Here is a 57671-nt window from a genome sequence, read left to right on the forward strand (position 1 = left end):
GTAACTGTCCCAGATTTTGAAGTATTGCCGGTTATGATAGATGCCGCCATTTTTGAAACCGATACAGTCTTTCCGTAGAGGTATCCAGCCTAAAGAGCGGCGCACACCGCCAGACTTACGCCAGTTCAGGCGGGGTTTTTTGAACTGTTTTCTTCGGGTGACGTATTCATGACCGATCATTTGAACCGTAGCAGAATTAAGCCCCAGTTCTTTAGCTGAACCTTTGGTGTAATCCTGCAAGTCGTAGCCGGACAGCCAGGTCTGGCGTTCCTTGATACTGCGATGGCTCAGCTCATTGCAATAATTCCATACCTGATTCACAGAAAAAGCCCAAGTCCTTAGCACTTTGGCGTGCTTATCACGAACTCTAACCTTCAATGTTTTTGTATGGCAGGTATTTCTCATAAGTGATAATTTAGCAAAAAATATTATTGGTGTAAATCCAATGAAGTCACACTATCACTGCGTTTATGATATGAAATACCATTTGGTATTAGTCTCAAAATATAGAAGAAAATGCTTCACGGATGAAATGCTTAAGCGATTGGAAGCTATCTCTAATGAGCTTTGCGGTGACTGCTCCCCGCCCTGACGGTCACAAGCCGAAGGATTAGGAAGGCGTTTTCGGAGCACCTAAAAGAGTATTATTGGAAGCCAGTGCTCTGGAGTCGAGCTGACTGCAGGCGGAGCGCCAGTTGAAGTGCTTAGAGAGTATATTGAGAACCAAGATAGGCCAACTTGACGTTGGCCGCGCTATCCATCTCCCACCAAAATATCTCGCCTGGGCTCGTTAGTTTTGGAAGGAGAATTACGCGCTATCCGTTAAAAAAAGAACAGAACGAAGAACGAAAGAAGCCCAGCAAAGCTGGGCTTTATCAATCAGGAAGGGAGTTCCTATGATAACAAGAGGTGGACTAGAGTGAACTAAAAGTATTCATTCGTACCTTTTCAGCAATACCGCCTTAGCGACCGGCAACCAAATGGCATTTAGATTCTGATAGCGGACGGAATGCCTGATCAGCAGGAATCGTGCGTAGAATTTTAAACAGATCCCACTCACCGCTAGATTCCGAAGGTTTCTTAACCTCCGCCAAATACATATCATGAATCATACGGCCATCATCACGGATACGACCATTGGTTGCGAAGAAATCATTAATAGGTGTTTTCTTCATCTGTGCCATTACGGTTTTTGCATCATCTGTACCAGCGGCTTTAACAGCGCTTAGATAATGCATGGTAGAGGAGTAAGTTCCCGCATGAACCATGGTTGGCATTGATCCTGTTTCATCATAGAAACGCTTAGACCAAGCTCTCGTTTCTGGGGTACGATCCCAGTAGAAGCCTGTTGTCAGCTGTAATCCCTGGGTCGTTTCCAGTCCTAAGCTTTTCACATCATGCAAGAAAACCAAAAGTCCCGCCAGTTTCTGACCCGATGCCACAACGCCAAACTCTTTGGCTGTTTTCAAGGCATTAATCGTGTCTGCGCCAGCATTAGCCAAGCCAATAATTTTAGCCCCTGAAGACTGAGCTTGTAGGATAAAGGATGAGAAATCCGTCGTTGCTAAAGGATGCCGTACGGTACCCATCACTTTACCACCGCTGGCTTTTACAACCGAAGCAACATCCCCTTCCATCGCATGACCAAAGGCATAATCTGCGGTTAAAAAGAACCAGCTATCGCCACCCTCTTTTACCACCGCCTCACCAGTACCGTGAGCCATGGCATAGGTATCGTAAACATAATGTACAGAGTTTGGTGTGCAGTATTGGTTTGTAATTGATGACGATGCAGAACCCGAAACAATAGACAGCTTATCTTTGGACTCTACAACCTTATTCACGGCAATAGTCACAGCGGATGATACCATGCCAGCCACTAAATCGATGTTATCGGTATCGATCCACTGTCGTACTTTGTTGGCTCCAATATCCGGTTTATTTTGATCATCAGCAGCAACAATCGTAATTTTCTTACCATCGATTTTACCGCCAAAATCAGCAATCGCCATTTTAGCCGCAATCAAACCATTGGGGCCTGCTAACGTACTATAAGTACCTGACATATCGGCGATATAGCCGATGCGAATCTCGTTATCAGAAATACCGGCAGCCTGTACCGCTCCAGAAAGCGCTAGGGCAGATATAATACCCGCTGACAGTCGTTTCAGTTTTAATCGCATAGGGTTTTCCTTTTTATTTTTGTTTTTTTGCATCATCGTAGTGCCCCTGACAAGCAGGGGGGGTAAAACCTAAATCTCGGGTTATATCTTAAGCTGGCTCGGAAAATTGCACTCTTAAATTGCGTTTTAGCAGCTTACCTGCCGTATTTTTAGGGAGTTGATCGACAAAATAGATCTGTTTTGGGACTTTAAAAGCAGCCAGATGTTCTTTGGCATAGGCGATCAGGGTTGAACCATCAACTTGCTGTTCAGGCTTTAGCACCACAATCGCAGCAATCGCCTCAATCCATTTATCATCCGGCACACCAATCACAGCAACTTCGGCAACAGCAGGGTGGCTATAAAGCGCTTCTTCCACATCTCGACTGGCCACTAAAACGCCGCCGGTATTAACCACATCTTTAATGCGATCAACAATATAGATAAAGCCTTCTTCATCCTGAATACCCAAATCGCCTGAATGGAACCAGCCATCTTTAAAAGCTTCTTCAGTTTCCTTTGGTTTATTCCAATAGCCCACCATCAAGTGCGGAGATTGGTGTACCAATTCACCCTGCTGTCCTGGGGGGCAGTCTTCACCGGTAACAGGATCAACAATCCGAGTACAAACCGAAGAGACCGGACGGCCACAGGAGCTAGGACGGGATTTATGTTCTTCAGGCGTTAGCACTGTGGCTAAAGGTGCAATTTCACTCTGTCCGTAACAGTTATAAAGCCCTGATTCAGGCAAGCGCCGCTCCAACTCATGTACAATCGGCTCCGGCATAATCGAAGCGCCGTAATAGAGTTTTTGCAGATGCTGTAGCTCTGCATCAACAAAAGCATCGTGACGCAACAAAGCGATCCAAACCGTTGGCGGAGCAAAGAAACTGTTAAGCTTTTCGGTTTTCAGCAGCTTAAGAATCAGGTCTGGTGTAGGTGTATCGATCAGGTAGGAAAAACCACCACTTAAGAGCGCTGGCAAGCTAAAAACGTGCATCTGAGCAGAATGGTACAGCGGCAAAGCAGCCAAACCGCGATCCTCAGGCTTGATATCCAGCTGATTAATACAGCTGGCATATTCTGTCATCAATGAACGGTGCGTATGCATTGCACCCTTAGGGTCAGAGGTTGTACCTGAGGTATAAAGAATCTGAGCAATATCACCGTCTGATAATTCACACACAGGCTCATGGCTACCGGCATCATTAGGCACACCATCACCGAGAGCAACCGACAGAATATCCCAGTTTTCTTTAGAGTCCGTATCCAGAGTGTGCAGGCTACCGTGAATGGAAAGATCTGCCTGATGATAAATTTCATCAATATGGGCTTTCAAGCTAGGATCAGAGAAAAGAGCCTTCGCCCCAGATTGGTTCAGAATATAAAGCAGCTCATCTTTTACTAGGGCAAAGTTAACCGGCACATGGATAAGCCCAGCTTTCGCACAGGCCAAGAATAACAGCAGATAAGCATCTGAGTTTTTGCCATAGGCGGCGACACGATCACCTTTTTCCAAACCAGAGGCGATCAGGTGATTGGCAACACGGTTCACCGCTTTATTGATCGCAGTAAAGCTCCACTGACGACCTTCGTACTGCAAGGCTATTTTATTGCCGTTACGCAATGCAGAGCGCACCAAACCATCACCGATAGTATTTCGAGTAGCACGAGCAATAATTTGAGCCATATCTGTTGTCGTCATACGACACCTCTCTTTTTAATCTTGTTGTTTTTGTTTTAAGAACAGGCGCTCAAGTGATCGGTAAAGACAAAAAGTGATCAGCAAAGATCGTTAGTAACGTAAGGTTAATAACGAAAGATAGTTAATAACGCCTGCCGGTATATCTCAATGACCTTAGAGGCCATTCTTTTTGATCAAAAAGGCCATTTTGATCAATATATCCTTTAGTTTTTTAAGGGTACTCCAAACTCTAGTAGGTGCACCATTCGCTGCTCGCTTGCGGTATTTTTCACCAACTGCAGGTTGGTCGCACACTCAAAGTCTCCAAAAGCGTCGTACCAATGATCGTCTGTTGCAAGATTTAACAGCTCAAGCAATGCCGTCTCTAGCATCTGCTGATAGCCTTCTGGCCCTGGCGTTCCTTTGTCGTAGAGGTCGTCTAGTGTCAAGGCTTTTAAGGGCGTAACCTGCGGGTTATTATTCTTCCTGTCCTTACCATCGTCTAAACTGAGCAACTTATAGGCGGCTTGAATCCCATCTGCCAGTAAACGGTCTGGGTTCATGCTAATGTCGGTATTATCCCCTAGCAGCCCCCAATGAAGTGCTTCCAACCCAGAGCCGCTCACACGGGCATGGGCGATAGTATCGAAGGTTTTCGCAATGGCTTGATCTGCACCAAACCGATTGGCCGTATTTAACAGGAGTTTCTTGCAGCCACCCCAGCCGGGTAAAATACCCACCTGCGTCTCCACCAAGCCAAGCTGAGATTCTGCCGCCAACTGTACATGATCGCAGTGCATCAACAATTCGACGCCACCGGCTAGAGCCTTACCAGAGACCGCAGCAACCACAGGAATAGGCGCATCTTCCAGCTGTTGAAACAGCTTTTGGCCCCGAAGGATATAACTCTGAAGGCCTCCGGTTTCCTGAAGCTGTAGAAACTCTTTTAGATCTGCCCCAGCAGCAAACACCACACCTGAACTGTAGATCAATAGCGCCTTCTCTGCGTTAACAGCAAAGTGAAGAGCGGCTTCTAGTTCATCTAACAACGTGCTGTTAAGCGCATTGATTCGTGCCGATAGCTCAAAACAGAGCACACGCTCATCCACTGACCAAAGGCGGCTCAATAAGCCGTTTATCACAGGTTCATTTGGCTGCTGAATAATGTCCTGCCAACGAACAATACCTTTCGCCATAGACACGGAGTGATATGACCCCTTAATATCCAGCTGCTGGTTATGCTGGTAAGAAGGCCGAATCTCCGGCTTAGACGCGACAGCCAACCACGGGCTTGCACAGGGAAAAGCCTCTGGCTGAGCATCAATCTGCTCATTAAGAACATGATCAAATAACACAGCGCCGATCTGGTCTCTTAGCTGAAACGGCCCAAAGCGCCAGTTATAGCCGAGCATCATCGCGGTATCGACGGAGGCGATCTCCTTGGCCACATCGGGCACCAGAAGCGAAGCATAATGGATCACCCGAGTCAGTACCCGTCGCGCAAACTCTCCGCCTTTATCCTTCTGTGCAACCAGCTCCGCCAACGCTCCATTTTTCAGTTTCAAGCTCGGCCAGCTTGATAGATCTGTCGCCAATTCATATTCCATCGTATTTAAATTGAGCTGCTGGTGTTGCTTATGGCCTGCGTCATCTTTCAACTGCCTATAGAAACCCTGTCGCAGAGTACCTTTTCGACCATGCCACCCCTTTGCAACCATGGTTTCAATTAATGCGGGGGTTTTTGCGTACCATTGAAAAGCATCAGTTTCATCCAATAGATGACTGAGGCTTCCTGTCACCTCTGGCATCAAATCAATACCGCACAGATCCCAAAGGCCAAAAACCCCTGTTTTCGGAAAGCCGCAGAGTTGCATAATACGATCAGCCTGTACCACATTAAGCTCTAGTGCGAGGGCTTCTTGCAGCGCCACCTGCATCCAGTAAACACCCAGACGGTTAGCGATAAATCCCGGTCGATCCGCACAGTGGATAACGGTTTTACCCAGCACTTGATCGTTAAAGTGCTGTAATTGCACCAATGATTCCGGCGACGTTTCAGCGGTAGAAACAAACTCCACCAGCTGCATATAACGGGGTGGGTTAAAAAAGTGAGTGACGACAAAATGCTGACGAAACCCATCACTCATCCCTTCCAACAGATGATTTAACGGTAACGTTGAGGTATTGGAAGACACGATGCAATGGGGTGCTCGTATCTGATCAATACGCTGGTACAGAGCCTGCTTTATCTCTAGGCGCTCAACCACCGCCTCCACAATCCAGTCTTGCTCCGCAAGCAAAGCAAAATCATCTTCGGTATTGCCGACTCGAATCCGATTCGCAACCTCCGGTGACATCAAGCCACCCTTGGAGCCGTTTTTTTTCATTCGTTCCAAAGCGTTATAGGCGATCTGATTTCGATCCAGCAACAGAACCTCTGCCCCACCATTCGCCGCTTGAGCCGCGATGCCCGCCCCCATGACACCGGCACCAATGACCGCAACCCGACGAATCTGAGAAAAGTTTATTGCCGCATTTTTCTGAGTCGTCATAGCTTAATCTCTCAGCAGGTTTTCAACGACCAGAGCAATACCTTGACCACCACCGATACACATCGTAATCAAGCCATAACGACCACCGGTACGCTCCAGTTCATAGAGGGTTTTTAAGGTAAGAATAGAGCCGGTTGCTCCCACCGGGTGTCCATGGGCTACAGCGCCACCATTGGGGTTTACTTTGGCAGGGTCAAAACCCAGTGACTCACTGACCGCCATTGCTTGAGCAGCAAAAGCTTCATTCGATTCAATCACATCCAAATCCGCGACACTCAGCCCTGCTTTTTCTAACGCTGTTTTCACCGCAGGAATAGGGCCTAACCCCATCACATCAGGATCAACACCGGCAAAGGCGTAACTTACAAACCGCCCACGAGGTTTAAGGCCACGTTTTTCTGCTTCATCCGCACGGGTTAAAACCAAAGCTGCTGCGCCATCATTGATACCGGAAGCATTCCCCGCGGTCACCAAACCTTCTTTTTTGAAGGCCGGTTTCAGCATCGCTAAGCCCTCGGCAGTTATATCCGTACGGACGTGTTCATCGGTACTAAATGGCAAGGTTTCCCGCTTTTTCTTAATCGGGACAGAGGTAATCTGTGATTCAAAAATACCGGCCTTAATCGCTGCCGCAGCTTTCTGATGACTGGAGAAAGCAAAGGCATCCAACTGCTCACGGCTGTAACCATAAAGACCGGCAATCTTCTCTGCGGTAAGTCCCATATGACCGCTACCAAAAGGATCACTCAGAATATCCAGTGTCATATCAAGGGTTTTGCCATCCCCCATCCGCTGTCCAAAACGCATATTGGGTAATAGATACGCCCCTTGACTCATACATTCAGCGCCACCGGCCAAGGCTATAAGACTATCGCCATTAGCGATCATTTGAGCGGCAGAGACTAACGACTGAACGGAGGAACCACACAGCCGGTTCACATTTAGCGCTGCGGAGTGAGTCGGTAAACCGGCATTAAGCCCGATATGACGAGCCAGATAAACATCCTGCGGTGACGTCGTAATAATATGACCAAATACCGAATGATCGAAACCTTCAGGGGGAATGCCTGAGCGTTCAATCGCGGCATTGGCCGCAAAGGTGCCTAATTCTGCGGGGGTAAACCCGCTAAGAGAACCGCCAAATGTACCTATAGCAGTACGAGCACCGGAGACAATAACCACCTGATCAAGCGTTGTCATAGACATAGATAAAGCCTTTTTTTATTGTGTATTGTGTGATTGATACCGCCGAAATACAGGCTTATTTGCCCAGCATCGTTCGGGCGATCACCTCTTTCATAATCTCTGAAGTTCCGGCATAAATCGTCTGAATACGGGCATCAACATAGAAGCGGGAAATAGGGTATTCCGTGGTATAACCATAACCCCCAAACAGCTGCAGACATTCATCAATCGTTTTGCACTGCATTTCGCTAAGCTGGAGCTTTAAAATAGCGGCATCCGCTGGACTCATCTGGCCCTCTGTATAGCGCTGCATACACTGGTTAAAGTAAGCACGGCCTAGCTCAATCTGAGCCTTCACTTCTGCTAGCTTGAAGCGGCTGTTCTGAAAATCTGCAATACGCTGACCAAAGGCTTTGCGCTCTTGTATATAATCTAAGGTTAACTGAAGCGCACCTTCCATCGCCCCTAGAGCCTGAGATGCCACCCCCAGTCGTTCCCGTGGTAGCTCTTGCATTAAATAAGCAAAACCTTTATTTAAATCCCCCAGCAAAGCATCATCCGGTACAATAAGATCATCAAAGAAGAGTTCGGCGGTATCGCTGGAGTGCTGGCCGATTTTATGAATCCCCTTACCTCGGGAGAACCCTGGTAAACGGCTATCGACCAAAAAGAGAGAAACGCCTTTAGCGCCAGCTTCTGGATCGGTTTTCGCACAAACAATAACCAGCTCTGCTAGCAGGCCATTAGTAATAAAGATTTTAGAGCCATTAATTTTCCAGCCGCCGTCAACCTTCTCCGCACGGGTTCTAAGGGCCGCAAGATCACTCCCTGCACCGGGTTCTGTCATCGCAATCGCGCCAAGTACATCACCTGAAGCCATCTTTGGTAGCCAGTTTTGTTTCTGCTCTTCTGTACCAATATGCAAAATATAAGGCATCACAATATTGGCATGAATGTTATAACCGCTACCGATACCGCCAAAACCTTGGCGGGAGATCTCTTCACAGATCAATTGACTGATTTGAAAGTCAGCCCCAGAACCGCCATAGGCTTCCGGTAGATCAACCCCTAAAAGCCCCGCATGGCCAAAGGTGTTCCAAAGTGTTCTGGGTACTTGATGGTCGGCTTCCCATGCATCAAAGCAAGGTGCCACTTCCTGCTGTAAAAAGCGCTGCACCATATCAAGAAACAACGGCGCATCTTCGCCATAAATAGCTGTTGAGGGTTGATTTATCGCTGATACTGAAGCCTTCATTTTATTACATCCACCGTTATTTTTATTATTCGATAATTGACTATGAAGGCCATTAAAGCGCTTTATAGGAAGAGGGTGAATGACTTTTTGGGACGTTTTAATTGACCATAACGGCCAAAGATGTTGCCCATCCTTATATCTTGTCTGGACGTTATCAAGCCAATGCTATAGCTTCTGAACAAATAAAGTTTCTGAATAAATAATAATGATAAGAGTTCTTAATCGAAGATGACCCCAGCAATAAATCAAGCCCTCAGCCCGCGAAAGAAAAACCATATTGCCAACCACTATATCCATGCGTGCATGACCGGCGCTAAAGCTCAAGGGTTTTCAGAACAGACACTGATGGAAGCTGCTAACATCCCTGTTCATTGGTATCAAAACCCAGAGCATCTGATTACAGAACAACAACTCAGTGAGTTGATTAAAGCGGTTTGGCGCGTAACCCATGATGAATTTATGGGGCTGGCTCCGCTGATCTGCAAAAAGGGCGTTTTTGCCCTTATGGCAGAGTCCGCTCAGCAGGCCAAGACTCTCGGTGGGATGCTAAAGCAGAGTGCTCGCTTTTACAGCACGGTCTATCCTTATATTGAAGCCGCACTGGAAGAGGAAAGTCTAAGCGATGCAAGGCAGTCTCAAGTCTTTTACCGATTGCAGCTAGAAGATCAAGGTCAAGATCCAAACCATCTATTGCAGGAATTCTTGCTATTAATGTGGCAACGGTTTGCCAGTTGGTTGGTGGGGCAACAAATACCCTTCAGCGCGACCTGCTTTAGCTATACCGCTCCAGATCATGCCAAAGAATATCGAGCTATGTACCCAGGCAACTTAATCTATGGCGTAGACTATTGTGGCTTTTATCTAAACCCTCGCTACCTGCAACTGCCCATCGTACGTAGCGAAGAGGAATTAAAGGATTTTCTACGCCAGTCACCTGCGCTCATTTTGCACCGACCAGATCAAGATGAACGTCTGAAAACCCGCGTTAGAACGTTATTACAGCAATATGATTTTGACCAATTGCCAGATCTAGAAGCGATTAGTCAGCAACTGCACTTAGCCCCAAGAACCTTAAGGCGAAGACTAACAGATGAAGGTGCCTCCCTAAGGGAGCTAAAAGAGAATTTGCGACGGGACTTTGCGATTAAGATGCTCGGATCTGAACACCTTTCCGTTAACGAAGTTAGCGAGCGGGTGGGATTTTCTGAAACGGCGGCCTTCTGCCGTGCATTTAAGCGCTGGACAGGGTGTTCACCCTCTAAATGGCGCGACAGCCACTTATAATACGACAACGGCAAACACCCCTGAATGTCTTAGAGCGTCTTAAAGCATGTGGTTCAACGTACTAGTGGTGATGGCCGCCAATACCGTGGGCATGACCATGGGTAACTTCTTCAGGCGTTGCATCACGAATATCGGTAACAATCAGTTCAAAATCAAGGGTACGGCCAGCCATAGGATGATTATTATCAACGGTTACCATAAATTTGCCGACTTTAACCACGGTAACTTGGCGCTGGCCTTGATCCGTTTGTATCACAGCCATCATACCCGGCTTCCATTTTTTAGCACCGAGCAGGTGCTTTACAGGAACACGCTGTTCACTGTCTTCACGACGAAGGCCATAGGTTTCTTCCGGCGGTAGTGTTACGTTAAATTTATCACCGATATTATGACCTTCCAAAGCTTTTTCCACGCCACGCATCATATTGTTATGGCCATGCAAATAAGCAACAGGATCAGCCCCTACATTAGATTCCAGCTCAACACCGGCCTCATCTTTTAATGTATAAAAGAACTGAACAACTTTATTTTTTGCAATCGACATTGTTTATCCTAGTCGTTAAACGCAAAAAGCGAAGCCGAAGCTTCGCTTTTTTTGGCAGATAAGCGATAAGCTTATCAGGCCAGGCTTGACATCATAAGGCTCTAATTAAAGAACGCTGATCTCTTCAGCCTGTGGACCTTTTTGGCCTTGAGTTACTTTAAACTCAACCTTCTGACCTTCCAGAAGAGTTTTGAAGCCATTACCAACGATAGCTGAGAAATGAGCGAAAACGTCAGGGCCGCTTTCTTGCTCAATAAAACCAAAACCTTTAGATTCGTTGAACCATTTTACAGTGCCAGTAACTTTAGACATGATTATATTCCTGTCATTCAAGAGTAATTTTTTTGCTTCAGATATGAAGCGGTTTTGCTGGAAGTCTTGCTATTACTTATGTGGAACAGGACGAGGTACTTACTAAAGTGAAGACATCGAAACGGTGCATAAATACAGACTTACTTTCAGACGACCCCCATTATACACAGATAAAACCTTCTGTCTAAGATTATTTTAATCATAAAAGGACATCCTTAATCTTTGCTATAACACGTTGAATTGTTAGACTTTTATGGCAATATCTTAGGCCTCTACTAGATTAATTTGCTGCGACCTCATTAACAAAGAGACAGATAATGATAAAAAAAATTAAGGCTGTTATTTTCGATCTTGACGGGACACTGGTCTCATCTCGGCTTGACTTTAATTGGCTGCGCCAACAGATCTCCTGCCCCGAGAATGAAGACATATTAACGTTTACCGCCAATCTGTCAGACCCAAAGCTACAGCAAAGAGCTCATGCTATTATCGAGCAGCACGAACTAGATGATGCTCAGGCCGCAAGCTGGCTGCCAGGGGCAAAGCGGTTAGTAGATCATCTTTATCAGCATAACTATCCTTTAGCCATCGTGACACGTAACTTTTCTGAAGCGGCCCAAATCAAGCTCCGTAACAATGCGATGCCAATCACCCGCGTGATCACCCGAGAAGACGCACCAGCCAAACCAGACCCGACAGCACTTTTAATGGTTGCAAAAGAATGGCATTTAACACCAGAGCAGATTATGTATATCGGTGATTATCGTTACGATATTGAAGCCGCCAACCGAGCCAGCATGATGTCATGCTTATATGCACCGGATGAACAACCCGATTATGCCAGTCAGGCGGATATTGTGATTCAGCATTTTGATGAGCTAACACTTAAAATGAGCTAGCACTTGAGTAAATCGGCAGGCGTTATTTAATAACAAGAGCAGATATAGCCAGTAGTTTTAGGATTTTTGCTATTCAAAAGGATCGGTTGTTCAATAGGTTCAACTCTTCAAGAGAAAGCGGCCTCCATTGCCCTGGCTTTAATGCTGGATCAAGGGTTAGCTCGCCAATCTGGCTACGATGCAAACCCACAACCGCATTACGGAAATAACCAAACATTCGCTTCACCTGATGATAACGACCTTCGGTTAACCATAAACGTGTATGGTAAGGGTCGATTATCTCAAGCTCTGCTGGTCGAGTAGTAATCCCTTCATAGCTAAAATAGATACCCTGCTTAAAAGCCTGCTGATAGCGCTCATCTACAGGCTTCTCCAACGTCACCTCATAGCACTTTGCTACTTTTTTATCCGGGTCGGTTAATCCTTTTGACCAGTGACCATCATTGGTTAATAACAGAAGCCCTGACGTGTTCAAATCAAGCCGTCCGGCATAATGTAGCTGATCTTTATCTGGGTGATCAATCAAGTCAATGACTGTTTGGTGCTGCTCATCGACCACCGCAGTTACTACGCCGACGGGCTTATGTAACATTAGGTATAGCCGTTGGTTGCCCTGTAGTAGCTCGCCGTCCAATTCAATACGAGTAAAATAATCAATGGGCTGACTAAAGCTATCGGCAGGTTGACCATCAACTAAGATTCGCTTTTGGGCCACAAGCAGGCGCACTGCTTTTTTATTAAGCGGTTGCGAAGGGTTTTTCGTGAAGTACCACTGACTGATAAAGCGATCTAAACGGGATTTTTTTGATAAGCTCATAGGACGCATTCAGCAAGATTCAATAGTGATAACCGACAAAGCGACAGATACAAAAATGCCGGTACAAGACCGGCATTTGAAATGATGTTCCGAGACGCTTAGTTTACGCCTTGGCTCTTCAAGTAATCTTCATAGGAGCCGTGGAAATCAACGATACCCGTTGGGGTTAACTCGATAATGCGCGTTGCCAGTGATGATACAAACTCACGGTCGTGGCTGACAAACATTAACGTGCCTTCATAGTTTTCCAACGCAAGGTTCAAGGACTCGATCGATTCCATATCCAAGTGGTTGGTTGGCTCATCCATCAGCAAAATATTAGGACGTTGCAGCATTATTCTGCCGAAGATCATACGGCCCTGCTCACCACCAGAGATCACCTTAACAGACTTATCGATATCTTTTTGCGAGAACAGCAGTCGACCTAACGTACCTCGGATCACCTGTTCGTCATCGCCTTCCTGCCCCCATTGAGACATCCAGTCTAGCAATGTTTCACCAGCTTCAAAATCAGAGGCGTGATCCTGTGCGTAATAACCCAACTTGTGATTTTCTGACCATTTCACCGAGCCAGATGTTGCTTCTAAATCACCCACCAAGCATCTCAGCAATGTTGTTTTACCAATACCATTCGGGCCAATAATGGCGATGCGTTCGCCTACTTCAACCATCAAGTTAAGTCCTGAGAACAACTCTTCATCAAAGCTTTTTGCTAAACCTTCCACCTCAAGAGCAAGACGGTGTAGCTTTTTCTCTTGTTCAAAACGAATAAACGGGTTTTGACGGCTTGAAGGTTTAATATCGTCCAGCTGAATTTTATCAATCTGCTTGGCACGGGACGTTGCCTGTTTTGACTTAGACGCATTGGCCGAGAAGCGGCTGACAAAGGCTTTCAGATCTGCAATTTGAGCTTTCTTCTTAGCGTTATCCGACAACTGACGCTCACGTACTTGAGTCGCTGCCGTCATATATTCATCGTAAGTACCCGGATACAGACGTAGTTCACCGTAATCCAAATCAGCCATATGGGTACAAACAGAGTTTAGAAAGTGGCGATCGTGAGAGATAATAATCATGGTGCAGTTACGCTCGTTCAGAACGCTTTCCAGCCAACGAATCGTGTTAATATCCAAGTTGTTGGTTGGTTCGTCTAACAGCATAATATCAGGGTCGGAAAATAACACCTGCGCCAAAAGCACCCGTAGCTTCCAGCCTGGAGCAACGCCACTCATCAAACCAAAGTGTTGTTCAACAGGAATACCCACGCCTAGCAATAGCTCACCTGCACGGGATTCTGCGGTATAGCCGTCCATTTCAGCAAACTCACCTTCTAGTTCACCGGCACGGATACCGTCTTCTTCTGTCATATCAGGATTCGCGTAGATCGCATCACGCTCTTCTTTGATCTTCCACAGTTCCTCGTGACCCATGATCACGGTATCGATCACGCTGTATTCTTCGTAAGCAAACTGATCCTGCTTCAGTTTACCAATCCGTTCATTCGGGTCTTTCGATACATTGCCAGCCGTTGGCTCTAAATCACCACCCAGAATTTTCATAAAGGTCGACTTACCGCAGCCGTTAGCTCCGATCAGACCGTAGCGATTTCCGTTACCAAATTTAACAGAAACATTTTCAAATAGCGGCTTTGCGCCGAATTGTATGGTGATATTGGCAGTAGTAAGCAATGTAATAACCTGAATTGATAAAGATTTTACTAAGCTGCGCTTATCAAATGGTTCAACCTAATGGTTGACGCCAAAAAGTGCATAACAAAGATGCAACAAGGCAGCAGGCGTGAAAGGCGCGTATTATGACCCTTCTCTATCTTGGATGAAACCCATCCGCCCAAAATAAAACGTACTTAAAATGAAATGCACTTCAAATAAAAATAGGCTGCCTAAAAGGCCGCCTATTTTTTTAGAAGCACTGCTTTATAAGTCTATAGGCATTTATAAAAGCTCCGCGCTAATTCATCACAAGGTTAGGTAGCCAAAGTACGATCTCAGGAAACACCATGCAAAGAATCAAAACAAACGTATTCAACATTACAAAAGGCGTCACCGAGCGATAGATTTCGCCCATACCGATGCCCGCAGGGGCGATCCCTTTAAGATAGAAGAGCGCAAATCCATAAGGGGGCGTCTGAACTGCGATTAAGATGTTCAAAATCATCAAAACACCAAACCAAATCGGGTCGTAACCCAAAGACACGGCAATCGGGGTAAATAGAGGCGCGCACATCAAGACAATAATAAACTCATCAATGATAAAACCCAGCAACAGCATAATCAGCTGGAACATAATGATGATCATAATTGGCGGCATATCCAAGCTATTGGTAAAGTCTGCCACCATATTCTGCACCCCCATCAATAAATGGAAGTTACTGAATATTGATGCGCCAAAGATGATCCACATCGCCACGCTCACCAAAATACCGGTTTGCAGGCCAGCCGCTTGGAACATATCCCATTTAAAGCGCTTAAATAGAATCGCTAAGACAATCGCCCCCATCACACCGATAGCACCGGACTCCGTCGGTGTTGCGATACCGGTAATAATACTGCCCAAAACAGCCACAATAAGTAGAATAGAGAACAGACCATCCCGTACGATACGGAAGCGCTGGCTTGGCGTGTGTGGGACGAAATCCTCTTGCTGGGAATCAATCGGGGCACGTTCTGGCTTTAACCAGCAGCTGATCACCACGTAAGCCATCAAGCAGGTTACCGTCAATAATGCAGGCATCATCGCACCTAAAAACATACGCCCTACGGAATTTTGGGTAGACGCCGCGAACATAATCATAGGGATGCTAGGTGGAATCAAAATACCCAAGCCACCACCGGCCATAATAACCCCTAGCGCCAGCTTACGATCATACCCACGATCCAGCATGGGCTTTAACGCAATACTGCCGGAGGTCATAATACCCGCGCCAATAATACCGACCATCGCGCCAATCATAGAGCAAACGCCGATAACGCTTAAGGCTAAAGAGCCTCTTACGCGACCCACAATAAGCTGACTAAAATTGAACATCGCATCACCAATGCCCGACTTTGTTAGCAGCTGCCCCATGTAGATGTACAAAGGAATCGCCAACAGAATAAAGCTAAAATAGGTCGACTCTATGGTTGAGGGAATGATATTAAATAAGCCATCACCCCAAACCATATAGCCGATACCCATAGCGATACCTGCCAAGGCCAGACCTACCTGAGCACCCAGAGCGAAAAACAGGAAAATACATAACAGCAAAACGCCGGTTAATGCTTCAATACTGAGATTCATTACTCGCCAGCCTCATTTTCTTCATTATGTGCGATCAGTGGCTGGCCACTCATCAAGTAATACACTTCTGCCAACATGTCTCTAGCGAGCTGCGCGATAAACAAACCTGCAGCAACCATCATCATAATCCAGAAATGGAACATCGGTGGCGACCACTCGCTTTGGCGGCGATAGTCGTATTCAATCGCTTCTTCAAATTTACCAAAACTCATCTTCACCACGAGAATGAGGAAGAAAATACCCAACGCCCAAGAGATAAGATTAAATACCGCACGTGATCTTTTAGAAACGCGATAGTACAAAATATCAACATTGATATGTGCTCGCTGCTGTTGAGCATAAGCACCGCCTAATGCTGCGATGTAGCCAAACAAAAACAAAGAAAGGTCAAAGGCCCAAATAGTCGGACTGTTGAGCACGTAGCGTGAGAAAACCTCGAACGCCACAATAAAGGCCAAAACGGGCATCAGAAGAGCTGCACCCTTGCCACACACCCTCACCACGCTATCAACGATGTGGCACAGGCTTCTGAGAATTGCAGTCATGTGTTGTTACCTAAAATAAACAGGGGAGCATACCGATAAGAGAAGCATGTCGATCGAAACAGCATGGAGCGCCCGAGGACGCCCCAGAATTAAAACTGTAATTACTTCTGCTCTTTACGCAAAATATCGATCAATTCTTTGCTGAACTTGTCCTTAGCAGCATACTCATCCCATAAGCCCGCACCGGCTTCTGCCCATGCTTTCTTATCGGCGGCGCTGGCTTCAGGGCTCCATTTCAGGCCTTTAGATTCCATTTCTGTTACAGCTTCAGACTCCCACTGACGAGACAGGCGCAGTTGATCTGCCGCATGAATTTCAGTGGCTTTACGAACCACTGTTTTCAAATCATCTGGCAGTTTCTTCCAGGCATTTCGATTTACAACAATCGGTAAAACCTGTGCGCCCGCTAGAGGCAAGCGGTACATATATTGTGCAACTTCGACATGGTTACCATCCCGGTGATCAATCATGTTACTACCGATAGAACCGTCGATAACACCCGTTGCAAGAGAGGTATAGATTTCGCTCCACGCCAGAGATACCGGAGAAGCCCCTAGGTTACGAAGAAACTTACCGTATGCACCCGGCGCACGAATTTTTAATCCTTCAAAATCGGCAACAGAGTTAATCGGCTTTTTCGTAAGGATATAAACCGGCGGCTGAATGTAAGGTTCCAACCAAACCATACCCTGTGAACCGTAGGCACGGGTTAGAACATCACCAAAACCTTTTTCATGGAAAAGAGCTTTAAGCTCTTTCGGGTCATCAGTACCACCTGGCAAACCGATCTCAACAACACCAGCGGGCAATTCCCCCGCATGCATGGACTGAAAAGGAGCACCCATTGTAATCAGGCCTGATTTAACCGCCCCCAACAAACCGCTTGTACCCACACCTTCGCCAGAATACAACACCTGAACCTTGATGCGGCCATCGGAAAGCTGTTCAATATTTTTGGCTAAACTCTCGTAAACTTCGCCAAAAGCCGTACCACGGCTATAAAGATTGCTAAAGCGCCAGTTATGTTCTGCAGCTGACGCTTGGGTTGCGCCAGCCATACCTAGGGTTAATGCTAAAGCTGTTGCGGTAATTTTTTTCTTATAGCGATCTAAAGTCCGAAACATTGTCGTCTCACCTGATTTTATAGTTGGTTTTATCAAGACAAGCCTCTCGGCTAACTTGTGTAGCCGCATAATCACAAATGAAACAAAGGCGTTAAACCAACTGTTTTCCACCCAAAGGTTTGCATTTTTTTACGCTAGATAGAAATTAAACCCACTAAGGTTGACAGTTCACTACACTTAAACGAGCATCTATATGACACCAGCGCCTTGCATTGACATTCCCTTGCATGCAAACCAAAACAGTATGTCTATGGTGTAACCGTCCAAACAGCCTCTAAAAAAAGCACCCAAACCAGCTATGAAAAAACTCTCTATCGGCCAAATTAGTGACTACGAGATCAAACAGCTCAAACTCTTCAAAACCGTCGCTGAGTGCGGAGGCTTTACCGCTGCCGCCGCGGAACTCAATATCAGTCGTCCTACGGTCAGCAACCATATCGCCAGTTTAGAGGCGCGCTTAGGTATGCCACTATGCAAGCGGGGCCGTGGAGGATTCAATTTAACAGATGAAGGGGCTGTGGTTTACGAGGAGAGTAAGCTGCTTCTTATTCAGCTTGAGCAGTTCAGAAGCACGCTTAACAATTTAGGAGAAAGCCCTACGGGTCAATTAAATATCGCCTTAAGTGACACCTACAGCACCGACATACGCTGTCGAATCCCAGAGGTCATGCGGGCCTTCTGTAAAGTAGCGCCCAAAGTTACGTTCAGTCTTGAGGTTGAGCATATGCGGGATATGGAGCGCCAAGTACTTAACGGTGATCTGGATATCGCCTTTGTACCCTATCATCGTAAATTACAGGGTTTGCACTATATCCATCTATTTAGTGATAACAATTACCTTTACTGCGCGAAAGATCACCCCTTTTACGCATACCGCGAAGACGACATTACCAACGAGATGATCTGTAGTGCAAAGCTGGTACATGCCGGCCTGCAACCCCATGAGGAGATCTACCAACAGCTAAGCCAAATGAACCTAGCAAGTAGCTCCTATCACTATGAGTCCCGTATTGCACTAGCCCTAAGCGGTGAGTTTATCTGCTTTTTGCCCGAGGAAATTGCCAAGCCCTATGTTGAAGAGGGACGGCTTAAGGTGATCGCAAAGCAGCACAAGCATTTTACCCTAGGTGCAGCCGTTGTTTATAAACAAGCTAAAAAACCCAATAGGGCAAAAACCCTATTTATTGAGACCATACATCAATTCTTTAACAACTCCAGCGACACTCCACCTTATTAAGCTCTCTTACTAAATCGAATCGAGCTACCTAATCGAACTACCTAATCGAGCTACCTAATCGAACTACCTAATCGAACTACCTAATCGAACTACCTAATCGAACTACCTAATTAGAGGTATTGTTTTACCAGCACCAAACTAAACATTGATCTACATCAGTTGTTAGGCAAAACAGTTAACCCTAAAGTCGAAGATTGGTAATTCCAGCGCTCAATGCTTATCAATAGGCGTTTTACCTAAGGCTGATCAAGCCCAAAAAAGACAGCATTCAATAAGCTGCATTCAAAAAAGCCAAATACTAATAAAACACCCCCCCGAAGACATAAGAAACTCACGCCTATAGCCAAGAGTTCAAAAAACCAGGAGTAAGACTCGATGCATATCAACTTCTCACTTAGGCAGAAGCTGATTCTTATAGTAGCCGTCATTATTGCCGGCTTTGGAATCATGGGTGTTTACAGCATCTCCGTGCTTAACACGATGAACGATGCCTCAACCCAGCAAAACCATATCAATCAAGCGACTACGCAGATCAGCCAGCTGCAGTCTCGGTTATTAATTCTGGAAAAGCTAAAAGAACAAACAGGAACGGATGCCTTAAGGCAGGCACAACAAAACCTTAAAGCGCTGAGCAATAGCTATGAATCAGGTCTTCAGGCCGCAGTGAGCAACTTGCAAGATGATTCAGCTCGCAACCAGCTTAATACGATTGTTAGCATACTACCTGGGTATCTTGATACGTTGAATAACAGTATCGATTTATCACTACAGCTTGAAGGTGAGCAAGGTTTAATCCAAAAACTGGATATCATCACCAAAGATATTATTGGCAAATTAGGCATTCTTGATACCTTTTCGGCCACCTTAAGAGAGATTCGCAATACGGAAAAAGATTTCCTGATCAATCCTGATGCACCTCATAAAGCAGCGGTTCTTAAGCACGTAGAAAAGCTTCGCAGTGATCTTAAGGCGTTCAATTTTGATGATATGTTTGCCGGTGACGTCAACATATACGAGCAAGCCTACCTTGCGATGGCGGATGTTAAGCTGCAACACGCAGCCTATGAGTTAAAGCTGGACAAATTGCGTTCAAACCTTAACCAACGTATTCAAGAAGCTACCTATCGTCTTTTAGATGTACTGGCCGTTGATGCTCAAAAAAATGTGCAACAAACCAGTGATTCCGCCCACCGCTCACTGATCGTTGGCAGCTTAATTCTAGTGGCCATTGCCACCGCCATTATCGGCTCTGTTGCAGGCTCAATTTCTAGAAATATGCGCCGAGCTGTCATCGCATTAAACAGCATTGCTTCTGGCGATTTAACCACTCGTATGGAAACAGGTTCAAACCCCAGCGATGAGTTCCATCAACTCGCCGATGCAACCAACAGTATGAGCCAACAGATTCACAACTTGGTCAGCCATATTAAGTCTAATACCCACAGTCTGAAACAGATCTCAGATGAAACCGACCACTCTCAGCGAAGCATTCAGAACAGCAGCGAAGAAATGAGCCAACGCAGCTCATCCCTTGTTGCCGCAACAGAAGAGATTAGCGTCACCACCGAGCAGATCGCACAAAGCGGTTCACAAGTTAGCTCCGCCACTCAAAGCGCCCATGATTCTGCCATAGATGGCGCGAATGTGATTTCTCAAGCACTGGAGTCCTTGCGTTTTGTCGCTGAAGCCTTTGAAAGCACCAGTCAATCAGTGGCAGAGTTAGGCGAGCAGTCAAAAGAGATTGATACGGTTATCGAGTTAATTCAAGGGGTTGCGGAACAAACCAATCTGTTAGCGCTTAATGCCGCCATTGAAGCCGCTCGCGCAGGAGAGGCTGGCCGAGGCTTTGCCGTCGTTGCCGATGAGGTTCGTACCTTGGCCGAGCAAACCGTTAAAGCAACCGCCAGCATCACCGACAAAATTGAGCGCATACAGAACGGCACTCACTTAGTGGTCGAGGCCATCAACCAAAGCCGCAGCCAAGTTGAAACAGGTCGTGCTTTAAGCGAAAAAGCGGAAATGGCGATCCGCCATATCGAGCAACAGACCTCTGAAGCAGCAGAACAAGCCTGCACCATTGAACAAGCCATTCGTGAAGTTGCCTTAACCACGGGCGATATGGCTCGCAACATGGACAGTATTGCCCATGAGATTAAGAACAACAATCAAGCCAATCGCAAGATCTCAGACAATACACGCTCAACCTATGAAAAAGCAGAACAGCTTGAGAACTTAACGGAAGCATTTACCGTTTAGCAACCCAGACGAATAAAGCACATCTTTTGCTAAAAATGTGATGTGCTAGGTGCTATTTTAAGCCCATCAAGCTTAGTTCAGCCCAAATCAAACTATGCGTTGATTGTTACTCATTTTTTAAAACCGGACACTTAATTAGTATAAACGTACTTTGGCAGCACTTGTCTTAGGATTATTTTTCCGACGACCAAGCCTCTGCCGGCGAATTACTGCTTTTTGTGCCAGGAAGTTGGAGCAAACCATGTTATTAAAATTAAAAGATTCACAGCTACTTAAGACACAAGCTTATATCAACGGTGAATGGGTTAGCGCGCAAAGCGGCAAAACCTTTGCAGTAACCAACCCTGCTACCGGTTTACATATCGAAGATGTTGCAGACTTAGGTGCAGAAGAAACTCGCCAAGCAATTGAAGCTGCTGACAAAGCGATGGCTTCCTGGAAAGCAAAAACCGCTAAAGAGCGTGCTGTTATCCTGAAAAAATGGTTCGACCTAATGGTTGAAGCCAAAGAAGACCTAGGTCTTCTAATGACGGTAGAACAAGGCAAACCGCTAAAAGAAGCCATGGGTGAAGTGATGTACGGCGCTTCTTTCATTGAATGGTTTGCTGAAGAAGGTCGTCGTGCTTACGGTGATGTTATCCCGACTCATGCCGCCGACAAACGCGTTTTGACCATAAAACAACCGATTGGTGTTGTTGCTGCGATTACACCGTGGAACTTCCCTGTAGCCATGATCACTCGTAAAGCAGCACCTGCACTAGCAGCGGGCTGTACTATTGTGATCAAGCCTTCTGAAGAAACACCTTTTTGTGCACTGGCAATGGCTGAACTGGCACACCGTGCGGGTATTCCAGCGGGCGTACTAAACGTTGTCACCGGCACAAGCGCTGCAGCTATTGGTGGTGAACTAACCTCTAGCCCTATCGTGCGCAAGCTAAGCTTCACCGGCTCTACTCCCGTTGGCAAATTGCTGATGAAGCAGTGTGCAGACACCGTGAAGAAAACATCAATGGAACTGGGCGGCAACGCACCTTTCATCGTTTTTGATGATGCCGACATTGATGCCGCCGTAGAAGGCGCTATCGCGTCTAAATACCGCAACGCCGGTCAGACCTGTGTTTGTGCTAACCGTTTACTCGTTCAGTCTGGTGTACATGATGAGTTTGCTGAGAAACTGGCTAAACGCGTACAAGAGATGCAGATTGGTAACGGCACCACACCCGGTGTTGAAGTTGGCCCGCTAATCAACAAGGCCGCTATCGACAAAGTAGATGCGCTGGTTAAAGCCTCTATTGAGCAGGGTGCAAAAGTACTTATCGGTGGTGAGCGTCATGCCCACGGTGAGCTTTTCTACACACCAACTATTCTGTCTAATGTGACTCAGCAGATGCCTGTCTTTACTCAGGAAATCTTTGGCCCTGTGGCACCGATCATCCGCTTTGAAACGGAAGCAGAAGCGATCGAAATTGCGAACAATACACCGTTCGGTCTAGCCGCTTACTTCTACTCTGAAACCATGAGCCGTATCTGGCGCGTGTCTGAAGGCTTAGAGTACGGCATGGTTGCTGTCAACGACGGCATCCTCTCTACCGAAGTAGCACCGTTCGGTGGCGTTAAAGAATCCGGCACTGGCCGCGAAGGCTCTAAGTACGGCCTAGAAGAATACCTAGAAATAAAATACATGCTACTGGGTGGCATTCGCTAAGACCTGCGCTGACCGGCTATTCGCTACGATTAGCCTTACATTTGTTTTAACCTTTTTACATTAGGCCCATTACGGTGGGCCATTCTTTCCGTGGAGTAGTTTCATGTCAACTAATGCATCTTTACAAGAACGTAAAAACAAAGTTTTCGCTACCGGCCAAGGTAACTTAGCAACAGCATTTATTGAGCGTGGCAAAAATGCTGAAATGTGGGACGTTGAAGGCAATCGTTATATCGATTTTGCTGCTGGCATTGCCGTACTAAACACCGGCCACTGCCACCCTAAAGTTATCAAAGCGGCTCAAGCTCAAACGGAAAAACTGACGCACACCTGTGTAACAGTAACACCTTACGAGCCTGCTGTTGCTCTAGCTGAGAAACTGGTTGAAATCGCACCAGGTAACTCACCTAAGAAAGCAATGTTTGTCACCACAGGTGCAGAAGCGGTAGAAAACTGCGTTAAGATCGCTCGTGCTCACACAGGTCGTTCTGGCGTTATTGCGTTCAACGGTGCATTCCATGGTCGTACTAACATGACAATGGCATTAACCGGTAAAGTTGTTCCTTACAAAGCGGCTTTCGGCCCGTTCCCTGCTGGCATTTACCACCTGCCATACCCGAACGAAGTACACGGCGTAAGCATCGAAGATTCTCTGAAAGCACTGAACATGCTGTTCACTTGTGATATCGAAGCGGCTCAAGTTGCTGCGATTATCATTGAGCCTGTTCAAGGTGAAGGTGGTTTCTACCAAGCACCTCCTGTATTCCTGCAAGAGCTGCGTAAGATTTGTGACGAGAAAGGCATTATGCTGATCGCGGACGAAATCCAGAATGGCTTTGGCCGTACCGGTAAGATGTTTGCAACTGAATACGCAGGTATCGAGCCAGATCTAATGACAATGGCTAAAGGTATTGCGGGTGGTTTCCCATTGGCAGCCGTAGTTGGTAAAGCGGAAGTAATGGATTCTGCACCTGCTGGTGGCCTAGGTGGTACTTATGCGGGTTCTCCAATCGCTTGTGCTGCAGCTCTAGCGGTTCTAGAAGTGATTGAAGAAGAAAAACTGGTTGAACGCGCAGTATCAATCGGTGATCAAATGAACCAACGCTTGAGCGCCATGCAAGCTGAATACCCTCAGCTGATCGGTAACGTTCGCAACCTAGGCGCAATGGTAGCGATGGAGCTGATCAAAGACGGCGATATCAACAAGCCAAACGCTGACCTGACTAAAGCACTGGTTGCAGCAGCACCTAAGCATGGTCTGATTCTGCTATCTTGCGGCATCCGCAGCAATGTTATCCGCTTCTTGCCAGCACTGACCATCGAAGATGAAATTCTGAACGAAGGTCTGGATATTCTAGCTAAGCTAATCGCTGAGCACGCTTAATCATTAAGCTAGCTTGAGTGATACCAATACCCCGGCCAAGGCCGGGGTATTTTTTTGGCAAAAGGATAACCGAATGAAATGACTGACCATCAATACACATGGGATGTTGCGAGACAACCAGAATCATCGCAGTGTAGGATGACGTGCCAATGACGTTTTTTGCAATTTTATTGTTCCGTTTTTGACGCTTATCTGACGGGGAAAGATAAGAGCTGGATGGTTACAAGATATGCCCCTCCCCACGCAGAGAGGCTGTGGAAATTTTCACTAATCTGATGCAGGAGCATTCACGCAATGTTCAGAAACGCCAGTGCTCTCAAGGATGGTCGTGTTGTCTTTAATACCTCGGGCTTTTTATGTTTCCATCATTAGTGGAAACAAGCCAATAAGAGCAAGTGCTTAGCCTTCACTCTTACCAGTATTAAACCGTTCACGCAGTATCTTGAGGAACAATTCGCGGGGTTTGCTGGGCTGAGCTGTTTTCTTCCAAATAACCGTCATTGGTAGATCATAAAATCGCTCTTGAGGCGTTAACGCTTGGATTAAGCCGTCATCGACATAAGATTGCGCATACATCTCAGGTAAGAAGCCAATAAACTTACCGGAAAGAATCATCGCTAGACGTCCTTCGTAGAAATAAGCTTCTGCTGCTCGGTTCAAGCCTGTCATTAACTCGTCAACTGATTCGTGGGGCTTCAGGCCCGCATGCACCAATGGCAAGCTGTTAATCAGCTCGTCGGTAAGCTCATCTTCTGACAAGGCTGCAACCGAATGCTGGCTGCTGATATACAGGCGACAGGTATCGCTGTACAGATCGATATAGTCCAAACCTTCCAGTTTACGGTGGCATGGAATAAAGCCCACATCCGCTCGATCATTAAGCACTAAGCGTTCAATCTCAGCCATAGAGGCAACATCGTTAGCTAAATGCACACCCGGCGCCTGGGAGGCAAACGTGCCAATTAGCTCTGGAAAGGCAGTGCGTGGGTCAAGGCTGGCCGTATCGGACAGTACGATTTTTAATCGCCCCGTTAAACTTGAATTTAAATTGTTAACGGTCATACGAAATGCATCAAGAGAATCCAGTAGATTCTCTGTCATTTTATAGATAACTTCGCCTTCTTCCGTCAAAGAAAAACCTGAACGCCCGCGCTTACACAGCACAAGATTCAAACGAGATTCAAGGTTTGAAATATGTAAACTTATCGTTGAACGTCCAATGTTCAGTGCGGTTTCTGCAGCTGAGAAACCGCCGCAATCAGCAACCGTTTTGAATACTTTAAGCTGTTTTATCTCGTAATCACCAACTTGACCGAGCGAGTAGTTTTTTGCACTCATAAACGCAACTGCCTGAAAAATAGAGTGGAATTAAATAGCGTGGGGTTAGAGCCTGTTTGCCGAACAGGGGCTAGTTTACCAAAGGAAGCTTCTAGATACTCTCGTTTCTAGAACGTACGCTACGTTTTTGAGAAAAACAGCAAAGTTTGTTCCATTTAAAACTTTATATTGATTTGGTAATGTTTTTAATCAAAGCCAGCTTATTTATTATTTAAACCGTGGATGGCGCCTGAGATTTCCCTCTCTGATTCATGCTTGCTTGCTATGAATACTCAGGTGGTCAACACCGGTCACTTCGACACCCTGCTGACCGGATAACTTTTGGCCCGGTAATCCGTATTTACCGGGTTTTTTTTGATACCGTCGTGCAACGGCCATCATTAAATATGCAAAACGTTAGTTTTATCCCTCGGAAAGTTGTTAGCCCGGCTGCCTCTCTCGCTGCAAACCGGGCTTTTTTTCGTCTATTACTTTGACTTACAGACAGCGTCTCAAAACTGCTTCGCTAACCTCAGGTGTAATATCTTTATGCTCGCCTAGAGCGGTCAGGTTGTGCTTTTTCAGGGCTGCGATAATCTCAGGAATATGCGTCTCTGTTACGCCATAATCTTCTAAGCAAGTGCTAACCCCTAGGGCTTCAAAGAAAGCTCGAGTTTCATCAATGGCACGTTCAATACGCTCATCTTCTGTACCGTGCTCAAGGTTCCAGACCTCACGGCCATACTGCAGCAGTTTTTCACGTTTTTGTTCACGCTGTTCCGCCATCATTGCCGGCAATATAACCGCTAGAGTCTGGGCATGATCCATACCGTGCAATGCGGTCAGTTCATGGCCAATAAAGTGTGTTGACCAATCCTGTGGGACGCCAAGGCCAATTAGCCCATTAAGCGCCATTGTCGCTGACCACATAACATTAGCGCGCACATTATAATTTTTAGGCTCGGACAGCGCCTTAGGGCCATGATCAATCAGGGTACGTAAAATTCCCTCGGCAAAACGATCCTGTAAATCAGCGCCCACAGGGAATGTTAGGTACTGCTCGACGGTATGAACAAAAGCATCAACAATGCCGTTAGCCACTTGTTTATTCGGCAGAGAGTAGGTCACTGTTGGGTCAAGTATTGCAAACTGTGGGTAAAGAGCGCGACTGTAGAAGGGCATTTTGTCTTGGGTTTCATAACGAGTCACCACACCGTTCGGGTTGCTCTCAGAGCCGGTCGCAGGTAGTGTTAACACGACCCCTAAAGGTAGTGCCTGATGTACTCTTGCACCTTCCGTTAAGATCGTTAGCGGATCACCATCAAAACAGGCGGCTCCAGCAATAAATTTAGTCGCATCCGCAACAGAACCACCGCCAACGGCTAACAAAAACGTACTACCATTGGCTTTAATATGTTCCAGGGCATTTAAACAGGTATGAAAACCTGGATTAGGCTCGATCCCGCCGAACTCACTCCATGAATGCTCAGCCAAAGCTGCTGATACTTGCTCGTACACGCCGTTTTTCTTGATGCTACCACCACCATAAATCACCAGTACTTTCTCATCTTTTGGGATAGAAGTGGCAATTTTTGCAATTTGGCCTTCACCAAAAATCAGTTTAGTTGGGTTCTGAAAACTAAAGTTATACATGACCTAGCCTTTTGTTATGTTTATTAGCACTGCCATCACTTGTGCTCTGCGCTGTTAGCGCCATAGCAGCTGTTAACGTCATAGTAAGTGTGGGGTCTGATTTTACACGAGTGTGCTAAGGATGCTATTAAGGTGTCAAATGGCGCGCAAGAATCACTCAGCCCATGCGCCAGCTAAAAAGTTGTCCACAGTTTCAGTGCACAATACTGTGAATAATTGCTGAATAGAGTTATTTTGCATCCTAATGATGCCACTTACAGCCCTGTGCTATTAAATTGTGCAACAAATCACCAACAAAAGCAGACCTCTTGCAAAACTCTTTGTCATACCTTTGCCGTTAATCATTCAGCAAACTGAAATCCCTTTGCCCTTGTTCCGTCAAAAATAAGCGTTAGGGTGGGAATCTGACCTATTCGCACCTGCAGCAATACCTGTTCTATCTACAGTAATCTCTGTCTTAGCTGGTGCGAGACAATACTGAATGAGGAATAACCATGGCTTACTCAGAAAATCGTCGCTGCACACTGTTTTACGGCAAGGTGTTTTACGGCAAGGCTTCGCTGCTTTTATTTGGCTTTGCGATAGCGACCACAATTCAAGCAGATCTATTAAGCACCAAAGACTTAAAGCAGCAATGCCAGCCTCTTATGGAAGGGAGCCAATCTCTGATGACAGCTTTTCAATCGGGTCAATGTAGCAGTTATATCTTGGGTATCTATGATTTAGTTGCGCAACAGTGCCCTAGTCTTAAACTAAGAAGAGAACGTGTGGTTCGATCAACCCTCGCGCATTTAAGCAGCCTGAGGGATGATCAAATGCCAGCGGTACAGGCTATTGATCAATTTCTAACCCGTAATAGCCGTTGTTTACCTGTTGCCGGCCTTTAGGGCTTTATTCGTGAGGCATATCACCAAAGGCACGATAGGTCCGCATAAAGCCTGCTTCTAAACCAATGGCAGCACGAGCCATCTCATTATGGGAGCCAACGCGCAAAGCTCGGCGCAGCTTATTCAAAGCCAACTGTTCTTGAGCCACGGCTTTTTTTAGCTCGACGAACTGTCCATCATTAAAGCCGAATAGCTCTTGATCAAACTTAGCCTGACTGACATGATGCCGAATCGCTTCCCAGCGCGGCCAAACCTGCGCCCAATTCTTCTGTAGGATTTTAATTTGCGCTTTAGTAAAAAGCTTACCGCCTTTATTGTCTGCGGTTGTGATTAAAGCATCCATAAAAGGTTTATAGGCGTTTAACGCATCAACGTAATAATTAATACCGTTGCGCTCACGCAGACCATGCATGGTGGTACTGACCGCTTTAAGATTCTGATAACCGCTATCAAGATTACCTTCTAGCACATCAACAAAAGCACTACTTACCATGCCGGAGGCGATATCAACAAAGTACTGCCATTCAGGGTCATCACTGTTTACAGCAAAAGTTGTCGCAAAGTATGTCCATTCCGTTGAGAAGCTCATCATCGCCTCTTGTGCAGCATCTTGATCCCCCATTTGGGTATAAATCAAGGCAGGAATATACTGGCGATCCATCTCTATGGTTGCTTTTAATAGCGCGTTATCCATTGCGAAGACATTGGTCATCAGTGCCAAACTTAATATAATGCCTTGGCCCGTATACCGTATAAAAGTCCCTACCCGCTGCAGAACCATTGCTAACTCCCTATTGATTCATAATTAACAGATTCATAACTAACGCAATATAGATTCATAATTGGCACAAGTATAGCTTAGGGCTTTGTCTATGCCTATGCGTCTAAGGACGTCTTATTGAATCTCAAGGCTTTTTAGGTCTGAATATTCACGCCAATACTCTGCAAATGCTTTTTGCAATTAGCAGTACAGCCTTCTGCCATCAGAATATCGTAAAGTCGTTTTCCGCCCGGCCCTAACACGTCAGGTTCTGGTACAACCAAGCTAACGGTGCCTGTTCGCATCGAAGAAAAATCCACTTCTAACGCCACAAACTCACCGCTAGCTAACTCTTGCAAAACTTCATGTCGTGGCAGCCAGCAGAAGCCTAAGCCGTGCTTTAAAACCTGCTTGGCACGTTCAAAGCTATCGACGGTCCAGCGTTGATCCGATTTCAACCAGCCTTGAGACTCTAAAGGTTTCTGCGCAGTATCTTTAATCACAACTTGCATCTGCTTTACCAGCTCTTGCTGAGTGATATTATGACCAAAGGCCGCTAATTCATGATCACGGTGGGTAACCAGTATAAATTCAACACGGCACAGCTCCTCACAGGTATAGCCCTTTGGTACATGACCTGTAATGGCTAAATCAACTCGATTGTTAACAATTTGCTCAATACTGCCGGTAAGCACGGTATCAATAATCCGAATGCGCGTTCCCCGGCTATCTGGGTAAAATCGAGATAAAGCCCTAAAAAGCAGCTCTCTTGGGTAGATCGCCTCAACACTAATCGTCAGCAACGGTTCCCAGCCCATATCAATATTCTCAGCGAGTTTCTCTAAGCCTTCAGCGGTTTCAGTCAGAATACGAGAGCGTCGCAATAGCGCTTCACCGGCCTCGGTTAGAAATGCCTTACGTCCTTTAACCTCTAGCATCTCAACACCTAACTGGTGCTCTAACTTTTTAACCGCATGGTTTAATGACGATTGACTACGATGCAGCGCTACTGCCGCATGGGCATATCCGCCATGATCAACCACCGCTTGCAAAATACGCCACTGCTCCAGCGTTGTTTTATGCCCTGCCATACCGCCTCCTTACAACAACTTAAAATCATTCGATTTTATGATAAACAACTCGATAAAGTTCTATTTATTAGAATGTAAAACGCTATTTAATGCAATTTTATTTCTCAATAATCGGTATAAAGTAAGATCTATCGAAGTAAACCAAGCCTTTACTCAAGTCGTTATTATCTTTATTTAAATCGCTATTAAGAGATACGCCCATGAAAACATTATTAGTTATCCAATCGAGCCCTAAAAGCAGCCAGTCGGTAACCCGTGATTTAACGGCTCGCTTTGTGAGTCAGTGGCAAACAAAGAACCCTGAAGGCCAAGTACTGAACCGTGATGTAGGCCTTAATCCTCCTGCGCACTTAACAGAAGAGACCATTGGAGCCTTCTACACGCCAGAAGAACAACGTTCTGATGCTCAGAAAAAGGCGCTTCAACTCTCCGATGAATTAATTGCAGAATTACGCCGTGCAGATGATATTGTGATTGCATCGCCAATGCACAATTTCAGTATTACGTCAGGTTTGAAAACATGGATTGATCAAGTAGCGCGTGTTGGCGAAACCTTTCAATACACTGAAAATGGCCCTCAAGGCTTACTAAAAGATCGCCCTGTTTATGTGATCACTGCGAGTGGCGGTGATTACCGCGCGGATACTCCAATCGCTTTTTTGAACCACCAAGATACTTATTTAAAAGTGGTACTAAACTTTATCGGTTTGCAAGATATTCATTTGATTCAAGCCGCTGGCGTTGCCCGTGGAGAAGCTGCTATTAATGAGGCCAATGCAACGATCAATGATCTTGCCAGTGTCTAACGCTACGTTATAAACCAAATAAAAAGCATTGTTGGCTTCTCTCCTGCAATGCTTTTTATTCTTTACCTTTCTTGCTTTCCTTTTTTCTTTCCCTTTCGCCACGGTTTAGCCGTAAACTCCACAGTCTTAGACATAGCTATTTTCAGGCTATTATCGTTATGGGCTTAGGAGGCAAAATATGCCATTCTCATCTGGCTTAGTTCACGCTTATCTGTTTAACGATCAAAAAGGCCATGCGCTTACCGAGGCCGAAATTGCCGGCTGGCAGCCGGAACAAGGCTTGCTTTGGCTACATCTAGATTATACCAATGAAGAGGTTCAGCACTGGCTAAGCCATGAGGCGGGTATTGAATCCGTAGTAGCAGACGCCTTAACCGCGACCGAAACCCGCCCGCGCTGTACCCCTTTTAATAACGGCTTACTGCTGTTATTACGAGGTATTAACCTAAACCCGAATGCTGACCCAGATGATATGGTGTCTATTCGTCTTTGGGTTGAAAAGCACCGGATTATTAGCACTCGAAAGCGTCAACTGCAATCCATTCAAGACCTACTCGGTCAAATCAATAATCACCAAGCTCCCTCTACTGCAGGTGAATTTATTGCGGATCTTACCGACAATTTGACATGGCGCATGCGTGAAACGATGGAAGGTTACGAAGAGACCCTTGCTGACCTAGAAGAACGGGTACTAAACGGTGAACACGACGGCATTAAAACGGATCTTTCTGCTTTGCGTCGACAAATCATTACCTTACGCCGTTATCTTGCACCTCAACGAGATGCCTTGGCTCGATTACATACCGAAAAATTTAGCGGTTTATCAGATAGCGAGCGTCTACAGGTGCGCGAGACCACTGATCGTCTGATCCGCTATTTAGAAGACCTTGATGCCATGCGTGAACGAGCGGTGGTCATTCAGGAGGAGTTATTCGGCCAATTGTCTGAGCTGGGCAACCAAAGGGTTTACCTGCTATCAATGATCACCGCTGTATTTCTACCGCTTGGCTTTTTGACCGGCCTTTTGGGGATCAATGTAGGAGGAATGCCAGGGGCTGAGAATCCGAATGCTTTTTGGTGGGTTATCGGTGGACTGTTTGGCTCTGCCGTTGTTTTCACATTACTACTCCGACGGAAAAAATGGCTATAATGGCCCACATTTTAGAGATACACCCTGCTTTTATTGCTAGGGCATTTATTTTAGGAGAGCTTAATGGCCACTGCTTGCGCACGTCATATTTTAGTAAAAACCCGCGAACAAGCGGAAGTGATAAAAAAGAAGCTGGCCGTAGGCGGTGATTTTTCCAAACTCGCGAAACAGAACTCCTTATGTCCATCCGGTAAGAAAGGCGGTGATTTAGGTGAGTTTCGCCGTGGTGCCATGGTAAAACCGTTTGATACGGTCGTATTTACAAAGCCAGTATTAAAAGTACATGGGCCAATAAAAACCAAGTTTGGCTTTCATCTTATCGAGACTATTTATCGCAACGATTAATAACCGTTACCTTAATAGTTAATTAACCGCTGCCGAAATAATTGATAGCCACTGGCGTAATGATCGATAAACACTAGTGGCCATTAAAACAGTACAAAGACTGTTACCCTGCTTCTGCCAAGCTATCATGCCGAACTGCTAGCGTATCTTTATAAACCTCAATACGATTACGCCCACTTTTTTTCGCTTGGTACAAAGCTTGATCGGCCTCTTTAACCACTTCCCAAACGGCTTTTCCCATCTCGAAACTAGAAAAACCAATAGAGATCGTTAGCTGAATATCCACGCCTTCGTATCGAGTAACCAGTTGGCTGACCTGCTCTCTGATTCGCTCCAAGATTTTGGCGGAGATATCAAGTGGCGTCATCGGTAGTAAAATCAAAAACTCTTCACCACCGTAGCGCCCCACGCTATCAGAATCTCGCAGCGACGTTGAAAAGTAGTGTGATAACACTTTAAGTGCTTCATCACCGGCCAAGTGCCCATAGGTATCATTAATCGACTTAAAGTAATCAATATCTATCATCGCCAGTGTGTAAGGCGCATTATGCCGAATGGCTTGGGCATGATTTTTTTCCAAGATAAGACCAATCGATTTACGGTTAATCAGCCCTGTTAGAGCATCAAATGAGTGCTGCTGATTGACGATACTATCTCTTAAGTTACTTAATAAAAGGGTTAACTCGTCTTTTTTTCCCGATAAAAACCGATAGTCATCTAGCTTAACTTTACCTGTTTTTAGAAAACGCTCAACGATCGTCCGCGCCTTATCATGCATCTCTTTATGGGTCTTTTCTAAAGCAGTAAATTCTGGCGCCACTCGAATAGCATCACTAACACTGGTGTAATACCAACAACCAAATCCACATTTAGTATGAGACACAGGATCAGTAATACTCTTACTAAATGGCTGATCACACAAAAGCCCTTCAAGAAGACTATGGTGCCAAGCACGATGAGCTTGATCCGCTTGTTTCAAAATATTCAGCGCTTCTTCTATCTCATCTGGTGAAAAGTTATACCGTGTCATCTTAGGTCACTCCAATATCAATCTACATATAACTTAACATAAGACCTTGTAAAGACTATTGATCTATATTCAAAGAAATAATTGGGCACAAAAAAACCCGCCAATACATCAACGGGTTATATTTTATATTTATCTGAGCGACGAATTAACGGCAAGTTAACCGCTCGCTTAAACAGTTGCCTACCACATTAAATCGTCTGGGATTTGGAAGTCTGCATACGGATCATCTTCTTCCTCATCACCTGTATCCGGTGCTTTCTCATTCAGCACGATCGGCCATTCAGGTTCCCGTTGCAGAATTTTTTCCGCTACTTTTGGTGGAATCAGCTCAAAGCGATTTTCAAGCTCTGCAATAGCAAGTCGGCCTTTAGCTAGCTGGTCAGAAATCTTATCGGTAACATTGATCTTTTTAACTTTCTTATCCATCACAAAGTTATGAGCCACTTCACCGGTTATACCTGTCAAACGGTTCATTTCGATCAATTGTTTTACCTGTGCACGAATCGCTTTTTTCTCTTCCTCTGCTTTACGCTTAAGGTTTAACGCCTTGTCACGTTCAGCCTTTTCTTTGCGCTGCTGCTCAGCCCGAAGTTTTACTTCATCTTCTTGACCTGTTTGACGCTTTACCTTCGCTTGCTTCTTTTTATGATTCTCAGCTTGCTTCACTTTTTTACTGTTGGTTAAGCCTGCTCTTAGCAACTGATCCTGTAGGGATTTACTCATAAATCTTCACACTCTTTACACCGGCACACCGGCTGATTGGGTTGCACTTATGCTTTGAAACCAAGTCCAATTAGACGGATATTATCCCTGTTATTGTGAGGATAATCACCCCCCATTTCTTCGACCTTATATATGGGGTCGCCCACTTTAAAGATAGAGCGGTGAGGTCGTCCTCACTTCCTAAAGAATCATGTGTGCATTTGCTGCAGGTACAGATTCTGGCTTAATCAGACTGAATACGTGAAAGCAAAGCCTCTAGAATATCGGCATTCAATTCGCCTCGCTGCAAATCTACCTGCTCACCGGCGGCATTATAAAACAGCGTCGTAGGCAGAGCCATACTCGCAGTGACTTTAGCCACCTGCCCGCCGCTATCCAGTAAGACATTTTCCAGTGTTAGATCGCCATTTTTTAGAAAATCCGTGACGGTTTCACTGTGCTCCCCCTGATTAACAAAGACAAAGCGAATATCAGGATATGCCTTCTGCGCTTTCGCCAGCAAAGGCATCTCGCGAATACAGGGCGGACACCACGTCGCCCAGATATTCACCACCATAGGCTTTCCTTCAGCTATTTGATCTAGCGTCACGGTTTCACCGGCAAGCGTCTTTAACGCTACATCGGGGCGCGCACCGGATTGCTGCTCCATTAAAGCAACCAAAGCCGCCATCACCCCTAACACCAGCACAACAACCAACAAGACCCAAAGCAGAGGCCGTAAAAAGCGTTTCAAAGCATATTCCTCAAAAAATAAGAACGATTAAAAACAACGATTACAACAACCGATATTAGACGAGAAGAATATAGATAAGTACCGACCGGTAAAGTTCCATCCAGAACGACAACGTTCTATCAAGTGCGACGGAGATCATAGCGATATGGATAGAGTAGAGTAAGAGTATTCAGATAGATATTATCGATGCCATCAAGTTTAGGCGTCTTCTTTAGGTAACAGCTCAGGAGGTAATAAGAGTTCAGAAAGAAAAAGAGTTCAGGCAAAAAAAAGCCTCCAATCCTTGGAGGCCCTCTATATATGATAACAGTCCTTTCCGTGGACTCGCTTCCATTGCGCTTTTCTACATTTCCCCGAGAGACTTCATTCTAAATTAAGTCTCTGGGCCGCAACAGACGCGATACTCCCCAAGCTGCGTAAGACATATCCTACAATACTTGAGACTATTTAGGTAAACCGCCAGAGATTCGCTATCTGCCAAAAATCCGTTAGCGGCCCGTTAAAACTAAAACTCATTAAAAAAGCCAACTACAAAGCCAATGCGGTTATTAGTTAAAAACAACGGTTTTATTTTCATGAACAAGCACACGGTCTTCAATATGCCAGCGTAAACCACGGGCGAGCACCGCTTTTTCAACATCTTTGCCTAAACGCACCATATCTTCGGTTGAATGCCGATGACTAACCCGCTGAATATCTTGGTCGATAATCGGGCCTGCATCCAGCTCTGCCGTAACATAGTGACAGGTTGCGCCAATCAGCTTAACACCACGTTCATAGGCTTGATGGTAAGGTTTAGCTCCAGCGAAGGAAGGCAGGAAGCTATGATGGATATTAATCACACGGCCTGCATATTTTTCACAAAGATTAGGCGGTAAAATCTGCATATAACGGGCCAATACCACACAATCCGCATTGGCCTCTTCTACTAGCTGTTCTACTTTATCAAACGATGGCTGCTTATTATTTTTGTCCACGGGCACATAGTGATAAGGAATACCGTGCCACTCCACTAAATCACGAAAATCTTCATGGTTGGAGATCACACAGGGAATATCGCATTTCAACTCGCCGCTTTGCCAGCGATGCAGCAGATCAACCAAGCAATGGGATTCTTTACTCGCCATTAAGACAACGCGTTTATTCTGATCTGAGTCAGAAATAAACCAGTCCATCTCAAACTCGCGGGCGATAGGTGCAAATGCGGTACGGAACTCTTCTAGAGCAAAAGGCAGCGTACTTGCTCGAATCTCATGACGCATAAAAAACCAGTTAGCCATCCGATCAGAGTGATGGCTTGCTTCTGTGATCCAGCCACCGTACATCGCTAAGAAGTTACTCACTTTTGCGACAATACCTACCCGATCCGGGCAGGAAATGACCAATGTATATGTCCGTTCCATATTTGCAAATCAACCCTTTCTTCAGATTCTAAAGCATGCTCAAATGATAACGCTTACTGACGCGTTTATCGCTTTTCAGTTCAAGGCCAAATGGCTTTAACATCGTAAAATTCAGAGCGACGTATTCTACACCTTTCCCTTAAATATGCACTTAAGTCACCGAGCTCAACCTTTGTCATTACGCTTTCTGGCCTAGGTTTCACGCCCCATGGCTCATACAGATAAGACCAGAAAAACAGTCGAAAACGTCCTAGAGCAAAGTAATTAGTCGCAATAAAGGTTTTAATAACGGCAAAACCCGCGCGATAATAGGATAATAGAGAAACAAGCACTGATTATCTGAGTGTTTTTTTGGTGCAAAATAACGACACCTCCACCGCAAATCGCTCCATATTGGTGCAAACACAGTTATAGACGCGGCAACAGAAACAGCTTTAAGATTCTACTTGATTGATAAATAAGGCATTTAATCGAAATGATAAATCTTGAGAATGGCCTAATTTATGCATTATTAAGTAACATACCCCTTACGATAGAGCATCATGGATAGACAAAAGAGAGACCACACAGCTGACTTGGTGGCACCAGAGCATATTAGAAACCTAGGTGTTCACCCTAACCGCATCCAAAAACAAGACGGACGTTTTGTGGGGCAGTTTTCTGGCTATACATTAGCCAGCCATTACCAGCCTATTATCTCACTGACCCATCAGCGAACCGTGGGTTACGAAGCCCTAATGCGCCCCTATCTTAACGGTGAAGCAGAATCACCCTTGGCACTTTTTGGGCGATGCAGAAGCAGCGCGCAAATTAGTCATCTAGACCGTATTAGTCGCGCACTGCATCTAATGAACTTTCGTTTAATCGAGAGTAAACAAGGCTGGTTATTTCTTAATATTCGTGGTGAAGAGATTCGTCAAAGCAATATGGATGCCTCTAGCATACGAAAAACCTTGGCAGATTTCGGCTTTGCACCAGAGCAGATCGTACTAGAGATTTTAGAAGATGCTGTTCATGATGAAATGCTTTTAGCCGAATTTGTTCAAGAGTTTCGTAATGCAGGTTTTTTAGTTGCCATTGATGACTTTGGCACCGGCCAATCCAACTTTGACCGTATTTGGAAGATCAACCCTAATATTGTGAAGTTAGACCGTTCGATGATTCGCAATGCTTACCAACAACCTAGAGCACGTCGTATCTTTCCTCGCCTTGTCAGCCTTCTTAGGGAGACCGAATCCCTTGTTTTGATTGAAGGGGTTGAAAACCTTGATGAAGCCTTAATCACAATGGATACCGAAGCTGATATGGTGCAAGGGTTCTTTTTTGCCCGCCCATCACTTAACGGTAGCGAGCGTGCAGATCTTCCCGTTTATATCAATAAATTGCATACCGAATACACTCAAACTCAACGTAAAGGCCGCCGGGCATTCCATTCTCAATTGGTGACTTTTGAGAGCATGATGACCGCCTGCGCCGACCTTATCCGACTCGACCATAGCTTTGAAGAAAGTAGCAAGATGCTATTAGAACAACCGGGCTGTCGTCGCATATTTTTACTGAATGAAGACGGCTATCAGATCAGTCGTACTATTGCCCCATCTCATACCGAGGTCGATACCCGCTATCACCCACTTAAAAAGGCTCAAGGGGCTAATTGGGCTCGTAGAAAGTATTTTCAGCGGGCCATGGAATCTCCTAATCGTGTGTATATTTCACGACCTTACCTTGCCTTGCCTGATGCCAGTATTGATGTGACTTTTTCTATGGCATTCAATCAAAACAATACGACATGTGTACTCTGCTGCGATGTGGACTCACGTTATATTGATGCTGCGGGCAATCTACTGCAACAGGGGCAAATGATTAGCCCGCCAACGAGCTAACCCGTCACGACAGAACAATAGCGTGATAGCGCAATAACAGAATAGAGCGATTATTACAGCACTTAAGCTACACTTAAAAAGCATCAAATCAAACGATTATATCTCGGCATAATAGACCATTTACGATCTAGTTTTTTGCTCTACTCCGCACGTCAAATCAAGCTGTTAAGCGCCCTAAATATGCGGTGTTCAGGACAAACAACCAAATGTCATTTTTTTGCAAGAAAATGTCGCCTTGCCATTAGCAATTCTTATCCACTGCGTTAGAATGCCGCCAATTAAACTAAAGTTTAATCCAGTCTTTTCCCTACGCACTAAAGGAAGTTGCCATGAGTATGGAAAACAACTTCGAAACCCTAAGTAAGATGGGTATCGAGAATGTTCATGATATTGAAAAATTTACCTCTCGCACCGAAGGCGAGCATGACATTCTGAAAATCTATTTCCAGCGCCACCACGGTGATTGGTTTGCTAAAAGCAAAAAATTCAAATTTCCTCGCGTTCACAAAGACCGTCGTGTTAACGAAGGTTTAGTGACATACCGTCCAACCACAGAGCCATCAGCGATCTATCTAAATGCCGTTGAAGAGCTTGAGAAATTGGTAGCGACGGAGAAAAATACCGTGGATAAAAAAGCGCTACTGTTGGAAGAAATTGACCATCTAGAAAAAGTGGTACAGCGTAAAATCATCGATATTCGCCGTCAAATCGAAGAGCTATAGCATTTCGAAAAACTATAGCACCACACGCTCATCCCCATAAAAAAACGGAGCCTCTCATGAGACTCCGTTTTTTTATATCAATTTAGTCATTACTCGCAGACCAAACACATCCGTTTGTAATCAAGGGTTACAGCATGACCCAACTGGCAAAGCCAATCAGTAAAATCATCATCACATTTAATAGCGCACCAGCTTTCATCATCTGCCTTTGCGGTACATAGCCCGAGCCAAACACAATGGCATTTGGCGGTGTAGCAACCGGCAGCATAAAGGCGCAAGATGCAGAAATAGCAATCACCGCGGCCAACACCACTGGCGACAACCCCATGGCTTGAGCGATCGAGACAAAGATCGGCACCAGAAGCGCACTACTGGCGGTGTTACTGGCAATTTCTGTCAACATCACCACAAAGGCCGTAATCACCAGCATAAAGATAATTAAAGGCGAGCCATCTAAAAAGGAGCTAATAGACTCCGCTAGAAAGACACTACTACCGGTTGTTTTAAGAACTGCAGATAATGTTAACCCACCACCAAACAGCAGTAGCACCCCCCAGTCTGCGGACTGTTCAATATCCTTCCAGTTCACCAGTTTTAAGGCACAAAGCAGCACAATAGCAAGTAATGCCACCATGGCATCAAAGCCTTTATTAATCCCCACAAACTGAGACACCGGCTTACTGAACAGCCATAGAGAAACCGTTAGCACAAACACGCCAAGAGTCATCCATTGAGTTTTACCCATAGGCCTGTGAGTCGTCTCCATATCAAACTGACGGGAAAGGTCTGGGCGAAAAGCGATCCAGAGCAACATCAGCATAACAGGGAACATCACCAAAACCGCAGGAATACCAATCTTCATCCACTAGACAAAACTGATACCAACCGCTGCAGCGGCAATGGCATTTGGTGGGCTACCCACCAAAGTACCAATACCACCGATATTGGCGGAGTAAGCCACCCCTAACAGCACAAACCAGTAAGTATTACGGTTCTGCTCATAGGGCAAACGGCTAAGCATCCCTAAGGCCAGCGGCAACATCATAGCCGTCGTCGCAGTATTAGAGATCCACATAGAGACAAAAGCTGCCGTGACAAAGAGTAAAATACTCGCCACAAGCATTTTTCCCCGGGCGGCCCGAATCACAATGCCTGCGATTCGTTCATCTAATCTTTGCTTATGCAGTGCCGATGCCAGTGCGAAACCACCCAAGAATAGGAAGATAATCGGATTGGCAAAATTCTTCATCGCCTCAGCAACAGAGAATACACCAAGCACCACCGCCAAAATCGGCACCAAAAGAGCGGTAACCGTAATATGAAACGTCTCTGTCATCCATAACAGCGCCACCGAGGTCAAAATAGCAAGACCTATACGTAGTTGAAGATCTAAATCCGTGCCGTAAAAAATCCCTAACCCTGCCAAAATTGACAGTAAAAAAGTGATATAAGTGCGCTGCACACTGAGCTCTCCAAATGATGAACTGAAATATTTTGGCATTCTACCAAAGTTTAAGACAGAAAAAGAATCGGAAGTGCAATCCGCTGATCTTAAACAAATAAGTTAACAACTTAGACGGTCAATATCACCTTCGTCAGCGCACGACGGTACATTATCCAAGCAGACCATCCTGCCAGTAGGTTACCGATTAAGACACCGATAAAAATCCCCTTTAATCCGGCCAGTTCTGACCCAATCCAAAGGCAAGGTAAAAAGAAAGCAAACAATCGCAAAGCGGAAATAGTGAGCGCGGTATAGGATTTTCCCAAAGCATTAGACACGGACACCATCAACATACAAATACCTAACGAGCCAAGACTGATCGGCACCAGCATAAGATGCCAATTTAAAATCTCAGAAACCGCTGGCTCGCTGGTCATTAAATGGGAAAGCGGGGTTGAAGCAAAGAATGTGACCACAGCGACCAGTAACTGAAAGCTTAGAATAAAACGGCAAGCGATCGAAACCAAGGAACGAATATCGTCTATTCTTTTCGCCCCTAATAAGCGCCCAATCATGGGAGGCATCGACATGGTAAGCGCCAATACAGCCACAATCGAAAAAAATTCAAACCGAGACCCCAACGCCCACGATGCCACCGCCGCGGTGCCAAAGCCCGCAATTAGCTTAGTCGCTAACATCGATGATACTGGTGGTAGCAATTGGCTGACCATCGCTGGCCCCATAATATGACCAATATCTGCCAGACTTTTACCAACCTTTAAATCTTGCCAGTCAATCGTGACCCAGTGCTTGCGCGCCACTTTTGGCGCAACGATTAAAAGGCCTAAACTAAATGACACCGTTGTTGCCAAAGCAGCGCCATTCAAACCCAATTCAAAGGTGAAGATAAAAAGAGGGTCTAATAACAAATTTAAAAGACTGGTAAAAATCATCATAATACCGGGTAACAAGGTATTCCCATTAGCACGACAGATGCTGAAGTAAAAATAGATGAGCGCCCCAGTCCAAGCACTAAGCAGCCAATAGGGCCAGTAGGTATCAATAATAGGATAAACACTATCCGGAGCGCCCAGCAAACCTAAAATAGAACCTCGTAACAGCCAAATAAGCCCACCAAAGAAAGCGATACCCAGACAGCCCATCATTAAGATTAAGCCGCCTAACTGCTTCCCATAGCGAATATTATTAGCCCCTAACGCTCGGGAAATAATCGCAGTTGTCGCAATACCCAACCCCACCTGCAAACCGATAATGATCATCTGAATCGGCATGGTAAAGCCCTGTACCGCCAATGGCAAAATACCTAACTGACCAATAAAAGCACTATCGACCAGCTGGAAGCTCATCAAAGACAACACACCAAATAGCATCGGCCATGTTGTAGAGAAAAGTTGTTTTGCTAAAGAAGATGACAAAGATACTTGGGAGGACATAAACGTGCTCATGGAAAATTGAGCGGGTATTCTAACGCAGTTTCATGTGGGTCAGATGAAAATCTGGCGCTTAAAAATAATCATGTCTTTATTTGTTTATCTACCAATAAAAAGCCCCGATATTGTCGAGGCTATTTATACTCGCCTATGCCTCAGTGTTGCCATCATTAGGTCTAAACTGTGATTGAAGCCCTAGCAAGAAATTACGGAGGATTTGATCTTTACACTCACGGTAATGCTTGTTGTCTGGCTTACGGAAAAATGAGCTTAATTCATGTTTACTTAAAGTGAAATCTACGCGCTGTAGGATATCAACAATATCTTCCGCTTTTAAGTTAAGCGCAATACGCAATTTCTGAAAGACCATATTATTGTTCAGGCTTTTTTCTGGTGCCGCTGGTTCACCGTCACGCTTACCACGCTTGAGATTAATAAAGCCGTTCAGAAACAAGGCAAGATCGGCATCCTTCAGTGTGATGAAATTTTTATCTTCATCTTTTTTCAACCAAGCGATCACCTGTGCGTCGGTTACGATGGCATCTGCCAAAGCAAAGATTTCAACCACGGTACTGTCTTTTAAATCGAAGGTGTAGCGTAAACGGCGCAAAACATCATTATTGGTCAAAATAGATCCTAGTCTTAGGTAAACCCAGAACAATCCACGCGATTGCTGGAGGGAGCTAATTTTAGCAGAATAAGCTCCACAGCCCTACCTTATTGCTGTAATGCCCCGTTAAGGCGATGCTATTTGAATTTAATCGAAGACCTATGTGAATTCTGAAAGAAAATGAGTAAGATTCATTTGTCATGATTATTTAAGATCGATTCAAAGAAGAGGTTTACCGTGTCCAAAATTGCCACTGCCAGACGCTCCCGCACGATCACCACCGAAGAAGTGCTATTGATTCTTTGCCATTCTGTGACTGAAGTATTAGGCAATACGGGGAATGATCAAGTCAACTACTCGCCAATGGTACAGAAGATCAATAAAACCTGTTTGCGACCAGACATCGGTTGTTTTGTACTCTTTGATGGTGGTTTTTCCGGCTTAGTCATCATCAATTTCACCGCAGACTCTGCGATGGAAATTTACCGTAAATATCTATTAAGTATGGGAATGCCTGAGAATGAGCTAGCGCAGTTCCATACCGCAGATGAAGTAAGCAATGTCATGGGCGAAATTATGAACCAGATTGTGGGTGATTTTACCAACAAGGTTCGTCATCAGCTAAAAACATCCATCACCCAAAGTCAGCCAAAAATGATGGCGATGAATAAGCAAGTACAAATATCGGTCAACACCACGCTGGATCAACCTCAGTCTCGCCGAGTTACTTTTAACACCGAAGATAATAATATTTTCTATCTTGAGCTATCGATGGATAAAACCGAATTTATCAAGTTGCACGACTTTGATGAAACCGCGCTGGAAAATCCAGATGATATTTTTGATAACAACACCAACACCCCCAAAACACGCCGTGATGACAGCGCCGGTGGCATAAAACCAAATACCGAGCATGATGATTTAATGAGTGATCTAGGGATCTAGCTTGCCGCTATTTCTTAGCGTTTATTTTGAATAAAAAATCCTATCAAAGCCCATCAAATAAAAATGGATGGGCTACTCTTTTTCTTTTACCCTTGGTTCTTTTACCTCTAAGCTCTAAACCTCATTCGCTTTGCGATAGCGTCCTTGATAATCAAAGATTCGATCCTGCACCTGCCAATAGTATTTTTGTTTGCGGGCGATAACAAAATCCGGTGCACTCAGCAGACTTTGTTTCTGCATCACCTCGTCTATCTTGCTAAAGGTTTCTGGTGTCTGCCCTTTCCCTAAACGCCGACCAAAGAGGCGATTAAATACCGCCCGCTGGGTGGGTTTTGCAAAGTCAAAGGACTCTTTCAGCTCTTCGCCATCTTCACCGTGGTAGGTAATTTTCAGTTTATGGCCTGTTTTTTCTGGGTGAGCAGGTTTGTCTGTGTGAATGCTTAAGGTCATTCCAGCACAGCGAATCACCATGGCATCTTTTAGTTTCAGGGCGTCTTTTAGCTTATCATCTGGATCGATAATCGCAGCCCGGCATTGATGGCAGTTACGGGCGGCAATATCATTTTCCGCGCCACAATGGGGACACTCTTTAAAACGAAAGCGATAATCACACTGTACCGGACGCTGCTTTTTAGTGGAGTCACTGCTGTTCAAGTCTTTATCGAAATCTAGCGTATCCTCATCTAAAAGCCCCTGACAGCGACGGCCGAAGTGTTCAACAATCTGACCTTGGCTATCTTTTTTGCCCCAAAAAATATTGGCAAAACCGCAACCCGGACAAAATACCTGCACCGGCTCGCTATCTGGATTGGGTTTCGTTTCACCCACTTCAGGGTGATACAGATTGACGTTATTACCGGCATAATCGATCACTAAACAATCGGTTTTACCTTCATCCAATCGTAGGCCTCGACCCACAATTTGTTGATACAAACTCACCGACTGGGTAGGGCGTAAAATAGCGATAAAATCCACGTGAGGCGCATCAAAGCCCGTGGTCAACACTGAGACATTGACCAGATATTTCAGCTCGCACTGTTTAAAGCGCTGAATCAGAGAGTCTCGCGTTTTAAGCTCCGTCGCTCCAGTAATCAGCGCCGTTTGAGATTGAGGAAGGTAGCTGGTGATCTCTTTCGCATGATCCACCGTGGCGGCAAAAATCATCACCGCTTTACGCGTTATCGCCAGTTCTGTCACCTGTTCGATAATGGCGCGAGTCACCCGCTGATGCTTATTAAGCAGCTGGTTGACCTCTTTCTCTGCGTACTCGCCAAAATTATTCTGTGCTAGCACAGAAAAGTCGTACTGCGCCACGGCAGCATCCACCAGATCCGGCTTGGTGAGAAAGCCTCGATTGATCATATAGCTCAGGGGTAGCTCATAGATGCAATGCTGAAAAGGCTTGTCCTTCTCCTCGCTAGAGCCTCGGACAAAACCATGATGGTGATAACGGTAGATCCACCCCATCCCCAGCCGATAGGGCGTGGCCGTCAGTCCCAGAACCTTAAGATTATCGTTCTGCTGTCGTAGCTGCTCAATAATTCGCTGATACTGGCTGGTGTCCTCACCGCTGACCCGATGACACTCATCGATGATGACCAGAGAGTATTCGTGCTGAAACTGATCCAGATTGGCAGACACCGACTGCACACTGGCAAAGGTCACCTGATGTTGATACTCCTTCCGCTTTAATCCTGCGGAAAAGATACCACCCGTTAAGCCATAGCTCTGGTATTTAGCATGGTTTTGCTCCACCAGCTCTTTAACGTGGGTTAGCACCAAAATCTTACGCCGCGCAAGACGCGCCAGCTCCGCAATTACCAAGCTTTTACCGGCACCGGTGGGTAGCACAATAACCGCAGAATCATCGGATTTTCGGAAGTGTTTTAACGTCGCATCAACGGCTTCCTGCTGATATGGGCGCAGGGTGAAAGGCATGGTCATAGCGGGCGTAATATCGGGTGAAGAATGAGAAACGGATGGTAGCAAAAATCGGAGAGAAAGGCCGTACAAAACTGAATATCTATACAGCCTTTTAACAAAATAGGGCAAAGAAAGTGTCAATCAACCTGATACCGTAGCAAAACTTGATTGTCGAGCACCACATTGCTTGACCAGATAAATTCTGCTCCAGCACCTGCAAATTTTTCTCTGAAGTTCATATAGGCCTTTTTATTTTCAACGCCAATATCATCTTCAGTATATGTTATCGCTTGAGGCCAATGACTATAGTCAAATAGCTTTTTTTCCCAATTTTCAGGCAAAGGCCAATGAACCGCATAAGCGCTTGCGCCATCATCGGTACCACCCGCAAAACAAGTCGATGAATCTCTAATCTGATCCTGCTCTTTTAAACAGCTTAAATCATAAATCGGCGAGGTATAAAACGTTTGAGCAAGCCATTCACTATTTGTAACCGTGCCATCACTAAAGCTTGCGATAAACCCACCGTCTCCCGCATGATACTTTTTACCGCGATTATTCTCAGATCCAAGACCTAGGTTTTCTTCCCAATCAACAAGTTTAACCGCAATATTATATGGCTTCTTCACTTTAAATTTTACAAGACTAGAATTAAAAGGCGTGAATGGAACCGCATCAACACCTACAAGTTTGCCATTGATATACAGCTCAAAATAGTTATCAGCAAACAGATAACCTATAACAACTTCACCGTCAGCATCAATCTCTATAGCAGGAATAGCGTCGATATCAATCTGTGATAAATCGCTAGGCGTAACGCCTGAACATTCGTTAAAAAGATCCGGTGCATGATTTGCAGACAAAAACTGATTAGCCGAGGGAACCGTCCATTTATTTGAATGTGCATCAACCTGCAGACCTACAGCTGCAACCCTTGACCTTCCCCCATGACAGGTAAATAAACTAGGATTAGCAACCGTTGCAGCCCCTTGAGTAACAACCCCTGTTCCCTTATAACCTGTCATACTATTTGAAACAACTTGGGAATTAACCTGAGTACACCCTAAAAGTGTAAAAACCATTGTTACAAATATTAATTTTTTCATATCACATCCTTATTTTATCTTAGTCGCTCTGTACGTTTTACCATCGTAGTAATCTTTTGCTATCCAGCAATTTATTTTCTGGCGCATTCTACAATCATTTATCACAAATAGCACAAAGCACAACAATCCTTTTATTATCAGATAGTTATGAAGAATCAGCCTCAAGCATTACATTATATTTTTTCAGTAGCTTCTGTTCTTTTTTTCCTTTCATTGATACTCGTCCCTCATTCCAAATTCTGATCAACTGCTCTCTTTTTTCCGTCGGAATTTTTACTGAGAAGATAGGCATTTCAACTAATCGTTTTTCTAAGCCTGGACGCACTACTTTTAATGAATCGCTCAAGTGTAGTCGGTTTAAAGCATGTTGAAGCACTAGGTCGCTGTCAGCATAGAGATCAACCCTATGCTCTTTAATCATATGAAAGGCTCGGTCAACCACATCATCGTAACCGGCAATCGTCTCAATGAAATTCGCGTTTTTTACATCGTCAATATAGCCCTGATAATCCAGACTCATTGAACTGTAATCCCAACCTAAACCGGTTGCGATGCGCTTGCCTTTGATCGACTCAATCCCTTGATATCGCCATGGATCGTCTCGCCTAACTACAAAGGCTGACGTGTATTCAAAAGAGGGTTCGGCGGCATAAACAAAGCCTTTTTCCGCATTATGCGAGAATAGGTATTCCGGCAACATATCACACACGCCTTCGGCCACCAGATCCAGCCCTCTTGCCAAAGGGACTTCGTAGTATTCCAGCCTGTAACCCTGCGCTGTGTATATTTGCTCTATCATATCAATAACGACACCACGGCCCGTTGACTGCTCTGTGGGGAAAATCGTCATGGGTGGCCATTGGTCGTAGCAGACTCTTAAAAGACCAGACTGGCTATTTAACCTATTAGCTTGGCCTGCACCGGTGATGCTAACACCTGTCAGCATAAGCACGATCAAGAGCCCCAGCGGCTGAGGCCTTAGCAATTTTCTGGCTATTTTATTTTTCGACACGATCCCGGCCTTTATTTTTGGCACCGTATAGTTTCACATCAGTACGCTTAAATATATCAGCCATGGAATAATCGTCCCTGCAAGATAACTCAACACCAAGGCTTACGGTATAGGAAACCGTTTTTCCCTCAATCGTCAGAGAAGATCGACTGATTTCACTGCATATTTTATTGGCCAAGGAAAAAGCATCATCCAGCCCTGTATCTGGCAGGAATATCCCAAACTCTTCTCCGCCTATTCGACCGAAGAGATCTGTCTTTCTCAGGAATGACTGAACCGTCTGAGTAAAATGAATCAACACCTGATCACCAACAGAATGACCATAAGTATCGTTAATCACTTTAAAATAATCTAAATCCATCAGAATAAAAGTGGCAGGTGAATTTTGCCTTAAGGCGCAATCCAGTAGATGTTGCGCCTCACTGAAAAAGCTACCGCGATTTAATATGTCGGTTAATGAATCTTTTCTTGCCAAATTCCGGAGTTTTTCATTGGATATCTGCAGTGCTTCAGTGCGCTGTGCAACGGCATCCTCTAACCAGTGACGTTTAGCCTGCTCATCATCTAATAGCAGCTTTCGATCCTTTTCAAGAACGGACAACATCTTATTGATGTGCGTTTGCAGTTCACTAAGCTCATTATTTTCAACATTAGAAAGCTGAATACGTTTACCGACATTTTGCCCCCATTGCACCTCATCCACCTGAATCATCAGTTCTTTTAAGGGAACCGCCAAATAACGATCAAACGCCCAGATAAACAAACCAAAAAAAATCGTCAGCTTTATGATGGCAGTAATGGCGATCAGAGCAAAACCAAACAAAACCCGATCTAAAACCACTTGAGAAGATGAGTAAAGTGTCAACGAACCAAGGTATATTTTTTGCTCGTTAAGCATCCAAGATAAATCAGACTGTGTATCAAACATGGCCAAAGGCGCAGAAGAGGATAGATAGGCGCGTTTAGATATTAAGATTTCACCGTGAGTATTGATAATATCAACACCCTCGATAATGGGAATTTTAAGCAACCCCGCAGCAAGAACATCCACCTGACTATGATCATATTGCCAAAGACTGCTCGCAACGGGATCACGAACGGTTTCTTCTAGCTGCTTTAGCTCTTTTGAGATGGCATCCTGCGTTTTTAAGTACTCCGTCAAAAGTTGAAGACTTGTGATCAGACACGTTACAACTAGGTAGATGGAAAAAACCACGCGCATCATTTTTTGGGATAAATTATTTGTATGAAGAAAATTTGCCAACATTTAATGCAGCCTTATCCCAATCCAAAATATCAGGTTACTCGTAGATAAGGTGCTTTACAAGCATACCTTCACTTGCTATTTCAAGCTGATAAAGCTTGCCTAGAAAGATCTACTCAAGACAACAAAATCTCACTTGCGCAATTATGCTTTTATTAATATTATAGCCGCCGACTTACCTACCTGCTGAGACGGTTGAAGAAAATGAAGATTGGTATTTTGCTGTGCGGGGATGTACCTGCAGAACTCGTTGACACCTTTGGTAACTATACCGAGTGCCTGAAAACACAGCTCAGGCTGGATGAGTGCGACTCCGTATCGGTCTGGGATCTTTATCAGGCCGGTGAATTGCCGAATGATATCAACCAATGTGATGCTTATATCGTGGGCGGCAGCCCGTCAGGCGTCCATGATGGTCTTGACTGGGTATATCGCCTGTCTCAATTTATTCGCAACGCCTTTTACGGCAGGAAGAAATTATTTGGCATCTGCTTCGGCCACCAAGTCATCAATCATGCTTTGGGTGGTGCCGTAAAGCGATCTGAAAAAGGCTGGGGACTGGGGGTTTATGGTGTACAGCTTCAGCAGGATATAGGCGCTCTGAAAGCAGGCCATAACCTGCAGCTTATTGCGGTTCACCAGGACCAGGTGGTCAAACCCGGTCAAGGCTTTGAGGTAGTTGCCGGCAACCGTTTCTGCCCCAACTACATCACCCGATATAAAGACCAGGTTCTCACCGTACAGGGACACCCAGAGTTCAGTGGCCTGTTTTTCAACGCCTTGCTAAAGCAGCGGACAAACAAATTCAGTCCCGAAGAGATCAAAAGCGCACAGGTCACGGATGACAGCTCGATCTGCAGCCACAGGTTCAATCGCGTTGTAAATGAGTTCCTGGCACAACCACATAGGGGAGATTAGCCATCACCCCTCTTTCAGTATCTGTTTATAACGCCCTGCAAACCCTTTTTTCAGCCAATCCATTAACGCACTGACCCGGTTAAGCTTATAGCGCAGCGGCGGACATACTAAATACACCGGTGTTGATGCTGCCCACGCAGGCAAAACCTCCACAAGTCGTCCATGATCAAGATCCGCCTGCACATAAACATCCGCCAAACGAGTCACCCCTAAGCCCGCTATAGCGGCATGGCGCATGACGCGGCCACTGATCACTTTTATGCCACCTTCTGCACGAATAGTTTGTTTATCATCGCCATTAGAAAATACCCACTGATCAACACTGCCATAGACCAAAGGTAAACCAACTAAATCGTCGGGGTGCTTTATCTCCTTATTGGCTTGCAGAAATTCGGGACTTGCCACATAGCGTGTCCTGATCGTACCAAGCTTACGGACAACCAGGGTGGAATCGGGCATCTGCCCCAGCCGCACCACAAGGTCATAGTGTTGATCAATCAGATCAACCTGTACGCTGGAGAAATCCAGATGAACTTCGATATTTGGATGCTGTTTCTGAAACTCAATCACCAATGGCGCAATAAGCTGCTCACCCAGTAAACCTCCCACAGCGTTCATTCGGATAACGCCTTTTAATTCATCCGTTGACTGACTGGCCCAGGAAGATGCCAGTGCAACCTCCTGCAGAGCGCGGCGAGTTTTACGGTAATACACCTCACCGATCTCCGTAAGTCGTAACTGTCGGGTGGTGCGGTAAAAGAGTTGTACGCCGAGTCGGGACTCCAGCTCAGTAACCTGCTGGCTTAAATTGGCTTTTGAATAGCCCGCCGCCTCTGCCGCTGCGGTAAAGGAGCCAAACTCCGCCACATGATTAAACGCAATAATACCGCGCCAATAAATATCGTTCATAAATACCAAACAATGTTTTCATATTAGTTGTATATATCATCATAATCGTCTTGTTCACAATACGTCCAGAGTTATAACGATACCGGCAATTCCGCTCGGACTCTCAATACTGGAGCAGTGAACATGAAAAAATCCCTAGTAGTTATCACAGGTGCCAGCTCAGGCATTGGTGCCGCCCTAGCAAAACGCTTCTCAGAAGAGGGACATCCGCTGCTATTGGTCGCCCGCCGCCTTAACAACATTGAAGCCCTTAACCTTCCTGATACTCTGTGCCGGAAAGTTGATGTGACCGATCGAGCCGCCTTTGACGCAGCGATCAAAGACGCGGAAGCACAGTACGGCCCCGTGGATTGCCTGATCAATAATGCCGGTGTGATGTTACTGGGACAGATCGAGTCACAGGACCCTGACGAGTGGCGAAAAATGTTTGATGTTAACGTCCTCGCCCTGATGAATGGCATGCAAGCCGTACTGGAGAATATGAAAGCCCGTCACTCCGGCACCATCATTAATATCAGCTCGGTTGCGGGTAAAAAATCCTTTGCCAATCATGCCGCGTACTGCGGCACTAAATTTGCCGTATCCGCAATCACCGAAAATGTACGCGAAGAAGTGGCGGATTTAGGTGTACGGGTGATGGCGATCTGCCCAGGTGCGGTAGAAACAGAGCTACTGGAACACACAACATCCCAGGAGATTATCGACGGTTATGAAGCCTGGAAAACATCGATGGGCGGTGTTCTAGTACCAGATGATATCGCCCGAACTGCCGTATTTATGTATACCCAGCCACAGGGGGTTAACATCCGTGATCTGGTGATCACCGCAACACGTCAGCAGCCTTAAAGCAGGTTTAGCATATAACTAAACGTTGGGCCTCAACATCATTCCCACACCTCCGTGGGAATGATATTTTAGCTACCCCTTCTGCTCCGTAGCATATGCGATATGATCCTCAACACACGGTAGCTTGACCGGAATACGACTCAACTCCTGCTGAATCATAAACATCAGCTGACCTCGGGCATCAGATTGCAGAAAGTCATCCAAACTATCCCCACGATCAAATACCAATGTAATCTTCAGCGTCTCCGGAAAGCGCCGGTAATCAGCCTCGTGGGTCAGCCACTGAAAACCGTTAAATTCTTTCATAAAATCTTCGCAGATATCCGTCAGCAAGAGACGAATCCGGTTATCGGTTTTCTTATCCGTTTTACGCATGGTCATCACCTCTCAGAGAAATAAAGTGCGGTGTCGTAGTAGCCAGTAATTATTTTTCAGAATCCGTAAACCAAGGTAATCGCAAACTCGGTATTGGTTCGTTCCGTATTAACAGGAACATCATTGGTGTAATCCCAGCTGTAATTGATTTTCATCGCTAAGCTGCCATTAATTTGGCTTTTCAGGCCGGTGTCTGAACTCCAAGTCGTTTTATGCGAGTCTGTGTTAACGGATAATCGTTGATGCAGTCCCACACCATCCCGAATTTTCCAGAAATACTTCCCCATGATACGCAGTACGGTTTCCTCTTCAACGCCACTGCCGTCATCCAATTTATCGTAGCGATAACCTGGGCCTATCTCTACGTCAAAATAGCGATAACCTTCATTGATCAGCCTATAACCGTAACCAACAGACAGCAGAACCTGATAATCGTAGCCACTGAAGCGGTCAGATTCATAGGAGAACGTCGTCGCGAGGTATTGATGGGGCGTGAAGTTCCGATCAAGATCCAGCGTTCCTTTGTAACGCTCCTTAGAGGTAACATCGTCTTCTTCACTGGTCAGAGCGGTCAAACGCAGCCCGTAATCCCATACGGCGGCCTTGCGCTGCACATTGAGCTTGGCATTAATACTCGAAGTATCCGTATTACCTGCCGTATTAATAAAACCCAGTTCTGCGGCACCACTCCATTGCGGAATAACGGGTTTGGAGTCTTCTGCCTGAAGGTTTCCGGTAAAAATCATGGTCGAGACCAGGATGGATTGTCGTAACATTAACACTCGTTCCTGACTTTTCAGCCGTGTCAGTGGGTTGATCATTGTTCCTGATTAAAGCAATAAAAGCCGCAGCAAAGAGCCTATAAAGCATCCATTGGCGGAAGGTTATAATAGACTTGGTATTTTTAACAGTAACGGAGGGTAAAAGTTCACTTAATCTATTGATTTTTATAAGATATTTATTTTAGCGATGTTCTAGACGGGAAGCATGAAAGGGTGGATTTAATGGCCTTGTATACGCCCAGCATAGGCATGAACTAATGAGGTGAAAGTCTTCTGCAGGAAGATCACCACACTTAACGAAATGACTAGGGTAAGACTGCGAGGTTTTGTCTGGAGGAAGACGGATGCAAAACTGCGAGCTGATGAAACACCCTGTGCGGAGCTGCATGCAGGGTGTTGCGGGGCTGAGGGCTAGAAACCCTCGGCTACCCTATTAGACATCTTTTATTGCACTGTAAAATTATATTCAACGTCTTCAACACCTTTAATTGAAGCAATTGCAGTATAATTGCCAACAGATAAACCATTGCCATCAGATTTAGATTGATCCCAAAAATAACTATTTGATTTTTCTTCTCCGGCTGGAATTTCATAAGTTGACACAGCCTGTGTAAAAGCAAGACCTTCAGATTGTCGCCACTCTTCGTTTCTTTCTTCAGACATAACAATAAAATCAAATTCCTGACCGGTCGGGGTAGTAATTTCAAACACAGAGTCAGAATTATTTTTCATTACCACATAAAATTCAATATTTTCTCCTTGAGTAAAAGTATCAGATACTTGAGAAAAACTATCACGAAGTTCAAATTTAACGTCTAGTTCGTTTGAAGTATCTGAATCATTACACCCAGCAAGAGCTATGGCTAATAATATAAAAAGTGACTTACTAAAAGCTTTCATTAAAAATTTCCCTTTTTTGGCGTGATTCCAGTGGACTAACGAGGTTATAGAAAAACTATTACCTAAAATATTCCCATGCCAATATAGGCATGAATGTTTCGCCGACTCCAATAGTCCGACAAAAATTAAGGAAAGCGTTTGATAAGAAAGGAAAAATCCATTTTCTGACCTAGTTGCTTCCTTGCTAAACGCGCATATGTGTTATCCCGCCCTTTATCTCAAGAGCAGCCGTGCGCCTGTGCTCTTAAAAACACCTGCGCTCTTAAAAATAAGAGCAGGCACGATTTCCATAATGCACTAACTTCACAGCCTATCCGATTCTCTTAATTAGGTAAACCGGAACTAATTCGGGACACCCATAATTTTCTCCAGGTATATTAACCCGTTAACCCACTCCGCCGGCTCTACCTGAAAATAGCCTACAGCTTTCTGAAGCTGTCCTAGCGCACAACAGCGTAGTGCCTCATTCTGATACATCGTCGTAGGAGAATCCCCAGACAAACGCAAACCTCTGCCCGATTTTTGTGAGAAAAGCGCGTCAAAAAATACTAAACTTTTCGACACGCTATAAATAACGCTTAAGGCAACGCAACCGCTACGCCCTGTACCTAGCGGCAACCTTTACGCTGCCGGCATACTTACCGCATTTTGCTGAAACCTTCATGCAAAGACCTTGCGCACTATTACGGTGCCCGAACGATACACCGCAAGCACTATATTAGTGCAAATTCGGCTGTTTCTTTTGCTAAAACATAGGTAATGCACTGTTTTAAAAAGCATTATCTTTTTATAGTGCGTTTCTTGCATAAACCTTAATGAATTGATTCAAATCAAATAATAATATCATTCAAGACTTCCAAGTTCTTTGATCCACACCCGATGGAGATTGCCGATGAAACAACTAGTCAGCCATAAAATGAACCTATCTGCAGCAGAAAAACGCTGGCTGCCAGTTTTTGGCAGTAATGGTAAATTGCAATTAGGCTGGTCTTGCTTCTTGAATCGTCAGCTTTATCCAGTGATTGAGCAGATTTTTGAAGGCATCGCTTCTACTCGTGTAGAAATCTTGCAGCAATGGGCCACTAGCCACTGGCAGCATTTAGATGAGCTCGCTGCTCAGTGTGCGGAGGCGGACTCCTCTCAATGGTCAGATTTACTGCTCAGACGAAAAGATCAGGTTAGTGATTTTTCTGAGCTTTTTATCGTTGATTGTGAAGGCCAGCTTTTAACCTCCACTCATACCGCGCGTAAAGGCCAGATGCATAGCGGTAAATTGTTAACCAAGGCGTTACAAGAAGGTTTAAAAAAGCCTTTTCTTCATGGCCCTTATGCCGACCCAGTAACTCTGGAGCTGGGTGCTTCTACATCCAGTTTTCATGATGCCGTCACCCTGATGTTTTATCAGCCTTTAATGCAGAAGGGCAAAGTGGTGGGCTGTATTGCTGGCCGGGTTCCCAACGATGTGATTGGTGATTTGATTCAGCGGGAGGCCGGTCACGTTTATCCTGAATCTGGTGATAATTATGTTTTTATGGTTAAGGCCGGATTTGATACCAATGTACAGTCGGGTACGGCTTTATCCCGCTCTCGCTTTGAAGACAGCACCTTTTCTCATGGTGAAAACCTAAAACAGGGCATTCACACCGAGTGGGGTACAGTGAGTGTTAAGAATCATACCGAGCTGGAGCTAAGATTTACTGATCCCGCAACAGGTGAGTTGCACCCTGGGGTACGGGAAACCATTAAGAATGGCAGCAACCTCTTCATTACTTACCCAGGTTATTCCGATTACCGCCATATTCCGGTTATTGGCAAAGGTGTCACTTTTCAATTGCCTGGTTCACCGGATCGCTGGGGCATGATGTGTGAAGGTGACTTAGAAGAAGTGTATCGCCGCCGCTCAATCAGTGTCAGCCTGATGAAGACCTATCTGTTGACGGTCATCACGCTAATGGTAACCACCACCCTGTTACAGCACTTTTCACCTTTTGGTTTACTGCCAACTTTAATGTTGAATGGATTAATGCTGGCTGTTTCTGCCTGGATTTTTGCCAATACAGGCCCTAAACGTGTCGCAGAACGTTTACGCAAAACCACTCAGATCATCCGCACCATTGCAGAAGGCGAGGGTAATCTGAAACAACGCCTGAATACTGAAAACATGGCACAAGATGAAAGTGGCAGCATGGGACGCTGGATTAACAGTTTTATGGACAGTCTGGATGGCATTATGGGGCAAGTGATTCATACGACAGGTGCAGTGAAAAGCAATAACGAAACGATGCTGACCCGTACCCATGAGGCCAGTCAAACCAGTCGAGAAGTGAATGAGGTTGTCGGTAAAATGCTGACCCTGGTTGAAGACCAGCTGGGTGAGATCAACCAAGCCTCACAAACTGCACAAACCATGAAACAAGCGATGGATGATGTGGTTGATAATGCCCGCGAACAGTTTGAGACAGCACGTACAGGCACGCTAAGCATTCGTAAGGTCGTTGATACCACGGCGGCACGGGTACAGAAGCTTGATAGCCGGATGAAAGAAATCGGCGATATTGTTTCCATGATCACCGATATCACCAGCCAGACCAACTTGCTAGCACTAAATGCAGCGATTGAAGCCGCCCGTGCCGGAGAAGCAGGCCGTGGATTTGCCGTGGTTGCAGATGAAGTCCGCTCACTGGCCAGCCGCACCGCTGAAGCCGCATCAGAAATTCAGGCTACTGTATCCAGCCTGCAGGATGAAACCCGTGCTGCGGTAAACTTTATGGAAGAAGGTGTAAAAGAAGTGGATCAGCGCCTTAAAGATGCTGAGTCTGCCAGCTCTGAAAATACAGAACTTCACCAGGCCGTTAGCCAAATGTTTAGCATCATTACGCAACTGCATGAACGCAGTCACTTTTACGGCTCATCCATCAGACAAGTCGAAGTCGCATCCAGCGAAATGAGTCAGGTTATGGACGAATTACAAGACAGCGCCCATCAGGTGAAACACTCTACCCAGACCCTGCAGCAACTAGTCGGACGCTTCACGGTCAGCGCAAATAGGTAAACCGTACAGATCAGGCGGCTGATTTTATTGGAGATTGGTGATTTATTAAAATATGGGTGTCCCGGTTTTTTTCCGGGTGTCCCATATTTCCGTGAAAGGCTAGAAATCCTCGACTACCCGATTAGCTGAACAAATTTTGCTATTACTCATAATGCGTCCACATACGCAGAACTTTTATGACTTTTTGCTCTTCATAAACTTGGTAAACAATCCGATGCTGGATATTAATACGTCGTGAAATTGCACCAGATAAATCACCAACCAATCTTTCAAATGGTGGTGGGGTTTGAAGCGGATTCTCTTCGAGAACTTGCAGCAAATACTTTGCTTTACTCTTGAGACCTGAGGAAGCAAGTTTCTTTGCATCTTTTTGAGCTTGCTTGGTATATACGAGTTCCCAACTCACCAATCAAGCTCCTTAGAACAATTTTCAATAGGCTCTGCCATTCCTTGTTTAATGCTTTCTCTCATACCCGGAACAGCTAGAAGATAAAGGGTTTCTTGAATCGATTCCCAGTCTTCACTGGAGACTAATACAGCACTATTTCTTTTGCCTGAAATAGTTATTGGTTGGTGAGTCTCTGAAGTTTGATCTAAAAGCCTATACAAATTTGCCCTAGCTTCACTTGCCGTAAGAATATTCATTTTTATTCTCCTGAACAGAAAGCAATATCGTACGTCTAAACGTACGGAACAGCAATATTATATTTTTACAACTAACGATCCTGTAGAAAAACCTGCTTCTAACCCGCTTTTCCCGCCCACAGCTCGTTTTCTGTTGTTTATTTTCGATTGCCGGTTTTTATCAGCCATCGTTTGTTTATTCTATATTTCCGGCCTTTTTAGAAACAAGCTCGTTTTAGGTTAGCTAAATTATGGGTGTCCTAACGGAGATAAGAGATAACGAAGATGATCTATAAGCAGATCACGGCAAAACTCTCATTGCCGGATGAGTAAAAAGGGTATAAATTTTACTCATGGTGATATTTGAGTTTGACGAGAACAAAAGCCAGTCCAATCTCGAAAAACACGGGATTGATATCCATACCGCGCAGGGTTTACGGAACGACTCAGATTTGCTCGAAATTCCAGCCAATACCAGTGACAAGCCAAGATTTCTAGTGATAGCAATGCTTAACGGCAAACACTGGTCTGGCGTTATTACCTATCGGGGTGATCACATCCGCATCCGGTCAGGCGTTCCCGAAAAGCGGAGGTACACCTCTATGAAAGCACATGAATTTGATGCCAAATTTGAAAGTGACGACGACATTCTGGGTGACCTGGATCTGTCGCAGGCCAAGCGCCCTATGCAGAAGCAAAAACGGGTGAATGTTGATTTCCCGGCTTGGATGCTGGAGTCACTGGATAAAGAAGCCAGCCGGGTCG

At 45.3% G+C, this 57671-nt stretch carries 52 protein-coding genes and 1 pseudogene (1 of these 53 running past the window's edge); 18 read left to right on the plus strand and 35 right to left on the minus strand.

Annotated elements, in window-relative coordinates:
* Positions 1–321, minus strand: a 321-nt coding sequence (locus G517_RS18600) for a hypothetical protein (RefSeq protein ID WP_028304404.1), incomplete at its 3' end; no start/stop codon positions are given.
* A gap of 154 nt (positions 322–475) precedes the next feature.
* Here G517_RS18600 and G517_RS21375 point away from each other — a divergent pair.
* Positions 476–592: a transposase gene (locus G517_RS21375; protein ID WP_211224278.1), complete on the plus strand. Its 117-nt coding sequence runs from the start codon at positions 476–478 to the stop codon at positions 590–592.
* 370 nt (positions 593–962) lie between these two features.
* Here the strand turns inward: G517_RS21375 and G517_RS0109905 are convergent, their stop codons facing one another.
* The 5 genes from G517_RS0109905 to G517_RS0109925 form a co-directional block, all read right to left on the minus strand.
* Positions 963–2183, minus strand: a complete 1221-nt coding sequence (locus tag G517_RS0109905) for an ABC transporter substrate-binding protein (RefSeq protein ID WP_028304283.1) — start codon at positions 2181–2183, stop codon at positions 963–965.
* Positions 2184–2271: 88 nt separating this feature from the next.
* A complete protein-coding gene (locus tag G517_RS0109910) occupies positions 2272–3867 on the minus strand; it encodes a fatty acyl-CoA synthetase (protein WP_028304284.1) in 1596 nt (531 codons plus the stop codon).
* Positions 3868–4070: 203 nt separating this feature from the next.
* Entirely contained in the window at positions 4071–6398 is a 2328-nt protein-coding gene (locus tag G517_RS0109915) for a 3-hydroxyacyl-CoA dehydrogenase/enoyl-CoA hydratase family protein (protein WP_051206277.1), read from the minus strand.
* A 3-nt stretch (positions 6399–6401) separates the two neighbouring features.
* The gene (gene bktB / locus G517_RS0109920; protein WP_425413773.1) at positions 6402–7598 is read right to left on the minus strand and encodes a beta-ketothiolase BktB; all 1197 of its coding nucleotides are present in this window, start codon (positions 7596–7598) and stop codon (positions 6402–6404) included.
* 61 nt (positions 7599–7659) lie between these two features.
* A complete protein-coding gene (locus G517_RS0109925) occupies positions 7660–8838 on the minus strand; it encodes an acyl-CoA dehydrogenase family protein (RefSeq protein WP_084632155.1) in 1179 nt (392 codons plus the stop codon).
* Between the two features lie 228 nt (positions 8839–9066).
* On the opposite strand from G517_RS0109925, the gene G517_RS0109930 reads away from it, so the two are divergent.
* Positions 9067–10122, plus strand: a complete 1056-nt coding sequence (locus G517_RS0109930) for an AraC family transcriptional regulator (protein WP_028304288.1) — start codon at positions 9067–9069, stop codon at positions 10120–10122.
* A 61-nt stretch (positions 10123–10183) separates the two neighbouring features.
* On the opposite strand, the gene G517_RS0109935 is transcribed toward G517_RS0109930, so the two are convergent.
* Both G517_RS0109935 and G517_RS0109940 read right to left on the minus strand, forming a co-directional pair.
* Entirely contained in the window at positions 10184–10666 is a 483-nt protein-coding gene (locus G517_RS0109935) for an FKBP-type peptidyl-prolyl cis-trans isomerase (protein ID WP_028304289.1), read from the minus strand.
* 105 nt (positions 10667–10771) lie between these two features.
* Complete coding sequence (locus tag G517_RS0109940) at positions 10772–10978, minus strand: cold-shock protein (RefSeq protein ID WP_028304290.1); 207 nt, start codon at positions 10976–10978, stop codon at positions 10772–10774.
* Between the two features lie 317 nt (positions 10979–11295).
* On the opposite strand from G517_RS0109940, the gene G517_RS0109945 reads away from it, so the two are divergent.
* Positions 11296–11877 (plus strand): HAD family hydrolase, encoded by a 582-nt coding sequence (locus G517_RS0109945; RefSeq protein WP_028304291.1) that lies wholly within the window; start codon positions 11296–11298, stop codon positions 11875–11877.
* Positions 11878–11950: 73 nt separating this feature from the next.
* Here G517_RS0109945 and G517_RS0109950 read toward each other — a convergent pair whose 3' ends face one another.
* The 5 genes from G517_RS0109950 to G517_RS0109970 all read right to left on the minus strand — a co-directional run bounded on the left by G517_RS0109950 (position 11951) and on the right by G517_RS0109970 (position 17660).
* Positions 11951–12694 carry a pseudouridine synthase gene (locus tag G517_RS0109950; RefSeq protein WP_036591129.1) on the minus strand — a complete coding sequence of 248 codons (744 nt, stop codon included), beginning with the start codon at positions 12692–12694 and terminating at the stop codon, positions 11951–11953.
* A gap of 98 nt (positions 12695–12792) precedes the next feature.
* Positions 12793–14382: an ABC-F family ATPase gene (locus tag G517_RS0109955; protein ID WP_028304293.1), complete on the minus strand. Its 1590-nt coding sequence runs from the start codon at positions 14380–14382 to the stop codon at positions 12793–12795.
* A gap of 280 nt (positions 14383–14662) precedes the next feature.
* Positions 14663–15991 carry a TRAP transporter large permease gene (locus G517_RS0109960; protein ID WP_028304294.1) on the minus strand — a complete coding sequence of 443 codons (1329 nt, stop codon included), beginning with the start codon at positions 15989–15991 and terminating at the stop codon, positions 14663–14665.
* On the minus strand, positions 15991–16536 hold the full coding sequence (locus G517_RS0109965; RefSeq protein ID WP_028304295.1) for a TRAP transporter small permease subunit: 546 nt from the start codon (positions 16534–16536) through the stop codon (positions 15991–15993). Before G517_RS0109965 ends, G517_RS0109960 begins: the two co-directional genes overlap by 1 nt.
* 101 nt (positions 16537–16637) lie before the next feature.
* Complete coding sequence (locus G517_RS0109970; RefSeq protein WP_028304296.1) at positions 16638–17660, minus strand: TRAP transporter substrate-binding protein; 1023 nt, start codon at positions 17658–17660, stop codon at positions 16638–16640.
* 298 nt (positions 17661–17958) lie between these two features.
* Here G517_RS0109970 and G517_RS0109975 point away from each other — a divergent pair, with 298 nt between their 5' ends.
* The 4 genes from G517_RS0109975 (at position 17959) to gabT (ending at position 24242) form a co-directional block, all read left to right on the plus strand.
* Complete coding sequence (locus tag G517_RS0109975; RefSeq protein ID WP_028304297.1) at positions 17959–18897, plus strand: LysR family transcriptional regulator; 939 nt, start codon at positions 17959–17961, stop codon at positions 18895–18897.
* A gap of 375 nt (positions 18898–19272) precedes the next feature.
* Complete coding sequence (locus tag G517_RS0109980) at positions 19273–21153, plus strand: HAMP domain-containing methyl-accepting chemotaxis protein (protein WP_028304298.1); 1881 nt, start codon at positions 19273–19275, stop codon at positions 21151–21153.
* A gap of 241 nt (positions 21154–21394) precedes the next feature.
* Positions 21395–22858 (plus strand): NAD-dependent succinate-semialdehyde dehydrogenase, encoded by a 1464-nt coding sequence (locus tag G517_RS0109985; protein ID WP_028304299.1) that lies wholly within the window; start codon positions 21395–21397, stop codon positions 22856–22858.
* A gap of 103 nt (positions 22859–22961) precedes the next feature.
* Positions 22962–24242, plus strand: coding sequence for a 4-aminobutyrate--2-oxoglutarate transaminase (gene gabT / locus G517_RS0109990; RefSeq protein ID WP_028304300.1), 1281 nt, complete (start codon positions 22962–22964; stop codon positions 24240–24242).
* A gap of 399 nt (positions 24243–24641) precedes the next feature.
* Here gabT and G517_RS0109995 read toward each other — a convergent pair whose 3' ends face one another.
* From G517_RS0109995 to G517_RS0110005, 3 genes are all read right to left on the minus strand, one after another.
* A complete protein-coding gene (locus tag G517_RS0109995; RefSeq protein ID WP_028304301.1) occupies positions 24642–25580 on the minus strand; it encodes a LysR family transcriptional regulator in 939 nt (312 codons plus the stop codon).
* Between the two features lie 249 nt (positions 25581–25829).
* The gene (locus G517_RS21230) at positions 25830–25961 is read right to left on the minus strand and encodes a hypothetical protein (protein ID WP_281167507.1); all 132 of its coding nucleotides are present in this window, start codon (positions 25959–25961) and stop codon (positions 25830–25832) included.
* 96 nt (positions 25962–26057) lie between these two features.
* Complete coding sequence (locus G517_RS0110005; RefSeq protein ID WP_028304302.1) at positions 26058–27212, minus strand: iron-containing alcohol dehydrogenase; 1155 nt, start codon at positions 27210–27212, stop codon at positions 26058–26060.
* A gap of 494 nt (positions 27213–27706) precedes the next feature.
* On the opposite strand from G517_RS0110005, the gene G517_RS0110010 reads away from it, so the two are divergent.
* Complete coding sequence (locus tag G517_RS0110010; RefSeq protein ID WP_028304303.1) at positions 27707–28099, plus strand: Rap1a family protein; 393 nt, start codon at positions 27707–27709, stop codon at positions 28097–28099.
* Between the two features lie 4 nt (positions 28100–28103).
* On the opposite strand, the gene G517_RS0110015 is transcribed toward G517_RS0110010, so the two are convergent.
* Together G517_RS0110015 and G517_RS18610 are read right to left on the minus strand one after the other, a co-directional pair.
* Entirely contained in the window at positions 28104–28880 is a 777-nt protein-coding gene (locus tag G517_RS0110015) for a hypothetical protein (protein WP_028304304.1), read from the minus strand.
* Between the two features lie 134 nt (positions 28881–29014).
* Positions 29015–29950, minus strand: coding sequence for a LysR family transcriptional regulator (locus G517_RS18610; RefSeq protein WP_051206278.1), 936 nt, complete (start codon positions 29948–29950; stop codon positions 29015–29017).
* A 200-nt stretch (positions 29951–30150) separates the two neighbouring features.
* Between G517_RS18610 and G517_RS0110030 the strand changes: the two genes are divergently transcribed.
* From G517_RS0110030 to G517_RS0110040, 3 genes are all read left to right on the plus strand, one after another.
* On the plus strand, positions 30151–30756 hold the full coding sequence (locus G517_RS0110030; protein ID WP_028304305.1) for an FMN-dependent NADH-azoreductase: 606 nt from the start codon (positions 30151–30153) through the stop codon (positions 30754–30756).
* Positions 30757–30934: 178 nt separating this feature from the next.
* Positions 30935–31906 carry a zinc transporter ZntB gene (locus G517_RS0110035; protein WP_028304306.1) on the plus strand — a complete coding sequence of 324 codons (972 nt, stop codon included), beginning with the start codon at positions 30935–30937 and terminating at the stop codon, positions 31904–31906.
* Between the two features lie 63 nt (positions 31907–31969).
* A complete protein-coding gene (locus tag G517_RS0110040) occupies positions 31970–32251 on the plus strand; it encodes a peptidylprolyl isomerase (protein ID WP_028304307.1) in 282 nt (93 codons plus the stop codon).
* Positions 32252–32354: 103 nt separating this feature from the next.
* On the opposite strand, the gene G517_RS20140 is transcribed toward G517_RS0110040, so the two are convergent.
* The 4 genes from G517_RS20140 to purU form a co-directional block, all read right to left on the minus strand.
* Positions 32355–33281, minus strand: a complete 927-nt coding sequence (locus G517_RS20140; protein WP_028304308.1) for a diguanylate cyclase — start codon at positions 33279–33281, stop codon at positions 32355–32357.
* Between the two features lie 180 nt (positions 33282–33461).
* Positions 33462–34004, minus strand: a complete 543-nt coding sequence (locus tag G517_RS0110050) for a DUF2058 domain-containing protein (RefSeq protein ID WP_028304309.1) — start codon at positions 34002–34004, stop codon at positions 33462–33464.
* 223 nt (positions 34005–34227) lie between these two features.
* A complete protein-coding gene (locus tag G517_RS18620; RefSeq protein WP_051206279.1) occupies positions 34228–34737 on the minus strand; it encodes a TlpA family protein disulfide reductase in 510 nt (169 codons plus the stop codon).
* Between the two features lie 548 nt (positions 34738–35285).
* Positions 35286–36140 carry a formyltetrahydrofolate deformylase gene (purU, locus tag G517_RS0110060; RefSeq protein WP_028304310.1) on the minus strand — a complete coding sequence of 285 codons (855 nt, stop codon included), beginning with the start codon at positions 36138–36140 and terminating at the stop codon, positions 35286–35288.
* A 542-nt stretch (positions 36141–36682) separates the two neighbouring features.
* Here purU and G517_RS18625 point away from each other — a divergent pair.
* Both G517_RS18625 and G517_RS0110070 read left to right on the plus strand, forming a co-directional pair.
* Complete coding sequence (locus G517_RS18625; protein ID WP_051206280.1) at positions 36683–38023, plus strand: sensor domain-containing phosphodiesterase; 1341 nt, start codon at positions 36683–36685, stop codon at positions 38021–38023.
* 329 nt (positions 38024–38352) lie between these two features.
* Entirely contained in the window at positions 38353–38745 is a 393-nt protein-coding gene (locus G517_RS0110070) for a DUF3461 family protein (protein ID WP_028304311.1), read from the plus strand.
* Positions 38746–38872: 127 nt separating this feature from the next.
* Here G517_RS0110070 and G517_RS21075 read toward each other — a convergent pair.
* From G517_RS21075 to G517_RS0110085, 3 genes and pseudogenes are all read right to left on the minus strand, one after another.
* A pseudogene (locus G517_RS21075) lies at positions 38873–40246 on the minus strand (DASS family sodium-coupled anion symporter).
* A 71-nt stretch (positions 40247–40317) separates the two neighbouring features.
* On the minus strand, positions 40318–41643 hold the full coding sequence (locus G517_RS0110080) for an MATE family efflux transporter (protein WP_028304312.1): 1326 nt from the start codon (positions 41641–41643) through the stop codon (positions 40318–40320).
* A 145-nt stretch (positions 41644–41788) separates the two neighbouring features.
* Positions 41789–42268: a YehS family protein gene (locus G517_RS0110085; protein ID WP_028304313.1), complete on the minus strand. Its 480-nt coding sequence runs from the start codon at positions 42266–42268 to the stop codon at positions 41789–41791.
* A gap of 219 nt (positions 42269–42487) precedes the next feature.
* On the opposite strand from G517_RS0110085, the gene G517_RS0110090 reads away from it, so the two are divergent.
* On the plus strand, positions 42488–43195 hold the full coding sequence (locus G517_RS0110090; RefSeq protein WP_028304314.1) for a DUF3334 family protein: 708 nt from the start codon (positions 42488–42490) through the stop codon (positions 43193–43195).
* Positions 43196–43309: 114 nt separating this feature from the next.
* Here G517_RS0110090 and radD read toward each other — a convergent pair whose 3' ends face one another.
* The 4 genes from radD to G517_RS0110110 all read right to left on the minus strand — a co-directional run bounded on the left by radD (position 43310) and on the right by G517_RS0110110 (position 48503).
* Complete coding sequence (radD, locus tag G517_RS0110095) at positions 43310–45139, minus strand: DNA repair helicase RadD (RefSeq protein WP_028304315.1); 1830 nt, start codon at positions 45137–45139, stop codon at positions 43310–43312.
* A gap of 116 nt (positions 45140–45255) precedes the next feature.
* Positions 45256–46224 (minus strand): hypothetical protein, encoded by a 969-nt coding sequence (locus G517_RS0110100; protein WP_028304316.1) that lies wholly within the window; start codon positions 46222–46224, stop codon positions 45256–45258.
* Between the two features lie 145 nt (positions 46225–46369).
* Entirely contained in the window at positions 46370–47170 is an 801-nt protein-coding gene (locus tag G517_RS0110105) for a substrate-binding periplasmic protein (RefSeq protein WP_084632157.1), read from the minus strand.
* A gap of 52 nt (positions 47171–47222) precedes the next feature.
* Positions 47223–48503: a GGDEF domain-containing protein gene (locus G517_RS0110110; RefSeq protein ID WP_028304318.1), complete on the minus strand. Its 1281-nt coding sequence runs from the start codon at positions 48501–48503 to the stop codon at positions 47223–47225.
* A gap of 201 nt (positions 48504–48704) precedes the next feature.
* Between G517_RS0110110 and G517_RS18635 the strand changes: the two genes are divergently transcribed.
* Entirely contained in the window at positions 48705–49418 is a 714-nt protein-coding gene (locus G517_RS18635) for a type 1 glutamine amidotransferase (RefSeq protein ID WP_051206281.1), read from the plus strand.
* 3 nt (positions 49419–49421) lie between these two features.
* Here the strand turns inward: G517_RS18635 and G517_RS0110120 are convergent, their stop codons facing one another.
* Positions 49422–50327 (minus strand): LysR family transcriptional regulator, encoded by a 906-nt coding sequence (locus tag G517_RS0110120; RefSeq protein ID WP_028304319.1) that lies wholly within the window; start codon positions 50325–50327, stop codon positions 49422–49424.
* Between the two features lie 123 nt (positions 50328–50450).
* On the opposite strand from G517_RS0110120, the gene G517_RS0110125 reads away from it, so the two are divergent.
* Positions 50451–51173, plus strand: a complete 723-nt coding sequence (locus tag G517_RS0110125) for an SDR family oxidoreductase (RefSeq protein ID WP_028304320.1) — start codon at positions 50451–50453, stop codon at positions 51171–51173.
* Positions 51174–51245: 72 nt separating this feature from the next.
* Here the strand turns inward: G517_RS0110125 and G517_RS18640 are convergent, their stop codons facing one another.
* The 3 genes from G517_RS18640 to G517_RS0110140 all read right to left on the minus strand — a co-directional run bounded on the left by G517_RS18640 (position 51246) and on the right by G517_RS0110140 (position 53230).
* Positions 51246–51548: a hypothetical protein gene (locus G517_RS18640; protein WP_051206282.1), complete on the minus strand. Its 303-nt coding sequence runs from the start codon at positions 51546–51548 to the stop codon at positions 51246–51248.
* 56 nt (positions 51549–51604) lie between these two features.
* Complete coding sequence (locus G517_RS0110135; RefSeq protein WP_028304321.1) at positions 51605–52324, minus strand: DUF481 domain-containing protein; 720 nt, start codon at positions 52322–52324, stop codon at positions 51605–51607.
* 450 nt (positions 52325–52774) lie between these two features.
* Complete coding sequence (locus G517_RS0110140) at positions 52775–53230, minus strand: BsuPI-related putative proteinase inhibitor (RefSeq protein ID WP_028304322.1); 456 nt, start codon at positions 53228–53230, stop codon at positions 52775–52777.
* An 892-nt stretch (positions 53231–54122) separates the two neighbouring features.
* On the opposite strand from G517_RS0110140, the gene G517_RS0110145 reads away from it, so the two are divergent.
* Positions 54123–56282 carry a methyl-accepting chemotaxis protein gene (locus G517_RS0110145; RefSeq protein WP_028304323.1) on the plus strand — a complete coding sequence of 720 codons (2160 nt, stop codon included), beginning with the start codon at positions 54123–54125 and terminating at the stop codon, positions 56280–56282.
* 142 nt (positions 56283–56424) lie between these two features.
* Here the strand turns inward: G517_RS0110145 and G517_RS0110150 are convergent, their stop codons facing one another.
* A complete protein-coding gene (locus tag G517_RS0110150; protein ID WP_028304324.1) occupies positions 56425–56688 on the minus strand; it encodes a Txe/YoeB family addiction module toxin in 264 nt (87 codons plus the stop codon).
* A complete protein-coding gene (locus tag G517_RS0110155; RefSeq protein WP_028304325.1) occupies positions 56685–56927 on the minus strand; it encodes a type II toxin-antitoxin system Phd/YefM family antitoxin in 243 nt (80 codons plus the stop codon). Before G517_RS0110155 ends, G517_RS0110150 begins: the two co-directional genes overlap by 4 nt.
* A 332-nt stretch (positions 56928–57259) precedes the next feature.
* On the opposite strand from G517_RS0110155, the gene brnA reads away from it, so the two are divergent.
* Positions 57260–57671, plus strand: the 5' portion of a protein-coding gene (brnA, locus tag G517_RS20920; protein ID WP_211224281.1) for a type II toxin-antitoxin system BrnA family antitoxin. Its footprint extends 80 nt past the window's final position; the window shows 412 of its 492 coding nt (coding positions 1–412); its start codon is at positions 57260–57262; its stop codon lies beyond the right edge, outside the window.

Source organism: Oceanospirillum maris DSM 6286 (assembly GCF_000422865.1).
Taxonomy (GTDB): Bacteria; Pseudomonadota; Gammaproteobacteria; order Pseudomonadales; family Halomonadaceae; genus Oceanospirillum; species Oceanospirillum maris.

What these genes read in the sequence shown, in the direction of transcription:
- G517_RS21375 (WP_211224278.1), top strand. Translation starts at nt 476, where the DNA reads ATGAAATACCATTTGGTATTAGTCTCAAAATATAGAAGAAAATGCTTC.
- G517_RS0109905 (WP_028304283.1), bottom strand. Translation starts at nt 2,183, where the DNA reads ATGCGATTAAAACTGAAACGACTGTCAGCGGGTATTATATCTGCCCTA.
- G517_RS0109910 (WP_028304284.1), bottom strand. Translation starts at nt 3,867, where the DNA reads ATGACGACAACAGATATGGCTCAAATTATTGCTCGTGCTACTCGAAAT.
- G517_RS0109915 (WP_051206277.1), bottom strand. Translation starts at nt 6,398, where the DNA reads ATGACGACTCAGAAAAATGCGGCAATAAACTTTTCTCAGATTCGTCGG.
- bktB (WP_425413773.1), bottom strand. Translation starts at nt 7,598, where the DNA reads ATGACAACGCTTGATCAGGTGGTTATTGTCTCCGGTGCTCGTACTGCT.
- G517_RS0109925 (WP_084632155.1), bottom strand. Translation starts at nt 8,838, where the DNA reads ATGAAGGCTTCAGTATCAGCGATAAATCAACCCTCAACAGCTATTTAT.
- G517_RS0109930 (WP_028304288.1), top strand. Translation starts at nt 9,067, where the DNA reads ATGACCCCAGCAATAAATCAAGCCCTCAGCCCGCGAAAGAAAAACCAT.
- G517_RS0109935 (WP_028304289.1), bottom strand. Translation starts at nt 10,666, where the DNA reads ATGTCGATTGCAAAAAATAAAGTTGTTCAGTTCTTTTATACATTAAAA.
- G517_RS0109940 (WP_028304290.1), bottom strand. Translation starts at nt 10,978, where the DNA reads ATGTCTAAAGTTACTGGCACTGTAAAATGGTTCAACGAATCTAAAGGT.
- G517_RS0109945 (WP_028304291.1), top strand. Translation starts at nt 11,296, where the DNA reads ATGATAAAAAAAATTAAGGCTGTTATTTTCGATCTTGACGGGACACTG.
- G517_RS0109950 (WP_036591129.1), bottom strand. Translation starts at nt 12,694, where the DNA reads ATGAGCTTATCAAAAAAATCCCGTTTAGATCGCTTTATCAGTCAGTGG.
- G517_RS0109960 (WP_028304294.1), bottom strand. Translation starts at nt 15,991, where the DNA reads ATGAATCTCAGTATTGAAGCATTAACCGGCGTTTTGCTGTTATGTATT.
- G517_RS0109965 (WP_028304295.1), bottom strand. Translation starts at nt 16,536, where the DNA reads ATGACTGCAATTCTCAGAAGCCTGTGCCACATCGTTGATAGCGTGGTG.
- G517_RS0109970 (WP_028304296.1), bottom strand. Translation starts at nt 17,660, where the DNA reads ATGTTTCGGACTTTAGATCGCTATAAGAAAAAAATTACCGCAACAGCT.
- G517_RS0109975 (WP_028304297.1), top strand. Translation starts at nt 17,959, where the DNA reads ATGAAAAAACTCTCTATCGGCCAAATTAGTGACTACGAGATCAAACAG.
- G517_RS0109980 (WP_028304298.1), top strand. Translation starts at nt 19,273, where the DNA reads ATGCATATCAACTTCTCACTTAGGCAGAAGCTGATTCTTATAGTAGCC.
- G517_RS0109985 (WP_028304299.1), top strand. Translation starts at nt 21,395, where the DNA reads ATGTTATTAAAATTAAAAGATTCACAGCTACTTAAGACACAAGCTTAT.
- gabT (WP_028304300.1), top strand. Translation starts at nt 22,962, where the DNA reads ATGTCAACTAATGCATCTTTACAAGAACGTAAAAACAAAGTTTTCGCT.
- G517_RS0109995 (WP_028304301.1), bottom strand. Translation starts at nt 25,580, where the DNA reads ATGAGTGCAAAAAACTACTCGCTCGGTCAAGTTGGTGATTACGAGATA.
- G517_RS21230 (WP_281167507.1), bottom strand. Translation starts at nt 25,961, where the DNA reads ATGATGGCCGTTGCACGACGGTATCAAAAAAAACCCGGTAAATACGGA.
- G517_RS0110005 (WP_028304302.1), bottom strand. Translation starts at nt 27,212, where the DNA reads ATGTATAACTTTAGTTTTCAGAACCCAACTAAACTGATTTTTGGTGAA.
- G517_RS0110010 (WP_028304303.1), top strand. Translation starts at nt 27,707, where the DNA reads ATGGCTTACTCAGAAAATCGTCGCTGCACACTGTTTTACGGCAAGGTG.
- G517_RS0110015 (WP_028304304.1), bottom strand. Translation starts at nt 28,880, where the DNA reads ATGGTTCTGCAGCGGGTAGGGACTTTTATACGGTATACGGGCCAAGGC.
- G517_RS18610 (WP_051206278.1), bottom strand. Translation starts at nt 29,950, where the DNA reads ATGGCAGGGCATAAAACAACGCTGGAGCAGTGGCGTATTTTGCAAGCG.
- G517_RS0110030 (WP_028304305.1), top strand. Translation starts at nt 30,151, where the DNA reads ATGAAAACATTATTAGTTATCCAATCGAGCCCTAAAAGCAGCCAGTCG.
- G517_RS0110035 (WP_028304306.1), top strand. Translation starts at nt 30,935, where the DNA reads ATGCCATTCTCATCTGGCTTAGTTCACGCTTATCTGTTTAACGATCAA.
- G517_RS0110040 (WP_028304307.1), top strand. Translation starts at nt 31,970, where the DNA reads ATGGCCACTGCTTGCGCACGTCATATTTTAGTAAAAACCCGCGAACAA.
- G517_RS20140 (WP_028304308.1), bottom strand. Translation starts at nt 33,281, where the DNA reads ATGACACGGTATAACTTTTCACCAGATGAGATAGAAGAAGCGCTGAAT.
- G517_RS0110050 (WP_028304309.1), bottom strand. Translation starts at nt 34,004, where the DNA reads ATGAGTAAATCCCTACAGGATCAGTTGCTAAGAGCAGGCTTAACCAAC.
- purU (WP_028304310.1), bottom strand. Translation starts at nt 36,140, where the DNA reads ATGGAACGGACATATACATTGGTCATTTCCTGCCCGGATCGGGTAGGT.
- G517_RS18625 (WP_051206280.1), top strand. Translation starts at nt 36,683, where the DNA reads ATGGATAGACAAAAGAGAGACCACACAGCTGACTTGGTGGCACCAGAG.
- G517_RS0110070 (WP_028304311.1), top strand. Translation starts at nt 38,353, where the DNA reads ATGAGTATGGAAAACAACTTCGAAACCCTAAGTAAGATGGGTATCGAG.
- G517_RS0110080 (WP_028304312.1), bottom strand. Translation starts at nt 41,643, where the DNA reads ATGTCCTCCCAAGTATCTTTGTCATCTTCTTTAGCAAAACAACTTTTC.
- radD (WP_028304315.1), bottom strand. Translation starts at nt 45,139, where the DNA reads ATGACCATGCCTTTCACCCTGCGCCCATATCAGCAGGAAGCCGTTGAT.
- G517_RS0110100 (WP_028304316.1), bottom strand. Translation starts at nt 46,224, where the DNA reads ATGAAAAAATTAATATTTGTAACAATGGTTTTTACACTTTTAGGGTGT.
- G517_RS0110105 (WP_084632157.1), bottom strand. Translation starts at nt 47,170, where the DNA reads ATGCTGACAGGTGTTAGCATCACCGGTGCAGGCCAAGCTAATAGGTTA.
- G517_RS0110110 (WP_028304318.1), bottom strand. Translation starts at nt 48,503, where the DNA reads ATGTTGGCAAATTTTCTTCATACAAATAATTTATCCCAAAAAATGATG.
- G517_RS18635 (WP_051206281.1), top strand. Translation starts at nt 48,705, where the DNA reads ATGAAGATTGGTATTTTGCTGTGCGGGGATGTACCTGCAGAACTCGTT.
- G517_RS0110120 (WP_028304319.1), bottom strand. Translation starts at nt 50,327, where the DNA reads ATGAACGATATTTATTGGCGCGGTATTATTGCGTTTAATCATGTGGCG.
- G517_RS0110125 (WP_028304320.1), top strand. Translation starts at nt 50,451, where the DNA reads ATGAAAAAATCCCTAGTAGTTATCACAGGTGCCAGCTCAGGCATTGGT.
- G517_RS18640 (WP_051206282.1), bottom strand. Translation starts at nt 51,548, where the DNA reads ATGCGTAAAACGGATAAGAAAACCGATAACCGGATTCGTCTCTTGCTG.
- G517_RS0110135 (WP_028304321.1), bottom strand. Translation starts at nt 52,324, where the DNA reads ATGTTACGACAATCCATCCTGGTCTCGACCATGATTTTTACCGGAAAC.
- G517_RS0110140 (WP_028304322.1), bottom strand. Translation starts at nt 53,230, where the DNA reads ATGAAAGCTTTTAGTAAGTCACTTTTTATATTATTAGCCATAGCTCTT.
- G517_RS0110145 (WP_028304323.1), top strand. Translation starts at nt 54,123, where the DNA reads ATGAAACAACTAGTCAGCCATAAAATGAACCTATCTGCAGCAGAAAAA.
- G517_RS0110155 (WP_028304325.1), bottom strand. Translation starts at nt 56,927, where the DNA reads ATGAATATTCTTACGGCAAGTGAAGCTAGGGCAAATTTGTATAGGCTT.